Annotated in this window: 50 protein-coding genes and 13 pseudogenes; 24 read left to right on the forward strand and 39 right to left on the reverse strand. The window is 68.3% G+C overall.

All coding sequences use genetic code 11. The features are described from left to right. Positions 1 to 87: 87 nt before the first annotated feature. From ABZ656_RS16370 to ABZ656_RS16380, 3 genes and pseudogenes are all read left to right on the forward strand, one after another. Positions 88 to 153 (forward strand): annotated as a pseudogene (locus ABZ656_RS16370) (RNA polymerase subunit sigma-24); the annotation flags it as partial. A gap of 111 nt (positions 154 to 264) precedes the next feature. Next, complete coding sequence (locus ABZ656_RS16375; RefSeq protein WP_360268650.1) at positions 265 to 501, forward strand: hypothetical protein; 237 nt, start codon at positions 265 to 267, stop codon at positions 499 to 501. A 153-nt stretch (positions 502 to 654) separates the two neighbouring features. Continuing rightward, positions 655 to 768: pseudogene (locus ABZ656_RS16380) on the forward strand (phospho-N-acetylmuramoyl-pentapeptide-transferase); the annotation flags it as partial. 47 nt (positions 769 to 815) lie between these two features. Here the strand turns inward: ABZ656_RS16380 and ABZ656_RS16385 are convergent. The 5 genes from ABZ656_RS16385 to ABZ656_RS16405 form a co-directional block, all read right to left on the reverse strand. After that, positions 816 to 2,033 (reverse strand): epoxide hydrolase family protein, encoded by a 1,218-nt coding sequence (locus ABZ656_RS16385; protein WP_360268643.1) that lies wholly within the window; start codon positions 2,031 to 2,033, stop codon positions 816 to 818. Between the two features lie 327 nt (positions 2,034 to 2,360). Then, entirely contained in the window at positions 2,361 to 2,585 is a 225-nt protein-coding gene (locus ABZ656_RS16390; RefSeq protein ID WP_360268548.1) for a DUF6417 family protein, read from the reverse strand. A gap of 392 nt (positions 2,586 to 2,977) precedes the next feature. Continuing rightward, positions 2,978 to 3,820: an SDR family oxidoreductase gene (locus tag ABZ656_RS16395; RefSeq protein ID WP_360268551.1), complete on the reverse strand. Its 843-nt coding sequence runs from the start codon at positions 3,818 to 3,820 to the stop codon at positions 2,978 to 2,980. Between the two features lie 672 nt (positions 3,821 to 4,492). Then, positions 4,493 to 4,870 carry a toxin Doc gene (locus tag ABZ656_RS16400; RefSeq protein WP_360268646.1) on the reverse strand — a complete coding sequence of 126 codons (378 nt, stop codon included), beginning with the start codon at positions 4,868 to 4,870 and terminating at the stop codon, positions 4,493 to 4,495. Continuing rightward, a complete protein-coding gene (locus ABZ656_RS16405; RefSeq protein WP_101408320.1) occupies positions 4,867 to 5,118 on the reverse strand; it encodes a YlcI/YnfO family protein in 252 nt (83 codons plus the stop codon). Before ABZ656_RS16405 ends, ABZ656_RS16400 begins: the two co-directional genes overlap by 4 nt. Before the next feature lie 666 nt (positions 5,119 to 5,784). On the opposite strand from ABZ656_RS16405, the gene ABZ656_RS16410 reads away from it, so the two are divergent. The 4 genes from ABZ656_RS16410 (at position 5,785) to ABZ656_RS16425 (ending at position 8,270) form a co-directional block, all read left to right on the forward strand. Then, the gene (locus ABZ656_RS16410; RefSeq protein ID WP_180362626.1) at positions 5,785 to 6,045 is read left to right on the forward strand and encodes a hypothetical protein; all 261 of its coding nucleotides are present in this window, start codon (positions 5,785 to 5,787) and stop codon (positions 6,043 to 6,045) included. Positions 6,046 to 6,207: 162 nt separating this feature from the next. After that, positions 6,208 to 6,708, forward strand: coding sequence for a winged helix DNA-binding protein (locus ABZ656_RS16415; protein WP_101406581.1), 501 nt, complete (start codon positions 6,208 to 6,210; stop codon positions 6,706 to 6,708). Beyond that, complete coding sequence (locus tag ABZ656_RS16420) at positions 6,699 to 7,955, forward strand: MFS transporter (protein ID WP_360268556.1); 1,257 nt, start codon at positions 6,699 to 6,701, stop codon at positions 7,953 to 7,955. Before ABZ656_RS16415 ends, ABZ656_RS16420 begins: the two co-directional genes overlap by 10 nt. 168 nt (positions 7,956 to 8,123) lie before the next feature. Further along, complete coding sequence (locus tag ABZ656_RS16425; protein WP_360268559.1) at positions 8,124 to 8,270, forward strand: hypothetical protein; 147 nt, start codon at positions 8,124 to 8,126, stop codon at positions 8,268 to 8,270. Positions 8,271 to 9,021: 751 nt separating this feature from the next. Here the strand turns inward: ABZ656_RS16425 and gap are convergent. The 7 genes and pseudogenes from gap to ABZ656_RS16460 all read right to left on the reverse strand — a co-directional run. Next, on the reverse strand, positions 9,022 to 10,020 hold the full coding sequence (gene gap, locus ABZ656_RS16430; protein ID WP_360268562.1) for a type I glyceraldehyde-3-phosphate dehydrogenase: 999 nt from the start codon (positions 10,018 to 10,020) through the stop codon (positions 9,022 to 9,024). A 110-nt stretch (positions 10,021 to 10,130) separates the two neighbouring features. Continuing rightward, a complete protein-coding gene (locus ABZ656_RS16435; RefSeq protein WP_101408321.1) occupies positions 10,131 to 11,087 on the reverse strand; it encodes a helix-turn-helix domain-containing protein in 957 nt (318 codons plus the stop codon). 278 nt (positions 11,088 to 11,365) lie between these two features. Beyond that, positions 11,366 to 11,560 (reverse strand): hypothetical protein, encoded by a 195-nt coding sequence (locus tag ABZ656_RS16440; protein ID WP_360268565.1) that lies wholly within the window; start codon positions 11,558 to 11,560, stop codon positions 11,366 to 11,368. A 160-nt stretch (positions 11,561 to 11,720) separates the two neighbouring features. Continuing rightward, on the reverse strand, positions 11,721 to 12,236 hold the full coding sequence (locus ABZ656_RS16445; RefSeq protein WP_360268653.1) for a hypothetical protein: 516 nt from the start codon (positions 12,234 to 12,236) through the stop codon (positions 11,721 to 11,723). A gap of 40 nt (positions 12,237 to 12,276) precedes the next feature. Continuing rightward, positions 12,277 to 13,362 carry a protein kinase family protein gene (locus tag ABZ656_RS16450; protein WP_360268568.1) on the reverse strand — a complete coding sequence of 362 codons (1,086 nt, stop codon included), beginning with the start codon at positions 13,360 to 13,362 and terminating at the stop codon, positions 12,277 to 12,279. Positions 13,363 to 13,841: 479 nt separating this feature from the next. Next, positions 13,842 to 14,393, reverse strand: coding sequence for a YciI family protein (locus tag ABZ656_RS16455; protein ID WP_101406587.1), 552 nt, complete (start codon positions 14,391 to 14,393; stop codon positions 13,842 to 13,844). Positions 14,394 to 14,909: 516 nt separating this feature from the next. After that, a pseudogene (locus ABZ656_RS16460) lies at positions 14,910 to 15,352 on the reverse strand (transposase family protein); the annotation flags it as partial. A gap of 421 nt (positions 15,353 to 15,773) precedes the next feature. Here ABZ656_RS16460 and ABZ656_RS16465 point away from each other — a divergent pair. From ABZ656_RS16465 to ABZ656_RS16480, 4 genes and pseudogenes are all read left to right on the forward strand, one after another. Beyond that, the gene (locus ABZ656_RS16465; protein ID WP_101408322.1) at positions 15,774 to 16,022 is read left to right on the forward strand and encodes a hypothetical protein; all 249 of its coding nucleotides are present in this window, start codon (positions 15,774 to 15,776) and stop codon (positions 16,020 to 16,022) included. Positions 16,023 to 16,408: 386 nt separating this feature from the next. Further along, entirely contained in the window at positions 16,409 to 17,515 is a 1,107-nt protein-coding gene (locus ABZ656_RS16470; protein WP_360268572.1) for a hypothetical protein, read from the forward strand. A gap of 53 nt (positions 17,516 to 17,568) precedes the next feature. Beyond that, positions 17,569 to 17,700 (forward strand): annotated as a pseudogene (locus ABZ656_RS16475) (transposase); the annotation flags it as partial. 81 nt (positions 17,701 to 17,781) lie between these two features. Continuing rightward, a pseudogene (locus tag ABZ656_RS16480) lies at positions 17,782 to 17,944 on the forward strand (transposase); the annotation flags it as partial. Positions 17,945 to 18,065: 121 nt separating this feature from the next. On the opposite strand, the gene map reads toward ABZ656_RS16480, so the two are convergent. After that, on the reverse strand, positions 18,066 to 18,833 hold the full coding sequence (gene map / locus ABZ656_RS16485; RefSeq protein WP_360268575.1) for a type I methionyl aminopeptidase: 768 nt from the start codon (positions 18,831 to 18,833) through the stop codon (positions 18,066 to 18,068). 50 nt (positions 18,834 to 18,883) lie between these two features. On the opposite strand from map, the pseudogene ABZ656_RS16490 reads away from it, so the two are divergent. Continuing rightward, positions 18,884 to 19,078, forward strand: a pseudogene (locus ABZ656_RS16490) (helix-turn-helix transcriptional regulator); the annotation flags it as partial. Between the two features lie 652 nt (positions 19,079 to 19,730). Here the strand turns inward: ABZ656_RS16490 and ABZ656_RS16495 are convergent. The 4 genes from ABZ656_RS16495 to ABZ656_RS16510 form a co-directional block, all read right to left on the reverse strand. Further along, positions 19,731 to 19,973, reverse strand: a complete 243-nt coding sequence (locus ABZ656_RS16495; RefSeq protein ID WP_360268578.1) for a hypothetical protein — start codon at positions 19,971 to 19,973, stop codon at positions 19,731 to 19,733. A 142-nt stretch (positions 19,974 to 20,115) separates the two neighbouring features. Next, a complete protein-coding gene (locus ABZ656_RS16500) occupies positions 20,116 to 20,538 on the reverse strand; it encodes a hypothetical protein (protein ID WP_360268581.1) in 423 nt (140 codons plus the stop codon). A gap of 267 nt (positions 20,539 to 20,805) precedes the next feature. Continuing rightward, positions 20,806 to 21,354 carry a DUF1062 domain-containing protein gene (locus tag ABZ656_RS16505; protein WP_101406592.1) on the reverse strand — a complete coding sequence of 183 codons (549 nt, stop codon included), beginning with the start codon at positions 21,352 to 21,354 and terminating at the stop codon, positions 20,806 to 20,808. A gap of 89 nt (positions 21,355 to 21,443) precedes the next feature. Continuing rightward, complete coding sequence (locus ABZ656_RS16510; RefSeq protein WP_360268584.1) at positions 21,444 to 21,728, reverse strand: hypothetical protein; 285 nt, start codon at positions 21,726 to 21,728, stop codon at positions 21,444 to 21,446. A 366-nt stretch (positions 21,729 to 22,094) separates the two neighbouring features. Between ABZ656_RS16510 and ABZ656_RS16515 the strand changes: the two genes are divergently transcribed. Further along, complete coding sequence (locus tag ABZ656_RS16515; protein ID WP_101406593.1) at positions 22,095 to 22,667, forward strand: GNAT family N-acetyltransferase; 573 nt, start codon at positions 22,095 to 22,097, stop codon at positions 22,665 to 22,667. Here the strand turns inward: ABZ656_RS16515 and ABZ656_RS16520 are convergent. From ABZ656_RS16520 to ABZ656_RS16545, 6 genes and pseudogenes are all read right to left on the reverse strand, one after another. Beyond that, on the reverse strand, positions 22,600 to 22,944 hold the full coding sequence (locus tag ABZ656_RS16520) for a hypothetical protein (protein WP_360268587.1): 345 nt from the start codon (positions 22,942 to 22,944) through the stop codon (positions 22,600 to 22,602). The genes ABZ656_RS16515 and ABZ656_RS16520 overlap by 68 nt on opposite strands. 6 nt (positions 22,945 to 22,950) lie before the next feature. After that, a complete protein-coding gene (locus tag ABZ656_RS16525) occupies positions 22,951 to 23,997 on the reverse strand; it encodes a DUF3710 domain-containing protein (RefSeq protein ID WP_360268590.1) in 1,047 nt (348 codons plus the stop codon). A gap of 282 nt (positions 23,998 to 24,279) precedes the next feature. Then, positions 24,280 to 24,765 (reverse strand): hypothetical protein, encoded by a 486-nt coding sequence (locus tag ABZ656_RS16530; RefSeq protein ID WP_180362629.1) that lies wholly within the window; start codon positions 24,763 to 24,765, stop codon positions 24,280 to 24,282. 1,277 nt (positions 24,766 to 26,042) lie between these two features. Next, on the reverse strand, positions 26,043 to 26,348 hold the full coding sequence (locus tag ABZ656_RS16535) for a hypothetical protein (RefSeq protein WP_101406596.1): 306 nt from the start codon (positions 26,346 to 26,348) through the stop codon (positions 26,043 to 26,045). A 61-nt stretch (positions 26,349 to 26,409) separates the two neighbouring features. Further along, positions 26,410 to 26,523 (reverse strand): annotated as a pseudogene (locus ABZ656_RS16540) (IS5/IS1182 family transposase); the annotation flags it as partial. Between the two features lie 76 nt (positions 26,524 to 26,599). Beyond that, entirely contained in the window at positions 26,600 to 27,712 is a 1,113-nt protein-coding gene (locus tag ABZ656_RS16545; protein ID WP_360268593.1) for an ABC transporter substrate-binding protein, read from the reverse strand. A gap of 584 nt (positions 27,713 to 28,296) precedes the next feature. On the opposite strand from ABZ656_RS16545, the gene ABZ656_RS16550 reads away from it, so the two are divergent. Further along, entirely contained in the window at positions 28,297 to 28,995 is a 699-nt protein-coding gene (locus ABZ656_RS16550) for a response regulator transcription factor (protein ID WP_360268596.1), read from the forward strand. Positions 28,996 to 29,058: 63 nt separating this feature from the next. Here the strand turns inward: ABZ656_RS16550 and ABZ656_RS16555 are convergent, their stop codons facing one another. Then, a complete protein-coding gene (locus ABZ656_RS16555) occupies positions 29,059 to 30,576 on the reverse strand; it encodes an HEXXH motif-containing putative peptide modification protein (protein WP_360268599.1) in 1,518 nt (505 codons plus the stop codon). 96 nt (positions 30,577 to 30,672) lie between these two features. Further along, positions 30,673 to 30,807: a hypothetical protein gene (locus ABZ656_RS16560; protein ID WP_360268602.1), complete on the reverse strand. Its 135-nt coding sequence runs from the start codon at positions 30,805 to 30,807 to the stop codon at positions 30,673 to 30,675. Positions 30,808 to 31,018: 211 nt separating this feature from the next. Between ABZ656_RS16560 and ABZ656_RS16565 the strand changes: the two genes are divergently transcribed. The 8 genes and pseudogenes from ABZ656_RS16565 to ABZ656_RS16600 all read left to right on the forward strand — a co-directional run bounded on the left by ABZ656_RS16565 (position 31,019) and on the right by ABZ656_RS16600 (position 35,291). Beyond that, positions 31,019 to 31,381: a hypothetical protein gene (locus tag ABZ656_RS16565; protein ID WP_360268605.1), complete on the forward strand. Its 363-nt coding sequence runs from the start codon at positions 31,019 to 31,021 to the stop codon at positions 31,379 to 31,381. Then, entirely contained in the window at positions 31,318 to 32,106 is a 789-nt protein-coding gene (locus tag ABZ656_RS16570) for an MFS transporter (RefSeq protein WP_360268608.1), read from the forward strand. Before ABZ656_RS16565 ends, ABZ656_RS16570 begins: the two co-directional genes overlap by 64 nt. 424 nt (positions 32,107 to 32,530) lie before the next feature. Then, positions 32,531 to 32,674 (forward strand): annotated as a pseudogene (locus ABZ656_RS16575) (IS5/IS1182 family transposase); the annotation flags it as partial. Positions 32,675 to 32,719: 45 nt separating this feature from the next. Next, the gene (locus ABZ656_RS16580) at positions 32,720 to 33,250 is read left to right on the forward strand and encodes a GNAT family N-acetyltransferase (protein WP_101406600.1); all 531 of its coding nucleotides are present in this window, start codon (positions 32,720 to 32,722) and stop codon (positions 33,248 to 33,250) included. Positions 33,251 to 33,470: 220 nt separating this feature from the next. Further along, on the forward strand, positions 33,471 to 33,629 hold the full coding sequence (locus ABZ656_RS16585; RefSeq protein ID WP_180362630.1) for a hypothetical protein: 159 nt from the start codon (positions 33,471 to 33,473) through the stop codon (positions 33,627 to 33,629). Between the two features lie 66 nt (positions 33,630 to 33,695). Continuing rightward, a pseudogene (locus tag ABZ656_RS16590) lies at positions 33,696 to 34,516 on the forward strand (IS5 family transposase). 22 nt (positions 34,517 to 34,538) lie between these two features. Continuing rightward, the gene (locus ABZ656_RS16595; protein ID WP_360268611.1) at positions 34,539 to 34,784 is read left to right on the forward strand and encodes a hypothetical protein; all 246 of its coding nucleotides are present in this window, start codon (positions 34,539 to 34,541) and stop codon (positions 34,782 to 34,784) included. A 168-nt stretch (positions 34,785 to 34,952) separates the two neighbouring features. Then, positions 34,953 to 35,291 carry a cupin domain-containing protein gene (locus ABZ656_RS16600; RefSeq protein WP_101406602.1) on the forward strand — a complete coding sequence of 113 codons (339 nt, stop codon included), beginning with the start codon at positions 34,953 to 34,955 and terminating at the stop codon, positions 35,289 to 35,291. A gap of 762 nt (positions 35,292 to 36,053) precedes the next feature. Here the strand turns inward: ABZ656_RS16600 and ABZ656_RS16605 are convergent. The 3 genes and pseudogenes from ABZ656_RS16605 to ABZ656_RS16615 all read right to left on the reverse strand — a co-directional run. Then, positions 36,054 to 36,347: a hypothetical protein gene (locus tag ABZ656_RS16605; RefSeq protein ID WP_360268615.1), complete on the reverse strand. Its 294-nt coding sequence runs from the start codon at positions 36,345 to 36,347 to the stop codon at positions 36,054 to 36,056. A 452-nt stretch (positions 36,348 to 36,799) separates the two neighbouring features. Then, positions 36,800 to 39,463 (reverse strand): annotated as a pseudogene (locus ABZ656_RS16610) (multifunctional oxoglutarate decarboxylase/oxoglutarate dehydrogenase thiamine pyrophosphate-binding subunit/dihydrolipoyllysine-residue succinyltransferase subunit); the annotation flags it as partial. After that, positions 39,455 to 39,556, reverse strand: a pseudogene (locus tag ABZ656_RS16615) (hypothetical protein); the annotation flags it as partial. The pseudogenes ABZ656_RS16610 and ABZ656_RS16615, both read right to left, overlap by 9 nt. A gap of 700 nt (positions 39,557 to 40,256) precedes the next feature. Between ABZ656_RS16615 and ABZ656_RS16620 the strand changes: the two are divergent. After that, positions 40,257 to 40,712, forward strand: coding sequence for a DUF6884 domain-containing protein (locus ABZ656_RS16620; protein WP_101406604.1), 456 nt, complete (start codon positions 40,257 to 40,259; stop codon positions 40,710 to 40,712). A 326-nt stretch (positions 40,713 to 41,038) separates the two neighbouring features. On the opposite strand, the gene ABZ656_RS16625 is transcribed toward ABZ656_RS16620, so the two are convergent. Further along, positions 41,039 to 42,442: a carboxypeptidase regulatory-like domain-containing protein gene (locus tag ABZ656_RS16625; protein ID WP_360268619.1), complete on the reverse strand. Its 1,404-nt coding sequence runs from the start codon at positions 42,440 to 42,442 to the stop codon at positions 41,039 to 41,041. A gap of 289 nt (positions 42,443 to 42,731) precedes the next feature. Between ABZ656_RS16625 and ABZ656_RS16630 the strand changes: the two genes are divergently transcribed. Then, positions 42,732 to 42,968: a hypothetical protein gene (locus ABZ656_RS16630; protein ID WP_101406606.1), complete on the forward strand. Its 237-nt coding sequence runs from the start codon at positions 42,732 to 42,734 to the stop codon at positions 42,966 to 42,968. A gap of 265 nt (positions 42,969 to 43,233) precedes the next feature. On the opposite strand, the pseudogene ABZ656_RS16635 reads toward ABZ656_RS16630, so the two are convergent. The 10 genes and pseudogenes from ABZ656_RS16635 to ABZ656_RS16680 all read right to left on the reverse strand — a co-directional run. Beyond that, positions 43,234 to 43,389, reverse strand: a pseudogene (locus ABZ656_RS16635) (IS110 family transposase); the annotation flags it as partial. 862 nt (positions 43,390 to 44,251) lie between these two features. After that, the gene (gene ribA, locus ABZ656_RS16640) at positions 44,252 to 44,929 is read right to left on the reverse strand and encodes a GTP cyclohydrolase II (RefSeq protein ID WP_101406608.1); all 678 of its coding nucleotides are present in this window, start codon (positions 44,927 to 44,929) and stop codon (positions 44,252 to 44,254) included. A 203-nt stretch (positions 44,930 to 45,132) separates the two neighbouring features. Then, positions 45,133 to 46,179: a zinc-binding dehydrogenase gene (locus tag ABZ656_RS16645; RefSeq protein ID WP_101406609.1), complete on the reverse strand. Its 1,047-nt coding sequence runs from the start codon at positions 46,177 to 46,179 to the stop codon at positions 45,133 to 45,135. 230 nt (positions 46,180 to 46,409) lie between these two features. Further along, a complete protein-coding gene (locus tag ABZ656_RS16650; RefSeq protein ID WP_101406610.1) occupies positions 46,410 to 47,483 on the reverse strand; it encodes a tetratricopeptide repeat protein in 1,074 nt (357 codons plus the stop codon). Then, complete coding sequence (locus ABZ656_RS16655; RefSeq protein ID WP_360268624.1) at positions 47,480 to 48,649, reverse strand: DUF4331 family protein; 1,170 nt, start codon at positions 48,647 to 48,649, stop codon at positions 47,480 to 47,482. The genes ABZ656_RS16650 and ABZ656_RS16655 overlap by 4 nt, the downstream gene beginning before the upstream one ends. A 36-nt stretch (positions 48,650 to 48,685) precedes the next feature. Beyond that, positions 48,686 to 50,014 carry a Dyp-type peroxidase gene (locus tag ABZ656_RS16660; RefSeq protein WP_101406612.1) on the reverse strand — a complete coding sequence of 443 codons (1,329 nt, stop codon included), beginning with the start codon at positions 50,012 to 50,014 and terminating at the stop codon, positions 48,686 to 48,688. 118 nt (positions 50,015 to 50,132) lie between these two features. Next, complete coding sequence (locus ABZ656_RS16665; protein WP_101408325.1) at positions 50,133 to 50,762, reverse strand: hypothetical protein; 630 nt, start codon at positions 50,760 to 50,762, stop codon at positions 50,133 to 50,135. Between the two features lie 371 nt (positions 50,763 to 51,133). Continuing rightward, on the reverse strand, positions 51,134 to 51,721 hold the full coding sequence (locus ABZ656_RS16670) for a TetR/AcrR family transcriptional regulator (RefSeq protein ID WP_101406613.1): 588 nt from the start codon (positions 51,719 to 51,721) through the stop codon (positions 51,134 to 51,136). A gap of 217 nt (positions 51,722 to 51,938) precedes the next feature. Continuing rightward, a complete protein-coding gene (locus ABZ656_RS16675; RefSeq protein WP_360268629.1) occupies positions 51,939 to 53,450 on the reverse strand; it encodes an MFS transporter in 1,512 nt (503 codons plus the stop codon). Between the two features lie 115 nt (positions 53,451 to 53,565). Continuing rightward, positions 53,566 to 53,884 (reverse strand): annotated as a pseudogene (locus ABZ656_RS16680) (NAD(P)/FAD-dependent oxidoreductase); the annotation flags it as partial. Positions 53,885 to 54,251: the final 367 nt, after the last annotated feature.

A 54,251-nucleotide genomic window follows, 5' to 3' on the forward strand; every position in this document is an offset into this window, starting at 1 on the left:
GAGACGGCCTGCTGCATGTCGCTGATCTTCTTGCGGCCGCGGACGATGTCGTCCTCCAGCTGCTCGAAGTCGTTGGAGAGGTTGGTGGAGGCACTCGCGACGACCGTCGGCGGTGACGTCGGAGACGCGCTGCGGCGCCTCGCGCCGGAACTCACACCGGTTCGCCGAACGGGTGGGCTTCGCGTTTCTACTCGAGCAGCCTCTACGCCTCCAGCCTTCCCCACAAGATCCGAGCCGGAGCGGTCAAACCGATCTTCCAGTTCCATGGTCGAGCTGTCCGACCGCTGCAACCTGCTCAACCGCTTCCTCTCACTGCCCGCGCCCAGGATGTTCATGTACGGCGAACAGAACAGCTCCTTGTCCTACCTCCAGACCCTGGCCGCAAACGGTGTCGAGCTCGCGCCGATCAGCCGCAGCGCACACTTCCCGATGTACTCCAACCCGCCGGAGATGTGGGCGCGAATAGCCGCCTTCGTCTCCCGTTCCGACGGCAGGGCCTGACCGCACTGGACGAGCACCAGGTCCGCCGGTACGCGTCTTGGTCCCGCTGGGTCACCCTCGCCATGCTGGTTTCACCGGGTTGGTGGTCGTGGCGGTTGGATGTGCGGTGGCCGAGCCTGTCCGTGTGCGCAGACTGACCGCGTTCGAGATGGCCCCCTGCAACACGCCCGCGACCTCAAGGGCTGGTCCGAAGTCCTGGTCGTGGTCCGTTCCTGGATCATCCAAGGCGCCTGCGTCGTCGGTATCGGCCTGTTCTACGCCCGCTGAGCCATTGTGATCGGAAGCCCCGGGTGCCGGCGTCGGGGCTGAACGGTTCACTTCCCTGCGCTTGTCTGTGAGCCGCGCAGGGAGCGGAACGCCGCGCGGAGTTCGTCCGTGAAGAGGTCCGGGACCTCCCAGGCCGCGAAGTGGCCGCCGTTGCCGACCCGGTGGTAATAGAACAGCTTGTGGTAGGCGCGCGACGCCCAACTCCGCGGCGCCTGGTAGATCTCGCCGGGAAACACCGTGATGGCGGCAGGAAGGGACACCGACACGGCGTTGAAGTTGTTGGCGTTGTTCTCCCAGTACAGGCGCGAGGAGGAGATCGCGGTGTTCGTGACCCAGTAGAGAGTGATGTCGTCAAGCATCTTGTCCTTGGTCAGCACGCGCTCGGGATGGCCACCGCTGTATGTCCAGGCGGCGAACTTGTCGTACATCCAGGCAGCCAGTCCCACCGGAGAATCCGTCAGTCCGTATCCCTCGGTCTGGGGACGGGTGACCATCATGGCCGAGTAGCCGGACCCGGTCTTGTAGAAGGTGGCCAGTTTCTCGTACGCGGCCTTCTCGTCCGGGCTCAGGCCGGCCGGTGCCGGGTCGCCGCAGGCGAGTTTCTCGGCGATGTCCGGCGGGACGGTGGCCGGGAAGTTCACGTGGATGCCGAGCAGTCCCGGGGGCCGCTGTACGGCCATCTTGTCCGATATCACGGCGCCCCAGTCGCCGCCCTGGGACACGTAGTGCTTGTATCCCAGTCGCTCCATCAGCACGGCCCAGGCACGCGCGATGCGGTCTGGGTTCCACCCGGTGGTGGTCGGCCGTTCCGAGAAGCCGTAGCCGGGCATCGACGGTATGACGAGGTGAAAGGCGTCCTCGGCGCGTCCCCCGTGGGCCGTCGGGTTGCTGAGCGGCTCGATGACCTTCAGGAATTCCAGGATGGAGCCGGGCCAGCCGTGGGTCAGAATGACGGGGAGCGCGTTCGGATGGCGGGAGCGGACGTGGATGAAATGTATGTCAAGTCCATCTATCTCCGTCATGTACTGCGGCAACGAGTTGAGTTCCTCCTCGACGTTCCGCCAGTTATAGGTCGTCACCCAGTAGTGGGCGAGTTCCTTCATCGTGGCCAACGGGACACCCTGGGACTGATCACGAACCGTTTCCCGGTCGGGCCAACGTGTCGCGATGACACGCCGACGCAATTCGGTGAGATCCCGCTCTGGAATGTTCACGCGGAAGGGACGGATGCTCTGCCGCTCACCTACGGTGGCCGGCTTTCCGATGTGTTCCTTGCCGGTGTATGGCCAGCCTTGCAGACCCAGCAACCCTGTCGCTGCCGCGGTGACGGCGGCGGCCGATGTGGAGATGAACGTTCGGCGAGAGTGTGCACGGAGGAATTCGGGCATGACGGGTCTCCTTGGTGCATCCCATCGGTTCCGGAGGCGCGAAGCACGCGAAAGGGCTGCTTCCCCGACGACCGGTCTGCTCGTCGGTCTGAACGAGGACTGATGCCCGCGGGATCTCAGCTCTGGAGTCGCGTGGCCCGGGGCACTCACGCGACACGATTGTCACTTTAAGTAACGATAACTACCTCAGAGTAAGTACGCAACTCAGGAGTGTGGGTTGCTCATGGGTGGCGGGTTCGTCATGGCAGCGTCCGGTGCCGGTCCGTCCCGCTCAGCCGGAGACGGGCTGTGCACAATGCCGTACTCGCGGGCGAAGCGGTTGGCCTCCGCGGCGGAGCCGGTCATCCGGTGCAGCCACAACGCGTACGCCACCGACTCCATCTGCTCCGGCGTCAGATGCCAGCCGCCACCGCTTGATCCCGTGATCACACGAGGCCGTACGGACCTGCTCCGCCACACCCGCAACCGACGGCACCCGACGCTGGCCGGTGAGGCCGATGAACACGCGCAGTGCCACCATCTGCGAGGGAATCAGCTCCACCACCTGCCGGTCCGTCTCCTCCCCGCCGGGCGGGGCCTCGCCCCGGGGGCGGGAGCATCCGTAGGTGAGGGTGTCATGGCCGTACGGGGTCGGACGGGCCGCCCACCTCACGGGCCGCCTCTCCAGAGCCGACAGCTTTCGCGTCCAGCGTCCAGCCGCGCCCGGCCGCCTGCCCGCGCTCACGCGGCGCCGCCGGCGCCGGCAGTATCCGCCCCCAACCCCTCATCCCACTCCCCCGCGTTGTGTACCGCGCCCGTACGCGTTCGCCGACCGTAGACGCCTACGACTGCCTGCCCTGTTCGAAGACGGGAAGGGACAGCTGTTCGCGGGAATCCGCCGACGGGATGCTGCCGAACCGGCCTGCCGCGGCAAAACCCCCTGGCCAAGGCACCATCCCTAGGGGCCCGTGCCCTCCTGCGAGATGATGGCCCGTAACTCCTGCGGGCGACAGCACGTCCTCCACTGAGGGGACGTCAGCTACGACGCTGCGTTCTAGCCTCGCCGCCATGACCAGAATCCGTCGCACTGCCGTTGCCGCAGTGGTCACACTCGTCCTGCCACTGTCCCGGTCGCAGCCGGTACGGCATTTGCCGCACCCGTATCCGAACACTCCGCCGCCGCAGCCTCGCAGTTCCAAGGCAGTCTTGGTCGCCGCGTAGACCGAGCTGCCGGGCCAGGCCCGCTGCCCCACCGACGTACTGACATTGACGATCACTCCGCCCGACGTCTCCAGGAACGGCAGCGCAGCCTGAGCCAGCAGAATTGGAGCGACGAGGTTCGTGGCAAGCTGATCCGTGATCAGCTCCGGGACCAGGGTGCCGAGGGCACTGCTGTGCACGATGCCGGCGTTGTTGACCAGCACGTCCAATCGACCATGTGCCTCCAAGACGGCCTGGACGATCCGCTCGGGCTCCCCTTCGGCGGTGATGTCGGCGGGCAGCGGCACGATCCGGTCGTGCCCGGCCGCCGTCTCCTTCAGTGGTTCGTTTCGCCGTCCGATCGCGACCACGTGGGCGCTCTCGGCGGCGAAGGCACGGGCAGTTGCCCGGCCGATGCCAGTGCCGGCTCCGGTGACGACGACGATCCTGCTGCTCTGCGGTGCAGTGTTGTTCATGCCGGTCATCGTGCAACCCTGCCGCCGGCGGCAAGGTCAACGTCTCACCGGGGAGGAAACAGATTTCCTGTACCCCAGCCACTTGTCCACTCAAGCCGATCACCGCCCCTCGCCGACCTAAAGCAACTGCATTGGCCGGGGAAGGCACCTGATACCACCCTGCTCAGCCACCCATCTGCAGTCTCGACTGCCTGTCAGCCCGGCGTTCTTCGAGCGTCGTAGTCAACTGTCCGGCTTCGGTACCGTGCACTTGGTAGCACCCCGCAGGAGACTTTCTGTGCTCACATCTACTTCCCTGCCTGAGCGGCACCCGCGGATGGCCTGGGCCACGCAAATGCTGCGCTGCAACAACCATCAGGAACAGCACGGCCAGTAGTAGCCCAGCTGCATCCTCCTGCCGGATAAACAGCGTTGGTAGTAATTGGGCAGCCGGACGACGGCATCCACCTGCCGATGTCAGACCTCTTCGCTTCACTGCTCTGGAGACGAGATCCGAGGGGTGGGACATTCTCAAGTTGGTGCACAACGAGCAACGCGGCTGGCTGCTGCACTTCTGCAAGACGTCCGGCGCCCAAAGCAGCACCATGCAGGGCACTCCGCCGCACCAGGCGCTGCCCCATGCGGGGGAAAGCAGCACCCCGGACGAAGGGGAGGTCCGGGGCGCTGCGCACCAGGGCGAGTTCAGATCCGCCAGGAGCGGATGCGGTCGGCCGCGTCGTACCCGTCGGCGCGGCCTGCGTCGATGTCGCGGGCGAGGTCGATCAGCGCGCCGTACGGCGGGTCGACGGCCTCACCTGCGGCGTTCATGTACGCCGTGACGATCGCGGCGCCGTACAAGGCATTGCGGGCCGGGAGGGGGCGCAGCCTGATGATGGCATGCATCAGGGCCGCCGCGCGCCAGGCGTTGTCGACGGCGACGCCGACCTGGGGGGTGTTGACCCGATGGCGCGCCACGGCGGCCACGAGGTTGGAGAAGTCGTGGACCGAGGGCTGCTTGGGCAGCACTTCCGCCTGGCGTTCCAGCAGCCAGCGGATGTCGATGTGGAGCTCCATGGTCAGGCGGCAGCCCGTCCAGAGGCGTCCAGTCGGGCGGGAGTGTCGTCGGGGAACGCCGCGTCGAAAGCGGCCGCGTTGTCGGTGATGAACGCGCGGAAGACATCGGCGGCGCTGTCCAGGCGGGGGTCGCGGACCGCGTTGTGCGCGGCCTCGGTGATGAGCGCGGTGACCGTGGTGCCCTCGGCTTCGGCACGCTCCTGCAACTGTGCGTGGAGCTCTTCGGGGACCCGGATTGTCACTGACTTCGACATGCTCCGACCGTACAGCAAACCGTACAGCAGGAGGATGGGTACGACGGAACCGAACCCGAACGACGCACTTTCCCGGCTCAGGCCGGGGCGCCGATGAATCAGATGACACAACCGATCAGTGACACAGGCCGCCCCGACCATCTGGGAAAACGCAGGGCTGATGACACAGATCCGCGCCGATGACGTTCGCGGACCTAGCTGGCCCCGGGGACCCAGCTTCGTGCGCGGCGCGGGTCCACCTGGGAAAACGCCAGACTCTCAGGGCAACCCCAGGGCACGGCGCACCGCTCGGGGTGGGCGGCGGTGTCCTCCAGGGCACGGGCGCGCAAGGTTTGGTGGCAGGACACCAGGAATCTGTCCGCCCGGGAATTCGCGGGGGCGGCTCCATGGGCATATCGGGCAACATGCCTGTTTTCGGCCCCAGTGCCCCGGGCGCCTCACAGGTGGTCCGTGGAACTGGGAGGTTGCCCTCGGTGAGCGTCAGCGGTGCCGGCGCTGCCCGCAGGCCCGGCAGCCCCCGCACGGATAGCACGGCGCCGACGGCACGCGCGGGCATCGGCAGACGGGGTTGTAATCGGGGTCGTCTTCGCCCTCGAATCACGGTTCGCCGATTGGGGCTGGCCGTCGAAGTGGACCTGGCCGTCGGGGGCCGGCGTCTCGAGCCGGGTGCCACAGCCGGTCGACTCCACCCGCGCGGCGACGACCGTGTCCGGTCGCCGGTCATGGCGCGGCGCCCGGGCGAAGGCCTGCGCCGGACTCGTGCGCGCGGGCGAGCAGTGCGTTGACGGCGAGCGCGGCCGCGGGGCCGGAGTCGAGCAGCCGGTCCATGGCGGCCCGCTCGTCCTGGCTCAGCGAGTCCAGGAGGCCGGTGTGGGCGAGGGTGCGCAGCAGGGTGTGGCGCAGGACGTCGGAGCCACGTCCTCGTAACCCATCGCCGGCCCGGCGATCACCACGGCATCGGTCCGGCCGGTGACCAGATCCACCATGCAGCCCATCGAGGCCATCAGGAACCTTCTCGTTCGACAGCTGGTGGTCGGCACTGGCACGACTAAGTGACAGTGCTTATATAAGTCCTGTTACGATGCGCTGATGGCCGATCCCCATGCCCTCGACCCCAGCCAGCAGAGCCTCTGGCGGCCCTTGCGCCTGCTCCAGGCGTCGATGGACGCCGACATCGCCCGGATCTACTCCGAGCAACAGATCGACGGACTCAAAACAAGCTTCGTCATGGAACTGCTCCGGCTTCACGCCTGCGGACCCATGACCATCACCGAACTGGCCGAGTCGGTCCACCGCACGCATTCGGCACTCAGCCAGAAAGTCGCCGCGATGCGCACGGCCGGCTGGGTCCAGACGGTCGTGGGCGATGACGCGCGCAGCAAGAAGGTGACGCTCACCGAGAAGGGCCGCCGCGTCGTCGGGCGCCTGGCGGCAGAATGGCGTGCCACCGAGGCCGCCCTCGCTGACCTTGAAGCTGAGATTCCCTACCCGCTCTCCCGGGTTGTCGCGGATATCGAGCAGGCTCTTGAGCGCAAGAGTTTCCACGACCGGATCGCCGAGAAGCTGGCGGAGGACCCCGCATGGGGCTGAGGCACACGCTGCTCGACGTGACTCCGATACGGTCGTCACCGCAGTTCCGGCGATTGTGGCTCGGCCAGGCCCTGTCCGGGTTCGGCAGCCAGATGACACTCGTCGCCGTGATGTTCCAGGTCTGGCAGATGACGAAGAGCACCACGTGGACGGGCGCAGTCGGGCTGGCACAGGCGATTCCACTCGTCGCGCTCGGACTCTTCGCCGGATCGCTCGCCGACCGGGTGGACCGCCGAAAGTTCTATCTGCTCACGACCAGCGGGCAAGCCATGTGTTCGCTCCTCCTCGCACTCCAGGGCTTCCTCGGGCACCTTCCTGTCGCCGGTGTTCTGGGGCTGGTCGCAGTTCAGTCCTGCTTCGTCGCCGGCGGCGGCCCGGCCTCACGCACCTTCATTCCGCACCTTCTGCCCAAGCACCAGCTGGCCGCGGGACTGGCGCTGAGACGTGTCGCCTTCCAGGGCGCCATGCTGGTGGGTCCCGCGCTGGGCGGACTGATCGTGGGCGGGCTGGGCGTCGGCGGCTGCTACCTGGTTGACACCCTCACATTCGTCGCCGCGCTCTACGGTGCGTTCGGCTTGCCACGGATGAACCCCGGAGACGAGGCCGCACGGCCTGGCCTGCGCGGAGTGCTGGACGGTCTGGCCTTCTTGGGCCGCACTCCCGTCATTCGCGGGGCCCTGCTCACAGACCTGGCCACCACCGTGCTGTCGATGCCCATCAGCCTGTTCCCCTTGATCAACGCAGAACGGTTCGGCGGCAACCCGCGCACTCTCGGACTGTTCCTCACAGCCGTAGCCGTCGGCGGCGTGGCAGCGTCTCTCATCTCCGGGACCTTCACCCGGCTCCCGCGCCCCGGTCTGGTCATGCTTGGCGGATCTGCCACCTGGGGCGCGGCGTTGACGCTGTTCGGCATGTCACCCGACCCGTGGGCCGGTTTGGTCTTCCTCGTCATAGCCGGCGCCGCCGACACCGTCTCCGTCGTATCCCGGAGCACCGTCGTCCAGATGAACACGCCCCATGAACTACTCGGCCGTGTCAGCGCTGCTGAGCAGATCGTCGGGCAAGGCGGCCCCGACATCGGCAACATGCGCGGCGGTCTCGTCGCAGATGCCACCTCGGGAGCAGTAGCCCTCGTCAGCGGTGGCCTGCTCTGTCTCGGCGCCGTCGCCATGGTGAGCGCCAGCACAGCAGACCTGCGTAGTTCCTCCGCACCATCCCCTCCCCACACAGCCTCAGCCAGCCCATGAGCCCGGCTCCGGGGCGGAACGGCAAACGTCTGGTGGGGCAGCGCCCTTCGGCGTCTCAGCCGACCAACTATCGGTCGACGAAATGGCCAACTACGGATCGTCACGACGGGATGACCGGACGGCTTCGCGCGCCCATGGCCATCCATCACGCGAAGACACAGTGATCTCATGCGACGGACCGAGTACGACGCGGGCCAGGCCGCCAAACGCCGGACGGTGCCCGCAGCCACCTTCTGGTGGGCGCGGTACGCCGGGCTCGTAGAGGACCCGATGACGGACTGCGAACAACAGCGTCGGCGCAACGAGGACCGGTAGGGGTCCGCGCACGTCCGCGAGGGGCCGCGCCCTCAAGCACCGCCCCCTGCGCGTACCGCGTTCACCCCCTAGCGGGAGGGATCGTCCCGCTCGGTCAGACCAGGGGCTTCGTGGTGCTGCCCCGCAAAGGCCCCGCACCGACAGCCGGTCGAGGAAGCGTCCGTGATCTTCTTCTCCCTGAGCCCAGCTTGTTTCGGCCGTCGCACCACCGCGCACAGCGGTCAAGCCGCAGGATCCCAACCGCCGGTCCGAAGGCGCCCGGAAGATCAAACTGTCGCGGACAGGAATCCCAGGGGGCGTCTCAACGTTCGAGGACGGATCGTTCACCGTATCCAGTACCAGCCGGTGATCAGCCCATGGAACGAACTCCGTCCGCAGCCTCTCCAGCACCTCCCACGTCGGCTCAGCGAAGCCTTCGATGCCCCGTGACCGGTCCTCCAACCGACTGCGATGCACCGCTGGATCCGAACACACCACCTCGACACCGGCTACTGAGCGTGCGGCTGACGTGAAGCACACCTTCCAATGGTGTGACGGCAATCCGACGCTGATAGACCTCACCGACCCCGCACGGCAGGCCGCTGCCGCCGCAGTGTTCGGATCCTGACATGCATTCGCCCACCGGGTTCCAACACCGCACCGCCGGCGTCAATGGGGTGCGCCCGGCACTGTGCAGGCCCGCGTACGGAGCGCGTCTTGACCGGTCGGGTACCGACGCGCTCCTGTCCGGCAGCGGCCGGACACGCGCCGGTCAGCGGGTGGCGATGAGCTCGAGTGTGTCGATCACACGGTTCGAGAAGCCCCACTCGTTGTCATACCAGGCGACCACCTTCACGTGCCGGCCGTCGACCCGGGTGAGGGCCGAGTCGAAGATCGACGAGGCCGGATTGCCCGTGATGTCGGAGGACACCAGCGGGAAGTCCGAGTATTCGAGGATGCCGGCGAGCGGCCCGTCCGCCGCGGCGCGGTACGCGGTCAGCACGTCGTCGCGCGTCACGTCACGGGTGACGGTCGTGTTGAGCTCGACAATCGAGCCCACCGGAACCGGCACACGGATCGAGTCGCCCGACAGCTTGCCGGCCAGGTTCGGCAGCACGAGGCCGATCGCCTTGGCGGCGCCCGTCGTGGTCGGCACGATGTTGACGGCGGCAGCTCGGGCGCGACGGGCGTCGCGGTGCGGACCATCCAGCAGGTTCTGCTCCTGCGTGTAGGCGTGCACCGTCGTCATGAAGCCATGCTCAATGCCGGCGAGCTCGTCGAGCACCGCGGCCAGCGGTGCGAGCGCGTTGGTGGTGCACGAGGCGTTCGAGACGATCGTGTGCACGGCCGGGTCGTACGTGTCGCTGTTGACCCCGAACGCCAGCGTGACATCAGCGCCGTCCGACGGCGCGCTGACCAGCACCTTCTTCGCGCCCGCATCGAGGTGGGCGCGGGCAGCCTCGGCCGACGTGAAACGGCCGGTCGCTTCGAGGACGACATCGACACCGAGTTCGGCCCACGGCAGCTTCGCCGGTTCACGCTCGGCAAGCACCGTGATGCGACGGCCGTCGACCACGAGGGCGTCCCCGTCGACGGTCACCGGGCGCCCGAGCCGGCCGGCCGTCGTGTCGTAGGCGAGCAGTCGCGCGAGGGTGGCGGGCTCCGTGAGGTCGTTGACGGCCACAACCTCGAGGGTGCTGTCGCGTTCGAGCAGTGCGCGCAGCACGTTGCGTCCGATGCGGCCGAATCCGTTGATGGCGATGCGAGTCATAAGTGCTGTCCCTTCGGTTCGCCACCAAGGTTCGCTCGCGGCACCCACCGGTGACAGTGGCGGGATCGCCACGGTTCAAAAGGATCGCGCCAGGTGCGCCGGTGGCGGGGCTACTCGCCCTGGGTGAAGGTGCGCCGGTACTCGCTCGGCGTGGTGCCGAGGATGCGCTGGAAGTGCAGCCGCAGATTCGCACCGGTGCCGAGACCGACGTCGGCCGCGATCTGCTCGACGCTGCGCTGCGAACGCTCGAGCAGCTCGCGGGCCATGTCGATGCGGGCTCGCATGACCCACTGCATCGGCGTGTACCCGGTCTCCGCCACGAAGCGCCGTGAGAACGTGCGCGGCGAGACCGCTGCCCGCCGCGCCAGTACCTCGAGGGTGAGGGGCTCATCGAGCCGGTGCAGCGCCCACTCGCGGGTGTCGGCGAACCGCTCACCGAGCGGCTCAGGCACGCTGCGCGGCACATACTGCGCCTGACCGCCACTGCGGTAGGGGGCTGCGACCAATCGCCGGGCCGCGTGGTTCGATGCGGCCACCCCGAGGTCGCCGCGCAGAATGTGCAGGCACAGGTCGATGCCCGAGGCGGCGCCGGCCGATGTCAGCACGCTGCCCTCGTCGACGAACAGAACGTTCTCGTCGACCTCGATGAGAGGATGCTTCGCCAACAGCGCCCGTGTGTAGTGCCAGTGCGTCGTGGCACGCCTGCCGTCGAGCAGGCCCGTCGCGGCGAGCGCGAAGGCGCCCGTCGAGATGGCGGCGAGCCGCGCACCCCGGTCATGGGCGGCGATCAGCGCGTCGACGACGGCCTGCGGCGGATCGTCACGGTCCGGGAACCGATAGCCGGGGATGAAGACGATGTCGGCCCACGCAAGTGCGTCAAGGCCATGGGCGACGTGGTACGAAAGGCCGTCGCCACCGGTCACGAGACCAGGTGCCGCGCCGCACAGCCGCACCTCGTACGGCATGCTCGCGCGCGTTGTGAACACCTGCGCGGGGATTCCGACATCGAGCGGCTTCGCACCCTCGAGCACAAGAACGGCGACGCGATGCAGGCGGGAGGCTGACACGGAGACAGGGTACGCAGGGATGCGGGCCTGCGGGCCCATCAGGGTCAGGGCGTCGGCAGTTCCGCTCCCTGCCGGCGGGCGACCGCCTCGCCGCGCCGCACTCAGACTTGCCCGACCCCACTCCGTCCCTCAGCAACCGGATGCCCGCTGCGCGACTGTCCGGCCGACAGCCGGGGCCGGCAAGGTCTTGTCGTTCGAGCCATTGACGCTGAAGCGGCGCGAGATGTTGGTCCGGAAGGCCGGAGTGCCCGCGTAGAAGGAGAATTGCGTTGCGCGTTTTAGACACTCACATTGTTCGAGATCGTCATCTTGCCCGAGTTGCGGTTGTACATGAATCCGTGGTGACCGTTGCCGTAGGCGATGTCGTGCTGGAGCACATGGTTGACCGCGATGCCGTCGCCGCCGAGCTTGCCTCGTCGCCGTACGCCGCAGCCGGACGGCGGACGGCGTCGGGCGGCCCCGGTCCACGCCACCAATCCCGCTGGCGTCCAGCCCCGCTGGCGTCTCCCCCGCCCCGCCGCCGACCGCCTGCGTCGCGTCTGGCCCCGGTGGCAAGGTGCAGGCGCGGCCGTCGTCAAGGAGCTCGCCCCCGAATTCCCCGCAGCTTCGCCCGCTGCTGCGCCTCTTCGCTGGTCAGGTTTGTGCCAGGCACGCGGTCATCTTCGTGCTGTTCGTCCGCGCAGCCGTCCTTCTGCTGCTGATGCAGTCGTCGTTCACCGACGACACCACAGGCGAGGTCATGGCGAAGGCCCTGTACGTCGCCCCGCTGACCGCCGTCGCCATGACGGCAGCGGCACGGCCGCCGGCGACCTCATACCCGAGTACGCCGCCGATGTCGGGGACACCCCGGCCCCGGAACTGCCAGTCACCCTCGACATGGGCGAGCGCGGCCTCTTGGCACGCTTCCCTGCCCTGTTGATGGGCCGCGCCAAAGCGTGGTCCTTCGAGCAGCCGGCGATTCCGCAAAAACGAGGTGCTCATCAGATGGAACCTGATCACGTTGATGACCCTGCGGCTGACCGAGCCCGTCAGGAAACGATCCGCCTCCCCGCCGCCGACGGCGCAGCCGGCCACCCGGGCGGTGAGAATCCGGATCGGAGTCGGCGGTATCCGTCTGGCCCCGGAACCGCTGCGCTGAGCGTGGAGCACGTGGACATTCCTGACGCCTCAAGACAAGCTGAGTACCTGCTCAGCTGCGACGTGATCTGTCTGCATGGAGGGCCCGGCGCAGCGCCTTCAACGGGTACGGGGTCTCCCTGTCCTCTTCCTGGATCTTGACGTAGAAGTCCGTCATCACTGCGGCGAGCGGGGCATGGCGAGAGAGGATCGCCCTGGCCTCTTGCGGTCCGTGCGGTGGGTCCTCCCCTTTCGCACATGCGCGCATAAGCGCCACGCGTTCTTTCCGCTCGTATCCGTATAGAGCCGTGATCAGCCAGTTCACCAGCCAGCTGCGCGTGTAACAGGGATCGTAGGTCCGGTGCAGTTCGAAGAAGCTGGTCTCGGACGGTGACAGATCGAATTGGGAGGAGAGGGCGAGGCCATAGTCGGCGAAGTAGAGGCGTCGCCCGTCGGTCAGGATATTCTGAAAATGGGCGTCGAAGTGCAGGAGCCCGCGAGCGTTCATGAAGGACGTTCCGGCCTCCAGCTCGCCCTCCACCAGGGAACAAGCCCGGTCAGCGGACTCTTCATCAGCCTGTAGCTGCTCGGTGAGCCACTCGTGGAGCGTGTGAGGGATGTACTCCAGGAACAACGTCAGGCTCGCAGAGGACTGCTGAAGGGCCTCGATACGACGGCGTACCTCCGGCCGGCCTCCCCAATAGGCCACGGCCCGCTCCACGTCCGCGAGTTCTTGCGGAAGCGCGGCCGTGTCCGGCAGCACGCGCCAGTGGTACATCATCGGGAACCCTTGGTACTGCCCTCCGAGCACCCAGTTCGTCGTCATGGTGTGAACGGCGAGCTCCCGCCACGCCCCGAAACCAGGCCCACCGACGCCGTACTGGCAGAAGGTGGGAAGCCCGAACAGGTTGGCCGTGGACCGTACATGCTCCGGCAGCCGCTCCATATCCGTAAGCGGCACACGCTTCACGAAGACCGGCTTCCCATCAACCTCCAGCAGCGCAGACCTCCCGCCGATGCCGGAGCCAAGCGGCACGGCGGTGTCCACGAGTTCGCCCAGTCGGCGATCACTTCGCAGGGCGAGGAACGTGGAGACACTGCTGTAGGCAGCCAAGCGCGCGTGTGCCGGCACATCGGGATACTCGACCGCTACCTGCATCGGAATGCCGACCTCGTCTCCACCATGCCCACGAGTGTCCACCAGTTGCCTCTGCACTGTAGATGAAGGTCGATGAGGAGATCGGCGGAGTCGACGGACTGGGCAGGCTGCCACGGTCCAGCGTCCGCACTCGCGCACCTACCCCCTGACAGAGCCGCAGCCTCGAATTACAAGGCCTACCTCCGACGCCGCCGGGTCACCAGAGCGACATCCCTGGCGGCCCAATGCCCGCTGAAGCCGTCGGTGCGGCCCGGCACGGGACAGCCCCGCATCCCGTTCTCGGCGCACAGCTACCTTGTACCGAGGGCCAGGGGTAGGAGACAGGGGCCCAGATCCCCGTGGGTTCAGGAAAACCGAAGGTCCTTCAGCGCGAACCCACGGGTCCACCGGTGTACGTCAGGCCGATGCATCCGTGGGTTCGGGTGAGACACGAGGTTGCTGAGCGGTCCGAACGGCTTCGGCGTAGCGTCGGCTTCAGGTCATGACGGACGCCCGCCCGACTGCCAGTTGTGCACCTCAATGTCGGCGTACTGGTCCAGGGTCAGGATGGCACGTGCCGTCTCCGGGTCAGGCGCCCGGACCAGCACCGCCGTGCCCAGCCAGGTGACGCCGTCGTCGGACAGCAACGGCCCGTAGGCGATCAGGTCGTCCCGGTCGGGTGGCACCGCGAGGTCGGCGGCCTGACCCGAACCGAGGCCGAGCACCAGGTACCGGTTGCCACCGGTCCGGCCACCAGGGAAGTCCCACATGGTGCGCCCCAGCATGTTGCGCCACCGTCGCAGCAATACGTCCCGATAGGCGCCGGCCTGGTAGTTCGGCTCGTTGAAGGCGAACGCGCGGGCGGCGGCGGGATCGGGCAGGTCGACGATGTGCACGCTGCCGGTGGGTGTGTCGCCGTCATCGGTGAGGGTCGGCCCCCGGGCGATCATCTCTTTCGCGTACCGGTCCATATAAGACCAATGGTCTTCCAGTAACTCGTCGCGCAGCGGTAGAGATCCGGGCCGGTCGCGGTGGTAGCAGAAAAACTCCATGCCCAAAGGATCTCTTCAAGGAGGCGACCAGGTCCAGCGGGTTTCACTGCGATGGCTGCTCGGCAGCCTCATCCCGAAGGCCGACCTGCGTCGACCACCTTCAGTTTGAGCGCGGACCCCTTGCCCCACGTCCACTTGATGCCCTGGCCGTCCGGCCAGCCCGGCTGCCCGAGAGGCGCGGTGAGTGCGTCGAGGTAGGTGTTGAGGGCGGTGGAGGAGGTAGGTGTTGAGGGCGGTGGAGCCCACGTGCAGGCGCGCGGGGGGGGCGGCCAGGGCGGCCGTCTCGCCGATGTTGACGGCGCCCTTGGGGTAGCACTCCGCGAAGTGGGTCGCGCCGTTGAACCCGTACTTGCAGTTGGAGTAGTGGTCGGCGAAGTCCAGGCCGGGCGAGGCGGCCAGGACGGTCTGCACACCGCGAGCCGGACGGTTGCCCACGTTGGTGAACCGGACCGGTTCGGCAACGTTGCTGCCGACCTTCAGGTTGGTGTGGTCGGCGAGGCGGTCGAGGCCGAAGGACGGCAGCGCCGCCGATGCCCACAGCAGACGGCTGAAGGGATCGGCCAGGACCGGCACGTTCATGCCATGGCGTTTGTGCTTGCCGGAGCAATAGATAGGGGTTGTCGGCGGCGATGCGGTCGATCGGCAGCGGGGTGCAGTCCAGGATGACGAATGCCTTCAATTGCATGGTGTTCATCGCCTCGGCCAGCGTCGGGGCGAGGGCGGCCAGGCCCTCGACGGCTTCGTGTATGAAGCGGTAAACCGTCGCGATGCCGAGACCGGCAGCGAGCTGAGCGTAGGTATCACCGCTTCGGAGGCGGGCCAGAACGAGCAGGGCCCTGACGGCCGGACGTCAGACGGCGCCACCGTGTACCGATCTCCCGTCGCCGGCAGACGAGTTGCCCAGTCAGGAAACGCAGGGTGCGACTGGACAGGCCGATCGACAAGGGAAGGACAAGCACACGAAGCTCCTGGAAGCACGGTGCATCTGGGTCATGAAACCGTCCACCAAGAGCTTCGTCGCTCCGCAGTCCCGCCCAACTCATAGCCGATCCAGCCAGGTTGAGAGAGGCTCGCGGTCACGCAACAGGAAGTTCCGCCTCACGAGCCAAGTTTCCGACGCCTGCGCGACACCCGGAACCGAACAACGACTCGCTCTTGACCCGCCCTCAGACGGACGCTGCACGACAGCCTCCCGGCTCCATGGCCAGTGCACCGAAACCGCATCCTGCCGGGCCCGGTCGGCCTCCGGGTTCGAAGAACCGTCGCCCCGTCCACCACAAGAAGGGCACCCAACGCCGTCGTGGGAGTGGCTCCGACACCGTTGGCAGAGCCCCGTAGTCTGCTCTGAGGCAGGACGGCATGATCTTCGGCGGGACACTCATGACAGACGACAGCAGGTCCAGCACAGATGTCCGCGGCGGCCACATCGGGCTGACCGTGACGATCATCGCCCTGATCGTCATCACCAGTCTCTCGGGCCCCCGCTGGACTTTGATCGTCGCGGGGAGTTCCACCGCTTGGTTCATCCTCGCGCTGACACTCATCCACATCAGCGGCGGACGCGGCAGAGAGGCCGTTCGACGAGCCTATGTCGCTACCTTCGGCTGGGGCGACTACGTCACCCCCTGATGGAGTTGAACGACAGGCTCAATACCCCGGGCCAACAGACGCTCGTGGCATGCCTCAAGGTCAGTGACCTGGAACTCCAGAGTGAAGCTTCCATTCGCGGCGGCGGCCATCGCCCCGGGCACCATCGACTCCATGCCCTGTGTAGAGAAGAACGACAGGACGGCGGCGGGGACCGTCACCCGGGCGAAGGAGCCACCTTCGGCATCTGTGCCCAGGACCGCGGTGTACGACGCCGCGAGGGTTGGGCGACAGCCAGCCGGACCCGTTCGCGAAGGAGTTGATGCTCCACGCCGTGGCGGCGCTCCGGCCCCGCACCGGACGAAAAACACGTTGGCCGGCCGCCGCCGAGCTGCGACCGTATCCCCTGTTTCCCAGGCGGAGGACATTTGTTCGTTTTCGTGTGTGCGGGGTGCGGCGCCAGGCTGACCACCCCGCTGTCCCAGGTCGCCCTGCCGGCCCACGCTCATCAGAAGTACGGGAACGGGATCCAGCTCCCGGTGCTCATGGAACCGGGCACGTTCGCCGTGGACCCGGAGCCCTGGGGGCCGCCGTGGCGGAGGTGGGAGGAGATCGATCCGGACGAGGCGGCGGCCCGCGGTCTCTACGCGCCGGTCTACGCCGTGTCTGACGGCGCGCCCGGCGCGGTCGTCATCGCACCCGGAGATACCCGCGGCACCTTGCTGATCCCGGAGAAAGGCGGCGGCTACTGCTGCGGCCTCGACGGGGCCGACGGCCCCAACATGGCCTGCGAGGCGTGCGGCCTGCCCGTGGCGACCAGGATCGACGACTGCTCGCTCTGGCAGGCGGTGTGGCTGGCCCCGAACGCCGTGCGCCGCCGCCCCGTCGACGACACCAACGCCGCACCGCTTTCCTGGGCAGAGCTGATGGCGGAGAGGAAGGGCACGCTCCCGTTCGAGCCGATCACCACATGGGGATCGCTGCGGGGGCTGGACCACTGGTGGTCCTGGAGTCCGCAGTGGGAGGCTGCGGCCGGCCGGGCGCTCGCCCACCTGCTGGCGGCCTCGGAAGGCCGGCCGGTGACCGTCCCGGACGGCATCATCGCGGAAGTGTTCCAACGCGCCCTCGACGCCCTGCTGCCCGCGGGTCCGTCGGCGCGGCGCGCCGTCCTGGCCGGACCGGAACAGCCCGCCCCCGACACGGACGCCGACATCCTCCTCGTGCCGGTCCATCCGCAGACGGGGGAAACCTGGACCCCGGCCGACCAGGCCAGCTCGGCATACCCGGTGCCGCTGCCGTTCGGGGTGTGGCTGTGGCTGGCCTTCCCCGAGCCGTACCTGCCCGTCCCCGCATCGGGCGGCATGCCCGACGGCGTGCTCCGCGACGACCCGCCCGCGCCGCACCCCCATCACCTGTTCCGGGCCGACCCGGGAGCCTTCCACCACACCCTGGTCCGGCTGCCGGCCGTCCGCAGCCCGTGGCTGCGCGAAATCCTCGAGAACCTCACGCAGCACATGCGCGCCTGCCTCTTCTAGGGCGTGTCCGATGAATCGTGTGACAGACGGTCGTTCGGGTCGTTCTGTTCGACGTGGGGCGGGGTGATATCTCTGACGCGGAGTGGGTGCTGCTCGAACCGCATCTGCCGAAGAACAGGGGCCGGGGCAGACGCTGGAAGAGCCATCGCGTGGTAATCAATGGGATCTTGTTCCGGTCGCGCACAAGCACCAGCGGGCCACCCGGCGCCGCCGCGGAAGTGCGGGCGGCAGGCCCACCGGCTTTGATCGAGACGCGGCGCCCTGCCGATCTGCTTCCCGGCCGGGAGGCATCGACACTGACAACGTGGCTGTCGAAGCGGCCTGGTCGAAGTCGTCTGCCGCGACCGTGCGCCATTCTCTGAAGGCGTCGCCGCCGGCGCTCCGGAGGCCGTCCAGGTCGCGGACCGGTGGCACCTGTGGCACAACCTCAGCGCGGCCGCCGAGCGAACCGTCACGCGGTACCGCCGCTGCCTGCGCGCCGTCGTCTCCGAATCACCCGAGCCCGAGCCCGCTCCGACCCTGGGGGAAGAGGGTTGCGTCTGGGAGAACGTCAGGGCAGAGTCAGGATGCGGGGGCCCTGGTCGGTGATGGCGACGGTGTGCTCGATGTGGGCGGCCCGGCTGCCGTCGGTGGTGCGCAGGGTCCAGCCGTCGATATCGGTGCGGTAGGCGTTCTGCCCGCCGGCCATGAGCATGGGTTCGATGGCTAGGACCAGGCCGTGACGGAGGGGGAAGCCGCGGCCGGGGCGGCCGCGGTTGGGGACGTGAGGGTCTTCGTGCATGCGGCGGCCGATTCCGTGGCCGCCGAAGTCGGCTGGCATGCCGCAGGCCGCCTTGCGGGCGACGGTGTCGATGGCGTGGGAGATGTCGCCGATGCGACTGCCTACCTGGGCGGCGGCAATGCCGGCGTCGAGGGCTCGCTGGGTGGCGTCGATCAGATCGAGGTCGCCGGGGCGTGGCGTTCCGACGGTGAAGGTGATGGCCGCGTCGCCGGCCCAGCCGTCGAGCTGGGCGCCGCAGTCGATGCTCACCAGGTCGCCGTCCCGCAGCCGGTAGCCGGTAGGGATGCCGTGTGACACGGCGTCGTTGACGGACGTGCAGATCACAGCCGGGAAAGCGACCGGGGCGAAGGACGGCCGGTATCCGAGGAACGGGGAGCCGGCTCCGGCCTCGGCCAGAACCGACCGGGCTGCTTCGTCCAGTTCCTGCAGGGACACCCCCACGCCGGCTGCTTCTCTGACTGCGGCCAGGGCGCGGGCCACCACACGTCCGGCTTCCCGCATCGCGTCCAATGCGGCATCGGTCTTGATCTCCACCATGTGTTTGACTCCCTGCGGCACGTCGACCCAATACTTATACCGGTATTAGTATCACGGTCACGGTGAGGGCTTCTCTGACACCGTGGGAACGGGAACGCGGCGAGCGCTTCGGCACGCTGCTGCGTCGAGCGCGTGGCAGCCGCAGCATGGCGGAGGTGGCGGCCGGGGTGGGGGTTTCCGCGGAGACCCTGCGCGAGATCGAAACCGGCCGGGCTCCGACTCCCGCCTTCTTCACCGTCGCGGCTCCGACTCCCGTCTTCTTCACCGTCGCGGCCCCGCCCCCGCCTTCTACACCGTCGCGGCCCCGCCCCCGCCTTCTGCACCGTCGCGGCCCTGGCCGTCGCGCTGCACGTGCCCCTGGACGAGTTTGCGGCCGCGTGCGCGCATGACCCGGACTGGCAGGAACCGGCGCTCTCGGCTTGAGGTGTGGGCATCGCCGCACCCCGTATCGCCCAACCAACCTTCGGTGGCACGAATTTGAGGGTGCTCAAACTCCGCTCACACGGATCAGTCTTCAGTGACACAGGACAGCGACGGAGAGCGGCCGTTGCGCGGAAGTTGAGCCAGAACCCGAATTTCGGCAGCGGTTGTTCACCGTCTCGGGAGGCGGCCGGATCAGTCCGGGGGTGGTGTTCACTAGAACGGGAGGCACCGGGCGGCTGGTCTTGCTCCAGAACGTCGCCTCGATCCACCTTCCGATCACGCCCTTCCGGACGACAGACCCTGGGCTGTCCGCAAGGGCGGGGCCTCGTCAGCGGGGACGTCCGGGGAGGCGAAGTGGAACGGCACCCCAAGTCGGTCGGCCAGGGCACGGCCCGCCTCAACGGCGGTGGCTCCCGGCCGCGGGGTCGCCAAGGCAGTAGTAGACGGTCGCCAGGTGGCCTTCTCCGAACGTCGTCAGTACGCCCCGAACGACCAGAAGACGCCCACCTCGTCGTCGGCCACCGCGATCAGCCATGGTCCTCGAAGAAGTCGAGGCCGTTGACGGTAATCGCAGGTGCGGAAGCCATGGGATTCAGTGCCCTGGAGGCCCGCTGCGAGGAAGTCCGGGGCCGGGTCAGAGGCGGCGGCCGTCGCGTTGGTCCAGTAGCGCGCGGTGGGCCAGTACCGCTCGAGCAGGGTTCGGGCATCCGCCAGCACGGCGTCCCGGTCCGGGCGGGAGCGGATGGGGGCAGGCTCCGACCGCTATTCCTCGGCCATGATGACGAGCGCGGTGCCCGCGGCCTGCGCCTCCAGGGGTACAGGCGGTCGGGAAACTCTGGTGCGTCCGGGGGGCGAAGGGTTACGCGGGCACCGTGCGGCGGGCGGCGTTGGTGCGGTCCCCCTCCAGTCGGACCCAGCCCCGGGGGTCGGGGACCGACCGGTGCAGCACGGCGTGGACGTCGTGCGCCCAGCCCTCGTGCCGCCGAGGGCCGGTGGCCGCGAAGGTGCACGTGTCGTCGAGCAGCCGCAGCGCCGCCGCGTTCCAGGGACACCGGCGGGAGCGGAACTCCGCCACCAGACTGCCGAGTTGGCAGGCAAAGATGCCCTTCGGTTCCCAGAGGATGCGCCGGAGCTGGCCGAGGGCCCAGTGGCCGAGTTCGCCCCCTCCTTCCGCCGCGAGGCAGATCAGCCCCTGCGGGAGCGGGAGTTCCGTTCCGTCCCAGAGCACCTCCAGGTGCGCATCGAGCAGGTCCAGGGCGGCCTGGTCGGCAGGCAGGGACATTTCGCCACTCCAGGCCGTCACTTTCGGAATGTGCCGACCCGGGGGATCAGACGTCCAGGTATGGCAACACACAGCGAGGCGGCACAGCCGTGACGACCCTCTCGCCGACCAAACCTCGAGACACTCTGAAACGTCGGGTGAACCAGGGATTCTTCGCGCTCAATGTGTGTCATGAGACAGTCGGCTGGTCACGAGCCACGCGCTTGGCCTCGAGGTTAGGGCCTGTCCGGCAAATCTTGCCGGACAGGCCCCTGGCCCCAAGGGGGCTCAGCGCTTGAGCGTGAAGGTGAAGTCGCCGGAGAGCTTACCGCTCAGCCTGACTGCCGAAACGAGTTTCCCCTCCGTGATCAGTCTCTCGACCTCGGCCCGCGAAAGACCGCAACCTTCAGCGATCAGTCGCACCGGCCGGACAGGGATCCGCGCCGCAAAGTGGACCGATACATCGATCACCTCGCGGTCCAGGTGATCCGGCTCGCCGGTGTCGAGGCGCCAGGCGTTGTCCCACTCGAGGGCGATGCGATTGCGGCGCCGCACGACCGGATCCTGGAGCAGCTCAGCTGTCAGGCCAGGGTCGTTGTCATGCAGCCGGTCCAGCAGCTCAGGTCGTACGGAGCGCACATTCATCCGCTCCAGGACCGTGAGCTTTGCAGTTTCCCCGCAAGCGGTGCAGAGCGTGAGGAGCCAGGCGTCGATGAGCTTGTGGTTTGCGTTGACGCGAAATCTACCGCTTGCCCGGAAGCGCTCGGACGCGCACGCGTGGCAACGGCGGAGAACGAGCGGCAGGCAGGTGGGCACGACCACCCAGTTTTTGAGCACAGAAGTACACCGGTTTCAGTGAGAAGTCCGCAGCAAAAAGCAGCGCGGCGCAGATGCGCGACGCGCAATGAATCAGCGCTCGGGAGGTCTCACAGGGTGTACAACGGCACGTCCTTGACCAGACGACTTGGCTCGGCAGCACGGTAATGGCGCACAGCGGCGCTGTTCCACTCGTTTTCGAGCGCCTCACCGCCTAGGGCGCTGCCGGTACTCCCCACACTGCCGGGCCCGGTGCGGCCGATACGACGCCCCGGCCCGGCCACCTGGGCGCCATGGTCTTCGCCATGCTCGCCGTCGCCGGGCAGACCGAGCGCGACTACATCCGGGCGAAGACCCTCGAAGGCCAGGTCACCGCAGCGGCCAAGGACAAGCACGGCGGACGGCCGAAAGCCATCGACGACGACATGCTCACCTTCGCCGTCGCGCTGAAGAACAAGGACGTCCCCGTCCCCGAGATCGCGAAGAAGCTGTCATCAAGACAGGGAAGAACGCGGGCAAGAACCCCTCGGTCGCCTCGCTCTACCGGGCGCTCGCCGAGGCCGAGGGAACCGACGCGTCGGCGGAGGCGCACCTCGTCGGCCCCGCCGCCCCCTCCGCGCCCGGATCACCGGCCCCGGCAGCGGCAGCGACACCGGCCCGGAGGGGATGGAACGGCTTGCCGGCACCGGTCAGTTCACGCCCAGTCGTTCAGCTCGTGGTGTTCATCCCGAAGTCCGCCAGTGCATGACAGCATCGCTGCCATGGACTACAGATATGCCGCTGCGGCTGATGCCCCGGCCATGGCTGCACTCTTCGCGGCCAATCATTACGACTCCCTCACGGAACAGGAGCGCGCTGACCAAGGCTTCGTGCAAGGTGACCTCGACGTCGGCACATTGCGCTCGATGGCCGACGACGGGAGCCTTCTCGTCGCGGATGACGCCGGACGCCTAGCTGGTCTGCTCGGTCTTGCCGCACCGGGCACCGTGCCGAGTCCGCCCCCGCCGGTGCAGACGCTGTTGAGTGCACAGGACTCGTTGCAGTGGCAGGGACACTCGCTCCGTGCCACACGCTGGCTGCTCTATGGGCCTGTGGTGGTCGCTGCCGCCTACCGAGGGAAGGGGGTGGCTCGGGGGCTGTTCACCGCGGCGATCCAGGCGGCCTCGGAGCGGGCCGACGTGGTGGTGGCGTTCATCGAACTGGCCAACCAGGCGTCATGGAAGGTCCATGTCGACGGTTTCGGCATGACCCCTCTGGGCGAATTCGTCATCGGCGATCGCGCCTATGGCGTGGTCGGCGCATCCGCCAGGCAGTCAGCGCCACCTGGAACCTGAGCAGGTTTAGGTCTTGCCCGAAGCCACCCGCTCCTGCCTCCGCTTCGCCCACAAGCGCATCGCCGGCCTTGAAGGTGAGTTTCTGGAGCTTCTCTGTGCGCGCGGTCTGCCGTGTGTCTTCTTCCGCGTCCTTGACCGCTTTGTGGGCGCGGTCCAGGGCGCGCCCGGCCTTGAACACCGCGGCGCCGACCTTGATGGATTTGGCCGGCTCCTCAGCGAGCCGGGGCAGATCAGTCGTCGGACGCAGCGTGGCAATGACGGTCTCGTTCACGGCCATCCGAGATCAGTCGAACAACGGCGTTTCGGTCTCGTTCCACCCGCCCAGAGGCGGCCATCGCAGCGCGATGAGCCCATTGGACAGCGGCCTGGCGTCACAGATGTCAACCACCGTCCCCAGGAAGATCCGCCGTACCTGTTCCTGGAGAATGCCGGAGTCTGCTCCGGGCCCGGTCAGCACTCCCCGGAGCATCCACCCGGGGCCATCACAGCCGACGAAGCGGACCGCGACCGAGGCACTGCCGGATTCGCCCGCAGGTATCGTGCTCCGAATCTCCGTTCCGAGTTGTCCTGTGGTCTCTCGAACCTCGCCGCCCCGGGCCGCGATCTTCGCCGCCAGTTCGCCCAGGCTCCAGTCCCACAACCCGCCCTCCGGCGCACTGAAGAGCTGCAACTGCAGGTGAGAACCCCCCACCCTCAGCGTGATGCCAGAGGCGTCGTCGCCCTGGCCTTGCGCATCAATCCCCTCGGGTCGGATCTCTACGCCCGGGACCACAGGCACACGCAGGGCGCCGAGGTCGATCCGGCCACCCTCGACGGCACTGTTCTCGACTTCGGTCACATCCCAGGGCCCCACGTGACCGTCCCGCACCTGCCCGCGGGCGAGCTCGCCGGAGACCAGGGCTCCCGCATACTCGGCCTCTGCCCGCGCCAGCAGCTCTTCCAGGTCCGACTCAGAGAGCTGAGAACGCAGCATCGCAGCGTGCAGCAGTGCCGCGAGGTTGTACAGAGTGCCCAGGCCTTTGGCGTCCGCCTCGGCTCCAGCATCGAAGTCGCCGAGCAGCCCCCGCGTGAGGAGCACGGCGTCATCCGCAGTGCCCGCGAATCGATCCTCGCCGACGTCCGGCAACAGGCTGCGTACGACCTCCTCAAGCCGGTCGCCTCCGCCCGGCCGCGCGGCCTCCATCTCGTGCGCCCACAGGCCGTAGGCGTGGGCGATCACCGCGGTCGGTGACGCGTGGTCCCAAGCAGCAGCCGTGCGCCTGCCGTCCTCGGAGAGGATGGGCTCGCTCTGCTCGAACTGCCGCAGAATGGCCCTGGCCTCGTCCTGCATGTCCTGATCCTCGTCATCTGCGTCGCCGTATCGCTCGGGAGATGGCCGTACCGACCACCATCTCCAGCGTGGCGATGGAAGTCATCGGTTCCTGAACACCAGCGTGCTGGAGGGCGACGTCCGCCACATTCTGCGTCACCGTAGCGACCTTGTCCGCGCTCGCCGTCGTGTCCTTTCCGCTCTCCCCCGCACTGGCCGCTGCACACGGCGAGATCCCGCGCTTGCAACGTGTGATCCAGCCACATAACCCGAGGGCCTGACAGGATCGCTGGGCTGCAGGGCTTACGATCCAGAGCGCAATCCCAGAACACTGTGCTCCACCAGGCCCGGGGGAAGATCGCTCTTCCCTGAAACCCGAGCAGTCAACTCCACGAGTCCGGCCCGCAGGTCGGCCGCTGCCTCACCAAGGACGATCGCGCTGGTGATCAGCTCGAGCATCAGACGGTCGTACTCGTCGCCCATGCTCCGATAGCGCTCGACATCGGCCTCCACCACAGCAGAGACGATGCTCCTCCCACCACCAATCACGGAGGCAAAGGACGCCTCATAGACGCCGTGACCGGTCCAACTCCGGTGCATGAAGAGGACATCGCCTTCGACGAAGACGTTCCACTTCTCATCCATGTCCCGGGCTCGATATCCGCGCTGGATGCGGCCCCAGTCCTCGTCGGTCCAGACACGATCCGGCAACTGAGACATCGGCCTGGGCGTGTTGATCGGCTGGAGGCGCCGGAACGACTCTCGGGTGAGCGGGGCATCGGCAGTCATGACGTGATCCTACGGATGCACCACTCCAACAGGACAGCGCATTGATTCCAACTGGGCAGAGGGTGAAACTCAGTTGCCTTTCGGACGCGCCCTCGGTTCCTGAACAGCGACTTTGCAAGGCTCCTTCACCTCTACCCCAGACAACCTCAGCGCTTCGGCTTCGACGCCAATCCGAATATCGACCCGGCCGCCATCCCCACCCTCGAGTCCCGCGAATGGATCAAGAAGGGCGAGCCACCGGGAATGACGACAAAGCCTCCGGAGCCGACCGGTCCCGGAGGCTCGCCCCTTGCTCCGCAAACGCGCTCAACGAACAGGGCTCGCCGGCGTCACGCGGCGGCCTGTTTCGTCGGCGCCGCGAGCAGTGAGTCCGGGCCGTCGCGCAGTTCGTGCCGGTCCTTTCCCAAGCGCCCGTTGCAGGGCGGCTCGGTGAGGACATGTCGTATGGCTTTGATCACTCTTGGGCGCACAGGACACCACAACATCACGGGTTGTCACTTCGGCCGCGACCGTGATCATCAGGGGGTATCTGTGAATGTGCCAGATGGGCTCTGCCTGCCATCGTCAGCACGTTTGCCGTGCTGCTTCCACCGGCGAAGGCCGTCAGTGCCCGCACGGGGCCCCGGCCGCAGCGTCTTACGTAGGCCGTGCCGCAGGTCGGAGGCCTCCTCGCGGGGACTTCAATTGCCACGATGTATCCCACGACAAGTGCGTCACGCACGGCAACAGCACCGACAAGCCCGAGTGGGTCAAACCACTTCGCTCTGTGCCGTCGCGGCACCGTCCATGTCGTCGGTGCCGACGTGGAGAACGGCGCGCCTGCCGGCACCCTCACCTGCGCCGAGGCGGTCAACGGGTACGCCCTCCAGGGCGAGCGGTCCGTCCTGTTCGAGCAGTACATCGAGAAGATCAACGCCACCGGCACCATCAAAGACAGGACTAGGTTCTTGATCAACCGGTGGAACCAGTCGAGCGCCACAGGAACGGCTCTGCACAAGGCACCGCGCGGGCGGCGTGCCAGGTCAAGTGGCCGAACTGCTCCGCCGACGGCAAGGACCGCGACGCATACCCGTTCAGCACCACGAAGGAAGGAGGCAAGAACGCCATTGGCAACTACTCGGCCCGGGCCCTGGGACAGCACAGACAACCAGAAGGCGGGATCACGGCCCGCCACCTGGTACAACGACGACCGCATCCTCGACGAAGACGCCCTCTACGTGACGTGAAGTAACCGCAGGAGCGGGGCGCCCCGCCCGCAGCCCGCCCCGCTCAGCGCCTCACGGCGACAGTTGGATCACGAAACGTTCGAAGAACCGGTAGGCCTCCAGTTCCTCCTGCGCGTCCTCTTCCTGTGGGCCCGCCCAGACACGCACCCGATAGGGTCCGGGCGAGGTGAGGGCCTGCTCGTCGCCGGCCGGCTCTCGCATCAGGTTGACCAGTTGGATCCGCCCGGACTCGTAAGACACGGAGGCCACTTCCCAGATCGCCCCGAATCCGTCCCCGAGCGACCCGTCGGGCGCCGAGTCCCAGATCTCCACCCGGACCTTGGCCAGTTGGTCTTCGAGATCCGACGCGACCACCACGGAGTCTTCATGGACCAAGAACGCGGAGTTGCCGGGAATCCGGGCGGCGGTGATGTCGGGGGGTGGAGCCGGGCTCGTCCTCGGAGACCCACAGCGGGGTGCCGTCCGGGACGGACAGGAACTGCGCGTTCCCGCCGAACGCCTTGTGCTTCTGGCTGAACCACCTGTCGTTGCCGTTGGCACGTAGACAGATAGACGGGTAGGCAGCCTCCAGTTCGGACCGTTCTGGGCAGCCGGACCTCCGTGCTCTCTCAGCCGGCGTGGAGGATCCGAAAGCGATCGGGTTCCGCCGGATCTCGATCAACGACTTGGACTGGCGTCCAAGCCCATTGCCAAACGCTGATGCCTGGCATGCGGGAGAACTGGATCTGTCCGCGGGTGCCTTCGACTGCAACACGCGTCCAGGATTCGGCAGTACGCGCCCGGTTCGCGCCGTGAGAACGCAGCACCTCGGCGAGGACGACGACCGTGTCGTAGCCCTCGAAGGCGACGAAGGAGGGCGCTTCGGCCAGCCGCTCACGGAGGGCCGTCTCGACTCGTGCGCCGAGTGGGCTGAAGCGCTCGGGCAGATAGCGCAAGAACGGGATCGCGGCGCTGTCGTCGCCCAGCAACGTCGCCCATTCGGCGAACTCCGGCTGCCCGGCCGGAGCGCCAATCATGATCTCGGCGAGGCGCTGGTCGCGGCGGACGGACTTGACGACCGACACGGCCGGCTCAGGGTGGCCGACCAGAAGAAGGAGGGCTGTCGCGCGATTGTCGACGAGTTCGTCGCACACGGCCGTGGGGGCGAGCGTGCGCATGTCGAGTTCGATGACGGTGCCGCCGCGTGGAGCGAGATAGTCCCGCAGAATGCGGGCCCCCGATGCCCAGTAGACACTCGACTCGGCTGCCACGGCGATTCGATTGTGGCCCGTGCCGAGGAGGAAGTCTGCGTAGATCTGCCAGCCGTGGGACTGCGCCGGGGCGAGGCGCGCGACCCATTCCGTTGGCTGTTCGGTGAGCGCGTCGAGAACCGCTGACGAGCAGAGGAACGGCAGGCCGAGGGCGTCGGCCCTGGCAGCGGCGGCGCGAGCGACAACGCTGTGATACTCCCCCGCCAAGGCAGCCACACCCAGGCGAGCCAATTCATCTACGGCCGCCGCGGCCCTCTGCGGATCAGCCGCGGTGTCTCGGACCACCAGCTCGAGCGGTCTTCCGACGATCCCGCCGGCGTCATTGACTTCGCGAACGGCCAGCTCGAGTCCAGCGAGCAAGTGTTGGCCTGCCTCGACCCAGCCGGGCCGAGTCAGCGGAACGAGAGCCCCGATCTGCACGGATGATCCGTCGGTCCGCTCCGCTCCAAGTGGCGATGGTGGCGTATTCATGCGTTGGCGTCTCCCGAGTGACGGTTCGGTCGAAGATTGCCCGGATCACAGAGTGAACGTCAGTGGCGCCGAGAGTAGCCGAGCCGAGAATGGCCAGCTTCGGCGCACCGTCCTGTGACCGTCAGCCGGCCTTCGCACCCTCGCGCCGTCGGTCGATCCCGAACGGACGATCACCCTGGTGCGATCAAGGCGCTGACGGGTCGGAGTGCCTCACTCACAGTTCAGCCCAGGCCCGCGACCAGCTGCTTCAGGATGGAACGAGCCCAATGTGACCCAGGGCCATACAGCTACGAACTGCCCCCGGTGGCAGCATTCTTGGGCCGTTGGGCCGAGCCGCAAGCCCAGGGCATCCAGCAGGGTCCGCCGCCTGCTCAACGACCAGTGGGCCCTCAGGGACAACAGAGAAAGGGCCACACCAGACCGCCCCGATGGGGTCCTCCGACGCGCCGTCGGATCCGCACATACGTCGTAACGGCCCGCCGATCGACGAGGGTTCTACTCTTTCACCCGAACGTTGATCATGGCGGTGTGGGGAAAACGCTTCGATGCGCCTCACGTCGGCCCGGATGTGAGGAAGGGCCAGAATGGCCAATGCGGTCCGACATATCAGTACGCGTGTGGTGGTAATAGAGAGCATTCCCCTGATTCTGGGCGGCTTACGTTACGCGCTCGAAGATGGCGGGATCACCGTCGCCGCAGGGACCCACGACCCGCACGCCGGCGTGCGGGCGGTCCGGGAGGAGAAGCCCGATGTGGTCATCGTCGACCTCGATTTACCCGGCCGCGCGGGAGTCGGGCTGCTCCAGCAACTGCGGCAGCACCACCCGGCGCCGCGACTGGTCGCCGCGGTGTCCCCGGAGCACGACGACGACAGCCTGCTGCTGACCACACTGATGGCGGGGGCCACGGGCTACCTGCTCAAGAACACGGAGACGGTGGACGTGCTGCGCACCGTGCGGGCCGTGCAGCGGGGGTACGTCACGCTGGGCCCGCGGGCCGGCGACGAACTCTCCGCCCTCTTGGTGCGCCTGACGGAAGCCGACGGCACACTCCCGTTCCCAGAACTCACGAACCGGGAACGAGAGGTGCTGCGATTGGTCTCGCTCGGATACGGAAACCGCCGAATAGCACAGGAGCTGTTCATATCGGAGAAGACCGTACGCAATTACGTCTCGGCCATCCTGCCAAAAATTCATGTCTCCAGTCGGCTGGAGGCCATTGTGTCCGCACGGCTGGCCGGCCTGGAAACGGCCGACCCCGGCACGGGCTCCGCAGGTAAGTAAGGCGCAGCAGCGGCACAGTTGAACAGCCGTGGCCGACGGAACCGGTGCCCGGAGCGGGGAGCGTCACATGCCGTGGGTGATGAGGTCGGCTGCCACAAGCCGGCGCACGCTGTCGCTCACCTGCCGGTTGACCTCCTCCGAGTCGGCCGGGAGACCGACCGCTCGGGCGTAAGCCGTGTGTACCGAGCCCAGGTCACGCCCGTCGCACAGGGAGTAGACCGTCCACGAGCGCGCGTTCAGCCAGTGCATTCGGGCCGACCGCGTGGGGCTCACCACAAGTTGTCCCAGGCCGGGCAGGGCGCATGCGTCCACCGGGATGATTCGCTGGAGGATGCCTCCTGGGGGAGTCTCCGGCGACTGCCACGGTTCGGCCCGCCGGGTCGTCGCCGCCGCACGGTCATGGGGCCGCGGCGCGTCGTCGTCCACCAGACGGAACGCAGTGAGGAGCCAGCGGGCGAACCGGTGCCCGTTCTCGGTGAGCGCCTGTTCCGGCAGCGACAGCACGCACTCGGCGAGGTAACGGGCCCGTTCCGCACTGGTCCGGTACTGCCCGCTGCGGGCGGCGGGGGTGCCGGGGCTGGGCTCGTCGAGGTCCTCGACCGACGGGGGCGGGCCGAACCGCTTGTGGACCGCTTCACCTGCGGCGGCCGCCGCAGCGCGGAAGACCAGCAGGTGCACGTAGAAATGCAGGGCGACGAACACCCGGATGACCGTCCACGAACCGATCCGCCACGGGATCGGGACGCGCTCGGTGGCGTTCCTGACCACGGAGCCCGTACGGAGCGCGTCGAACAGCTTGAGGTGGGCGCCCTCGTGCAGCAGGCTCTCGGCGGCGAGCCACGGAGACGTGCAGCGTTCGGGCGCCAGCAGCACCGTCGAGGGAAGCGGGTCGCCGCCGGACATGGACTGCAGGGGGCCCTCTTCGCTCTCCCTGTGCGTGAAGCCCACCATGGTGACGTGCCCGAGTACACCGGCTCCTGCGGCGGGCAGCAGTGCCGCGAGGAGTTCCGCGCCCTCCCGCAGGACGGCGCGGACGCTGTCCGCCGGATCGACCGGGCCTGCCGCCCGGCTGTCGCCGAGCGCGCCACGGTACAGCTCCATGAGGCGCCCGGCCAGCATCTCCTGCGAACTGCCGTGTGGGGCCGGCTCGGTCAGCACCCAGGCATCCCCGAGACCGGGCCAGGCACTCCGGTACGGACGGGTGAGGGCTTCGCAGGGCCCCATGCAGGACGGGGCGTCCGCCGCCGGGGCCGGCACGTAACCGCTCGCGTAGGCGCCGAACGAACTGTGTCCGAGTCGGCCGCTCTCCAGTCGCGCGAGGTCGACCTCGAAGCAGTTGCGCAGCACCGGGTCGTACAGCAGCGGACGGAGGTGTTCGTCGGCCGCCGCGGCCGTTGTCCGCAGCATGTCCGCTGCTTCGCCGTCATGCCGCGCCAGCATGGTCAGACCCAGCCGGAACCGAGCGAGGTTGCGCTCGCCGATGGCCGCGGAGTCGCCGAACTGCCGATCGGCGCAGAGCATGGTGTCGGCCTGTGCCACCCGGTCGGTGACCGGTTTGTCGGCGGAAGGTGAAGCGGGCAACGAGAACCGTCCTTCGGGGCCGGGCGGCGGACGTGGACAAAAGACATCGGCACCGGGCCCTCTCTCGGGCCCGGTGCCGACGGGAGGGGCCGCGCGTCAGGCGGTCCGGACCGCCTGGTACGACGGGAGCCAGGCACGCTCCTCCGGTGCGTCGACGGCAACTTCCGGGGCTTCGTCGTCAAGGTAGGTGTGCGGAGCCAGGTCGGGGGTCTCGATGTGGTCTACCAGCATGTCCGGTCCCTTCGGTCGTCTGTGGGCGGAGCGGGCCCGGGCAGGGCGGATGGCATCCCGCCCGGATGGGTCATTCTCCGGCACCCCGCGTCCCGCACCGATGAGACCGTTGTCCTGAATTTTGTCCCAAGCCCCGGCACACACGCTGATGGGCTTACGCCTCGGGCGTAACAACGGACTGGCTCGCGGGGTGCCCGGCACGCTGCTGCCCGTGACCTCCGCCCCCGCCCTCGCCCCGGAACAGCGCGCCACCTACCGGGAAGTGCTGGCCAACCGGCGCTTCCGGCTGCTGTTCGTGACCCGGACCCTGACGGTCACGGCCGACTCGCTGCGGATCATGACCCTTTCGGTGCTCGTCTTCGCGACGACCGGCTCACCCCTGCTGGGCGCCCTGACGTTCGGCATCGGCTTCCTACCGCAACTCGCCGGTTCGCTCTTCCTCAGCTCGCTCGCCGACCGCGCCCGCCCGTCACGGCGGGTTACGGCCTCCAGTGCGCGGCAGCCGCTGTCATGGGGGTGGCCCACCTGCCGGTGGCGGCGGTCCTGGTCCTCATCGCCGCCGTGGCCTGCTTGACCCCCGCCTTCAGCGGCGTGACCAACCGACTCATCGCCGAGACGCTCACCGGTGACGCCTACGTCCTGGGACGCTCGTTGCCCAACATGTCCGCGTCCGCGGCACAATTGCTCGGCCTGGCCGGCGGCGGTGCCGCGGTCGAGTTCCTTGGCCCGCGGACCGCGCTCCTGCTCAGCGCGGGCGCCTACTTGGCCGCCGCGGTCGCCGTTCGCCTCCGGCTGCCCGACCTGCCCGCGCCTGAGCAGGCGGTACGGCACGGACCGCGGCAGGGCTCGGGCTCGTTGCTGCGCCATAGTTGGTCCGGCAGCACGAAGCTGCTTGCCGAACGGAGGGTCCGCGCGCTCCTGCTCGCCCACTGGCTGCCGCCCGCGTTTGTCGCCGGCGCCGAGAGCCTGATCGTCCCGTCCGCGGGCGGTCGCGGCATGGCCGCCGGTTCGGCCGGCCTGCTGCTGGCCTGTCTGCCGGTCGGCATGCTCGCCGGTGACTTGGCCGTCGGCCGTTTCGTCCGTCCCGCCGTACGGGAACGCCTGGTCGCTGCGCTGGTGGTGGTCATCGGCCTGCCGCTGGCAGGCTTCGCGCTCGGTCCGCCGTGGGTGGTGTGCGGGGCCCTCCTGCTGGTCACCGGACCGGGTTCGCCTACGCACTCGGACTCCAGCGCCCCTTCCTCGATGCGGTCCCTGAGGCCCGCCGCGGCCAGGCGTTCGGTCTGCTCACCGCCGGGCTGATGTCCGCGCAGGGAGCGGGACCGATGGTGTTCGGGGCCGTCGCCGAGTTCACCGACGTCGACGTGGCCATCGCCCTCGCCGGTCTCGCGACAGTGTGCGTGGCCATGTGTGTGGCCCCGTGGCGCACGAGACACGGCCAGTAGGGCCGGATCCCTGTGGGCCTGATGCCACGGCAACCTGGGACTCAGCTGTGGACCGTCGCAACTCGGCCTGCACACCGAGGCACCGGTGTGATGAGGCTGCAGGTGGGATGAGGTTGTCGGTGGGCTGAGGTCACGATATCGGCGCAGGATGGTGTTCGCGGAAACGATCAGATACGGACACCGAAGCCCGACCCGTGGAAGCCGGTGCAGGGGCGCAGCGTTCTTGCGAGTGGCAGCGGCACTGCCCGGAGCGACCAGGGACGGCTTCGTCGACGGGCGCAGGCCGGCAAGCGGACAACGCGGAGGATCGCCGGGTACGGGCCCGCGTCGAGCATGCCGTCGGCCGCGTGAAGCACTACCCGATCCTCCGCGACTGCCGGCAGCGAGGCAATAGCCTCCATCACGCGGTCCAGGCCGTGGCCCATAAATCGCGTGATCATGGAAGAGGACCGAGTGGTAGCGTCGCCCGCATGCCTGAACTGATCGCACCCACAGACCGGCTGCAGTCCTCATGGCTCGCGGCGCGTGACGAGTGGTCTCCAGGTGCCCACCAGGACGGGACGGGCCTGCGCCTCGCGCCTGATGCCGGCCTCGACGGCCCCGAGGTTTTCTCGGAGTGGGTCGAACGACTGCGACAGCAGTCGGACAGGTCGGTTGCCGTCGGAGAAGAGAGCGTCCATGCCACCCATTGGTGGATCGTCGAGGGCGACAGCTACCTGGGGGCCATCGATCTGCGCCACTACCTGAACGCCTTTCTGCTCGACGTCGGCGGGCACATCGGCTACAGCATCCGGCCCTCCTTCCGCAGACGCGGCCTGGCTACCTGGGCCCTCGGGGCGGTTCTGCCAGAGGCCCGTGCACTCGGCCTGGATCGAGTCCTCGTCACCTGCGACGACGACAACGTCGCATCGGCACGCAGCATCGAACGCAACGGTGGTGTCCTGGAAGATGTCCGCACAACCAACGCGGGCACCAAGCGCCGCTACTGGATCACTCTGTAGGCAGTGCCTTCTCTGGGGGCGCAACAAGTGTGGTGCTGTCGCTGAATCGGACGACCCCTTGGTCGCCGGCCCCTTCCGGCTGCCGGTGGCCGATTTCCTGGAGCGTCCAGGTGTTTCCGTCCGGGTCGGCGAAGTCTGCGAAGCTGGCGTAGTCCCGGCGGTCGGGGTCGGGGTCCTACGCCCAATCGCCTTTCCAGTCGGCAATCAGTGCTTGTGCCAGATGCTGCTGACCTTGACGTTCCGCATGTTGCAGCTGACACCGCCGGGCTCGGCCCGCCCGATCCAGATCGATGTCGGCCTCGCCGATGCCCCACCGGGGTCGGCACGCGCCGTCCACCTGGCCGTTGCCGACGGGGTGGTAATCGACGTCGAGGACTAGGCGCGGACTAGGCGCTGTTTCTCGGATCTCCTGACGTGGGTGGGGTGTTGGGGTCAGGCCGGTGGTATGCGCCGTGGGGATCTGACCAATGCGGAGTGGGATCGGCTGGAGTCGTTCTTGCCTCGTTGTGGTGTGCGTGAGGCCGGTGGAGCGATGACCGTCGGGTGATCAACGGGGTCGTCTACCGGGAAAGTCCAGGCTGCCGAGGACACTGCGGGCCAGATCGACCGGGACGTGTCGTCGGTGGACTCAACAGCAGTGCCGGCTCACCAGCATGCCGCCGGCGCGAGGAAAGCGCCGCCGGCCGCGGTTGTCCAAAAGCCAGCCGTGCGGGGGACGAACCCAGCCGATCCGGTCCTGCGGAAACTGGCCGCCCGGCTGGAGGAGGTGGTCTGATCGGCGAATGCCTGGGACGCTCCCGCGGAGGCTTCACCACCAAAATCCACCCCGCCGCGGAGGGGCGATGCCGACCCCTCGCCCTCGTCCAGACACCCGGACACTACAGTGACGGCCCCCAGTTGGAGCGTGTACTGGCGCAGGTTTCCGTGCCCCGCACCGGAGTCGGACGGCCTCGCACCCGCCCCGACCATGTCCTGGCAGACAAGACCTACACGTCCCGAAGCAACCGCCGGTACCTGCGACGACGTGGAATCCGGCACACCATCCCCGAACGTCCCGACCAGCAAAAGCACCGTCGCAACCGCGGCTCTCGCGGCGGGCGTCCAACGGGCTTCGACAGCGAGCACTACAAGAAACGCAACACTGTCGAACGCGCTGTCAACCGGTTGAAGGGCTTCCGAGCCGTCGCCACCCGCTACGAGAAACGCGCCTACACCTACCTCGGCACCGTCACACTCGCAGCATTCCTGATCTGGCTCCGCACATGATCCGAGAAACAGTGCCAAGCTGATGACCAACCTGTCGGCCTTCGATGTCGTCTACTTGCGGAGCCTTCTCCGGGATTGCGATCACGCGGAGCGGGAGGCCACGCGGGGCGCGAAGTTGCCCGGTCGGGACGCGAGCTGGGTCACGAACACGGAGGGCATGGGCAACGGCCGCGCGTGGACGCCCGTCACTCGGCACGGCATGGATGTCGTCGGTGCCGGAACCACGGCCGAGTTCTTCGTGATCCGGCTCGCCTGGGGCTACGACTAGGCTGGGTTGAACAGGGTCGGCCTCCAGGCGTACCGGAATAGCCGGGGGCACGTTGTTGGGACCGCCGCAGGCGCCCATGTGCAGCCTCCGACCCCGTACGTCACGTTTCCAGCGGGCTCCGGCCAACCCCAGCTCCTTGCTCCTCACTGCTTACAGAAGGTCACTGTCATGAAGAACGAGCGGGAATTCTTTTCACCGGACGCCATGCAGTGGCGCACCGGGCCGCAGCCCGGGACCACCGAGAGGATCCTGAGCAGGGACGAGGCCGATCCGGAGGTGCTGACCCGGGTGGTGCGCTGGGAGCCCGGCCTCGACACCTCGCCCTCCGGCGTGATCCGGCACGAGTGGGTCGAGGAGGTCTATCTGCTCGAAGGCGACCTGCACGACCTGACCCTGGATCAGACCTTCTGCGCCGGAGACTTCGCGGCCCGGCCTCCAGGCATGGAACACGGCCCGTACCGGACAACCGGAGGCTGCGTGATGTTGGAGATCCGCTACCGGCCGTAGAGCGTGCGCCGAGTTCGGGTCTTCAGTGGAGGCTACGGAGCCAGATGATCGCACCGCGTAGGTGGAGTCCGGCGAAGCTGGTCGGGGGCTTGTCGTTGCGGGTGGGGGGCGAGTCCGCGCCACTCCTTGATCTTTTCGATGATCGTCCGCCCGTCTGGGTTCGCAACCTGTCTCATCAGTTGGTGGTCCTGCAGCGACCTGACGACCCGTCGCTCATGCGTGTGGCCGCCGAGCACCTGTGGCTGCACGGATCGGACTGGAATCGCGTAGCAGCGGACCTGACGAGGCGGGCAGACGCCCTGGAAGCCGGCTGGAGTTGGGACGCGATCTCCATGACGCAAGCCAGAGGCGGATCGACGCCAAGGTGACGGTGACGTGGAAGACGCTTCCGCACCAGCGTGGGCTGGCTGACCCCGAGCCCTGGCAGCGGCGGACGGCCGTCCGTCGCGCTCGCTGCGCATCTGGGACGACGCAATGGGCTCAGGAGCGCGGCGGCAAGACCTCGATCACCGTGGCCGTGCCGGCAACAGATCGGGATTCGTGCATGGTGATCACATCGCCGCACTTCAGATGCCTCCACTGCTCGAGGCTCATGGGAGCCAGCCGAACGTCGGCGGTCCCTCCCGGGCCCAGTTCCTGCGCGTACTCCGCCCACACCCTTGCGATGCTCAGCTCTCGTTCTCCGCCGGCACTGTGATTACCGATGTCCCACATCGGCCGGAGCCGACCGTCACCGGAAAAGGCAGTCCGGCGTCGGCCCTCCTACGCACCCACCAGGCTCAGGGTTGCCCGGACGATGCCGTGCCGGACTTCCCAGCCCCGCCACTCGCACCAACGGCGGCCGCGGTCGAGCATCATTCGGCGAGCGGCCTCGGTGAGGAGTTTCCAGAAGTCCACGGACGCGGGGTGGACATCTCCGATCTCGATGAGTGCGCCGAGCACCATCTCCCACTCCTGGCGCCCGACGTCCTCGCGAACATCCCCGACCGTCTGGTCGTTCTCTGCCACGGCGTCCTCGGGCAGTAGGTCGACGCCGAAGGAGTGTGAACGCGTCATCCATGCGCTGTATCGTCCCCTGTCTCCCGGCGCCCGCTCATGGGCGACCCTGGAAGGCCAACAGGGCGAGCAGCGGTCCCCGGACCGTTCCGCCCGAGGCCGATCGCGGTGAGGGCGCCGGTGTTCCCGCACGTGCGGCAACTCGTGTCGGTATGCACGCGCGCCTGTCCTGTGGCCGCAGCGGGACTTCTTCACGGGCGTCAAAGGCCGCTCAGGCACCGGTGCTGTGGGCACGGCGCCGACGCGCAGGCCCCGTGCCGCCGGGCACCCCTGGGTTCGGTCCGAGAGGTGTCCGGGGCGCAAGGCCGTGGACCGTCGTGTGCGGGGCCCGTGCCGCCGGGCACCCCTGGGATCGGTCCGAGAGGTGTCCGGGGCGCAAGGCCGTGGACCGTCGTGTGCCGGGCCCGTCTTTCGTGGCGCTGGCGGCGGCACGGTCAGTGGAAGGCTGACATCACGAGATCCTGCTGTTCGCCGGTATGCCGGCGGGCGGACCCCACGGCGGGGGCCGGCGCCTGCGGGCGGCTGACGCATGCGACGGGACGGCCCGTCAGCCGGTGCACATGGGGTCCCACGAAGGACCATGCGCCTTGGTTCTCCGGCTCCTCCTGCACCCATCGCACCTCGACCCCGGCGGGGAAACGGGCGAGTTCCGCGCCGAGCTCCTCCGTGGGGAACGGGTAGAGGCGCTCCAGGCGGACGATCGCGGTGTCCGACAGGCCGGCGCTTCGCCGATGGGCGTCCAGGTCGTAGAAGACCTTGCCCGAGCACATCAGCACGCGTCTGATCCGAGCGGTGTCCGCCGTCCTATCCGGTATGACCGCACGGAACGCGCCCATGGTGAGCTCCGTCAGCCCGGAGGTGGCCGCCTTCGACCGCAGCATCGACTTCGGCGTGAAGACGACCAGTGGCCTTCGGTGCTCGTCGAGCGCTTGCTGCCTGAGCAGATGGAAGTAGTTGCCCGGCAGGGAGGGCATGGCGACGGTCATGTTCTCCTGCGCGCAGAGCTGGAGAAACCGCTCGATCCTGCCGGAGGAGTGGTCGGGCCCCTGCCCTTCCAGGCCGTGCGGCAGCAGCAGCGTCACCCCGGAGCGCTGGCCCCATTTCTGTTCGGATGACGCGATGTACTCGTCGATCACGCTCTGGGCCCCGTTGGCGAAGTCGCCGAACTGGGCCTCCCACAGCACCAGAGCGTCGGGCCGCGCCAGTGAGTAGCCGTACTCGAAGGCCAGCGCTCCCAGTTCGGACAGCATCGAGTCGTAGGGTGCAAAGCCGGCCGCCCGCGAGCCGAGGGAGCTCAGCGGCGTGTGCTCCACGCCGGTGCGCCGGTCGGTGAGCACAGCGTGCCGTTGGCCGAACGTGCCACGGCGGGAGTCCTGCCCGGCCAGCCGCACCGCAATCCCGTCCAGCAGCAGGGAGCCGATGGCCAGAGTTTCCGCGGTGGCCCAGTCGATCGATCCCGCGTCCAGCATCGTGGTCCGCCTCTGGAGCTGCGGAAGAACGCGCGCGTGCACGGTGAAGCCTCCCGGCACAGCGGTCTGCGAAGCGATCACGTGCCGGGCGGCCGCCTCCGTGATCGCGGTCGCCGCCCGGGGGGCGGCTGCGTGCTGAGCGTCTATGGCGTTCACGTGGTTCACGGGCTTCGGGGAAGGCGGCACCGGCAGCGTCCGGGTCTGGGCGAAGGCCCGCTCGAGGTGTCCCTGATAGTCCCGCAAGGCGCCTTCCACCTGCCGCTCGGCGATGTCGCCCCGGCTGACAAGCGCCTCGGCGTACAGCTTGCGCACCGAAGCCCTGGCGTCGATGCGGTCGTACATCGCCGGCTGCGTGATGGAGGGATCATCGACCTCGCTGTGCCCGTGGCGCCGGTAGCAGATCAGATCGACGACGACGTCCTTGTGGAACGCCTGACGATAGTCGAAGGCCAGGCGCGCGACCCGGACCACGGCCTCGGGGTCGTCCGCGTTGACGTGGAAGATGGGCGCCTGGACCGTCCGTGCCACGTCCGTGGCGTATGCGCTCGAGCGGCCGTTGGCGGGCGAGGTGGTGAAGCCGAGCTGGTTGTTGATGACGATGTGGACCGTCCCGCCGGTGCGGTAGCCGGGCAGCTGGGACATGTTCAGCGTCTCAAAGACCACGCCCTGACCGGCGAACGCGGCATCGCCGTGGACGGCGATCGGCAGGACGGGGAAGGCTCCGCCACTGTCTGCGGCCCCGTCCTGCTTGGCGCGCACCACCCCCTGGGCCACCGGCCCCACGAGCTCCAGATGCGAGGGGTTCGCCACCACGCAGACGGAGATCGTGCCGCCGTCCAGAGCACGGTAGGTCCCTTCCGCACCGAGGTGGTACTTCACATCGCCGGACCCCTGGACCGACCGGATGTCCACCGCATCCTCGAACTCATGGAAGATCTCTGCGTAGGACTTGCCGATGATATTGGCCAGCACATTGAGCCGACCCCGGTGTGCCATACCGATGACGGCTTCCTTCACCCCGTGCCCGATGGAGCGGAGCAGCAGTGCGTCGAGCAGTACGATCGCCGACTCGCCGCCTTCGAGCGAGTACCGTTTCTGTCCCACGTACTTGGTCTGCAGGAACGTCTCGAAAGCCTCTGCCGCGCCCAACCGGTAGAGAATCTGCAATTGTTCGGCGATGTCCGACCGGGGCTGAGGCGATTCGATCCGCTGCTGGACCCAACGGCGTTCCTGGAAGCTTTGGATGTGCATGTACTCGGTGCCGACGGAACGGCAGTACGACTCCTGCAGGGTATTCAGCACATCGCGAAGCGTCATGGCGACCTGCCCCGCGAACCCGTCGACGACGAATTCTCTTTGCAGGTCATCGTCCCGGAGTCCGAATGCCGGGAGGTCGAGTTCCGGATGGGCGGCCACCCGTCCTGCCGTGAGCGGGTCGGTATCGGCCACCAGGTGTCCGCGGACTCGATACGCGTCGATGAGCGCGGCAACACGGACCGCTTTGACGGCCGCCTCGTCCGTACGCTGCTGACTTTCCTTACTCTCCTGCGCATTCGTCGCGCCGATGCGTGCCTCTCGGCGGGCCGCGGGGATCAGGGAGGCGAAGAACTCCCTCCAGGTCCGGTCGACCGAGCCGGGGTCGTTCAGGTATCGCTCGTACTGTTCGTCTACGAGCCATTCATTGATGCCGAATTCCAGCCCGTGGAGCAGCGGCTGTCCGGCGCGTGATTGCGACGCCACTGTGTGGATCGCCTTCTTTCCTCATTCGGAATGACCGATGACGGACGCGGCCGGACCGCCGGGTCATCATTCACCGTGCCCGCGGGCTTCGCTTCCGCTGAGTATCCGTCGTGGAGGCGGAGCCGTCCGACCGTGTCGCATCATCGACGCTATGGCATCGCGGGAGCCGACCAAGACACCCAGGAATGCCATAACGCCGTCACATCAGGACATCGCAACAGGAAGGCGGCCTCCGCGTGGAATGCTTCCACGCAAAGCCGAATCCTGATCATCGGCCGCGGCGCCCCTTTGATCCGAGGGCTTGTAAGTCCCCGCGGCCCTGCATCGCCGGGGTCCACAGCCCGGCTGTACGTCATCAGCGGCGGCCTCACGGTCGCCGAGCCGACCTCAGGGCAGGAACATGGCTGACCGCAATCCGTCCGTCATCACCCAGCGACAGGCTCCGCCCATCGCCGACCCCTGGGCCCTTCGCGGAGACCTGCGGTTGCGGCACGCTCGGCCGTCGCACGGCAATCCCCTCCCCCGCTCCCCATGCGCCCCGGACCGAACAACCGTCCAGGCCACGCTCGCCGCTGTCCGCCGCTCCGGCATCACCGGCCCCCGGCCGGAAGCTCCGCGACACCGACCCGGATGAGACCCGTACCAGACACATACAGCGCCGCGCCGCTGACGTCACACATGAACAGGCAGGACAACAGGCATGACAGCGAAAGACCACCTCGACTGCTTCCGACCCGAACTCGTCGTCATCCCCTGCGGCAGCCGCAAACTGGGCCGACGCGCACGAGCGGCAGACCTGTATGTCGGCTCCTATCACCGTGCGTGCCGCAGGGCGGCTGATGCACTGCGGCCCGACCGGCTGCTCATCCTCTCCGCACGCTACGGTCTGCTCGACCTCGACGACCTCATCGACCCGTACGACACACCCCATGGCGCTGCCGACGCCATCACGGCCCAAGCCCTCCTGAAGCAGGCCACGGTGCGCGACATCGTGTTCCTCGACCCCGTTGTGGCCCTCGGCGGCGCACGCCATGTCGGCCTCGTCCGCACCATCTGGCCGCACGCCCGCACGCCACTGGCCGGGACACGCGGCATGGGTGAACAAATGGCCCGACTCGCCGTGCTGCGCAAGGGACGCGACCAGCGGCTGATGTGACACCGCATGCCGCTGCGGGAAGGCGGCCCGGCCCCGGCCCGCAGCTGCGTGGCCGCGCTCGCACGTGCGCAGGGCGGGGCAGCGGCGGCGGCGTGTCGACGGCCATGGAGCCTTCTGCCGGCCCGGCAAGCAGGTCCGCACCGCGGTGGGCGACGGCCACGACCGCTCCGCGAAACTATGCCCGCACCAGTCCCGGACGGCACCCGACGGGACGGACGACCTCGCCCACCCCGATGCGCCGATGCGCCGATGCGCCGATGATCACGCGAAGCCACGGCGGGCCCGCTCCGAACACGCGGAGCGGGCCCGTCAGTGACAGGAGCCGTTCATCCCTCGTCGTGTGCCAGCGTCAGATCAAAGGCGTCCTGGCCGGTGGCACCGAGGGTGAGGGATGCCGCCCGGGCCGGGTACCCCGCGGCGACGACGGTGTATTGATCGGCTTCGAGACCGGTGAACGCGTACGAGCCGTCCTCGCCGGTGAGCGCGATGCCGACGACGTCGCCCGCCGGGTCCAGGAGGGTGACGCGGACCTCGGAAACCGGGCGCCCGTCCGTGGTGCTGCTGCGGACGGTGCCCCTGAGCACGGGCGCCACGCCGCGGGGCGCGTCCGGCTCGGCGGGTCGGCGGCGCGCGTGCTGAACGACGGATCGGCGGCGCACGTGTCCGGCGGCGTAGTGCAGGGAACGGCTCACCACCACCATCCAGGCAATGACCACCAGCACATAGAGCACGACAGCAGCCCATACGAACAGCTGCGAGCCCGTCCGTCCCGCGAGAGCGCTCGTGGCCGTCACACAGGCACCCACCGGGAAGATGAAGGACCACCAGGTGGGCGCGAAGGGCAGCCCGTCCCGGACCGTCCGTGCGGTCAGCCCCGCGGCGAGCACCAGCCACAACATGGCGAAGCCCCACACCGACACTCCCCCGAGCAACGCGGCGACCGCGGCGCCATGTGCGTAGGGCGCGGGCAACGCGCTCGGCGCCACCGCGGCCAGCGCGCCGAGCGCCGTCACCGACTGGCCCAACGCCCCCAGACCGATCCACACCGTGGGCACTACTGTTGCGGCAGGTACGTCGTGGTGCACCAGGCGGCCATAGATCATGGCCAGCACCAGCAGCGCCGCCACGAAGCCGAGGCCCAGCATCGCGTAGCAGCCCAGCAGCAGGGCGAGTCGCAGTTGCCCGGCCGGTGCGTGTGGCACCAGCAGCGCGCCCGTCGCGGCGGAGACCATCGGCGGCACCACCGGCATCAGCCACCCGCCGAACGCCGCGTCCGGCGCGAAACGGTGCCGGGTGACCATCAGGTACGGCACCGTGCACGCTGTGACAAGACCGAGCACGGTACCGAGCGACCAGAGCACCCAGTCCACACCCAGGGCTGCCTCGAGCCCGATCAGCCGCCGGCCCAACACCAGCGCCCCGGCGCCCACCGTGAGCAGCGCCACCGGCGGTGCGCCGAAGAACTGGGCCGCCACCGGATCAGCCGCGTGTAGCCGCAGCGCCCGCTGCCTGAGGTAACCGACAGACAGCAGGATCAGCAGCAGCGCGGCGCCCAGCCAGACCACCGTGGCGAAAGTCCGCAGCCCGGGAAAGCTCCGGGGCAGCGTGACCGCCGCGTTGGCGACGATGCCCGTGCCCATGACCGCCGCGAACCAGCTGGGGCCGATTACCGCACGCGTCGTTCTGTCTGCGGCAGGTGGCAAGGGACGGGCGGACGAGGAGGAATTCATGAGCCAAACCTAGGGCGGGGCCGGGGCGGCACTGCCGGTCATGTCCAGATGCGAGGGGCTTGGAGCACATATCGAGCGACCACCGCAGTGCGGCAGTCCCGCAGGGCCGACCGTCTTTCCCGAGACCACGAGTTGTCCTGTACGAAATCACACGTACCTGACAGTCCGTCATTGTTCCGCGACTGCCGAGTCGATGGCTTCTGGTGCTGAGCAGCTGTTGGCACCGGTCGGCGGCGAGGGCCGGCAGCGCGGCGGAGAAAGTCGGCATTGCCGATCGCCACATACCGCCGTGCTGGGCTGGACCGATCTGGTCCGGGAGGTGCGGCTGCGGCTGTACGCGCGGCACACCAGCCCCTCCCCCTGGCGGGGCGGCCGAACGGAGCCCATCGCGTACGTCCACGACAGGCACCAGCCGACCGGCTCCGGCTCCGGCTCCGGGACGACAGGACACTGCCCGCCGTCATGGCGGGTGGACCGATGGCGGTTCCTCGAACCCGGCTGCCGGACGCCGTCCGGCGGCCAGTGACAGCTGGGCGACCCCGAGGTCCTGCTCGTGCTGGACGCCGGGCATGACGCACTCTCTCGCGCCCCAGGGCGGACTCGACGTCCCGGCCAGGCTCACGAGCGGACCGCGGGCCCTCCGCGCACAACCGCCCGTCCCGGACGAGACGGACGCCCCGGCAGAACGGCTCCGCCGAGATGAACGACGAACGGGACAACCGCAAGCACTCGGGCAGCAAGGGGGGAGGCTGAAGGGGCGAGCCGAGAGGGCGAACTTCCCAATGACGATGTCAAGCTGCTGTCGTGTCGGTTGGTAGTACCTCGTAACACGCTCCGTCGTGGATCATGGCCCACAAGACGTTGGCTCGTCGACGGGCCAGAGCGAGCAAGGCCTACTTGTGTCCCTTCCCCTCGTTCCGCTTACGTCCGCAGTAGGTCTGCGATGCGGTGCAGGGCCGATGCCGCTGGCGACCAGCACCTTCCCGAAGACACCGCCGGCGCCCGCCACCAGCTGTCCGCGTTTGGTGGGCGGTTGTTGATGACCTCCAAGGTGTCCGCGTGCGGCGTGAACGGGTCATCATTGGGTTCTGACTGGGCTTCAAGTGCGTCGGCCAGGCCGCGTAACTGGGCGGCGTACGGTGAGAGATCGGGCACGGAGCCCGTCCTGCTGCTGGCGTTCCTGACGTCCTTTCAACGACTTCATTGGTCTTACTCCTGGCGCCTCAAGTCATCCGGAGAGGGTAATCGGAAGGGATGCCGCCGGAACCCAAGAGGCCTGTGCGGTGACATCCCGAGGTTCCATACAACGCACGGAACGTCTGTTCAGCAATACCATACGTCGTATGGAAAGCCGAAGGGTGCTATCAGCAGGGAGAGACTCCCCCTGTCACTCGTGATGACGGCGCCCCGGCACCGGAACCCGGGCGTCGCGCCGGGCGACGCTCCGCCTGGCGAACCGGATCGCCCGACCGAGACCTGCGCATTGCCCGAGAGCGGCCGTCACGAAATACCCCGGCACATCACCTGGTCAACGGCAGGTCGAGAACTTGTCCATTGCGGACATTGCTCCTGAGCGGTCTTCACTCATCTGCTCGACCTGCGACTGAAGCTACCGCTACCGCTACCGCTGGGAGCTCCGGCTGAGAGACAGCGAGAGCCCACGACTTACCGAGTACAGCTTCCGGGTTCGCCTCGCGGCCTCCGGCGCCGGGGACGCGTCTTCCTGCTCGGCGACGCGGCCCGTCCGCCTGGTCACACACGGCATCGCGGCGACGCCAGGCTAGGCCATGATCCGATGGGCAACGGCCGTCAGCCCGCCGGCAGTTCCGTCAGCGGCAGTGTGTGCTGAGTGCGGACCACCTTGGCACGGAGGTAGCGGACGTTGTGAGCCGTGGTGAAGACGCCCGTGGGAACGTGCTGGGTCACCGTGAGTCCCTGAGCGCGCAACTGGGCCGCCTTGTCCGGGTTGTTGGACAGCAGGTCCAGCTCAGAGATGCCGAGAGCGGCGAGCATCTGCGCGGCGGCGGTGTAGTCACGGGCGTCCTCCGGGAGGCCGAGGGCCGCGTTGGCCTCGTAGGTGTCGAGGCCCTGGTCCTGGAGGGCGTAGGCGTCGAGCTTGTTGTAGAGGCCGATGCCGCGGCCCTCCTGGCGGAGGTAGAGCAGGACGCCGCCGCGGTCGGCGATGCGCTCGACCGCCTCGCGCAGTTGGGGGCCGCAGTCGCAGCGGGCCGAGCCGAAGACGTCGCCGGTCAGGCACTCGGAGTGCAGGCGCACCAGCGGGGGCCGGCCGGCGGCGGGTTCGCCGAGGATGACGGACACGTGTTCCTGGCCGTCGGCAAGGCTGTGGAAGGTGGCGACGTCGGCGGTGACCGTATAGCCGTCGGCGAAGCGGAGCGGAACCGTCACGCGGGTGCGGACCGTGGCTGCTGACAAGCCGGTCGGATTGCTGCTGTCGCTGGGTGCGGTGGCGTTGCGTGAGTCGCGCATGTCGTCTGCTTCTCTGGGGCGGCGGTTGCGGGTGTGGTTCGCGCAATGGGCCGACTCCGACGCCAAGGCGCCGTGGCGGCACGTCGATCACGTCGAGCCCGCTGTCGGCCTCTTTCTACGCAACCCTGCTCTTCACGGGGACGCGTCAGCCGCACACCTTCGCAGAGTGCACGGCCGGCACGCCCACGCGCTCGGTCGAGTCGTCAGGGAACGAGGATGAGGCGGATCGGGTCGCCGATCTTGTTCTCCAGGCGGTGGATCGCCTTGGGAGCGTCGGCCAGGGAGATGTGGTCGGTGATGGACGGGGCCAGGTCGAGACGGCCGCTGCCGGCCAACCGGATCAACTCGTAGACGTGGTCGAACGAGGATCCGTAGTGTCCGTACACCTTCTTGTTCTTCAGGTTGAAGGTCATCTTCTCGGAGATCGTCAGCGGCTCCATGGTGATACCCACCAGGACGAGCGAACCGTGGTCACCGAGGAGGGGCGACGCCTGCTCCCGGACCCGGGAAACGCCCGCGAAGTCGAATGCGTAGTCCAGGCCCAGGCCGTCGGTGACCCGCAGCACGGCCTCGGCGAAACCGGGGTCGGACGGGTCGAGCGCGATATCGGCGCCGAACGCGAGGGCTCGCTCGCGCGCATTGGGCAGCGGGTCGACGGCGATGATCGGCGTGGCGCCCATCATGCGGGCCAGCCGGACGGCGTGGGCGCCCACCCCGCCGACTCCCCAGATGCCCACGGCCTGGGCGGAACGGACCTGCACGGTGTCGACCAGGGCCGCGTACGAGGTGGAGACGGCGTCCGGGATGATCGACGCCTGGTCGAAGGGAAGTGTGTCGGGGATGGGGACGACGGTGTCCTCACGGGCGATCGTGTACTGGGACCAGCCACCGTCGTAGTCGACGCCGCGGCCGCGGAACGACGTGCACGTGCCGCCCCTGACGCAGGTGGCGCACTCGCGGCAGGGCTGTCCGGCCTGCAGGGCGACCCGTGTGCCGACGGCCAGGTCCCGCCTGAGGCCGGGTCCCAGGGAATGGATGACACCGGAGATCTCGTGCCCGAGGGTGAGCACGTTGGAGTTCAGATGCAGCGGCGAGATGCTTCCGTCGATGAGGTGGAGGTCGGAGAGGCACACGCCCGCCGCCTTCACTTCGATCAGTACCTCGCCCGGTCCGGGTACGGGGACCGGGATCTCTTCCATGACGAACTTCTTCGTGTCCAGGTGGACGCGTCCTGCCAGCATGGTGTCCATCGTTGTGAACTTTCTCGAGTAGTGGTCGCGGGTTCGGAGGGCTGCAGCGGTCCGTGGGACCACAGAGGGGTGAGGGACGCTGCGAAGGGTCGCGGGACGGGGCATCAGCCGGTAAGAGGCCGGGCCACGTTTGCCCCTGGCGGGCTGGTGCGGGGTCGGCCGAATGAAATGCCGGTCCATCCGGCCGACCCCGTCGGTGCCCCCTATGGCCGGCATCGCCCGCTCGGCGGCTAGGGGGCAGCCTCGGCAACCCGGTTCTGCGCGAGGACAGCGCGCTGGAACAGGGCATGGGCTCGGGCTGTCTGGCGGAATGCGAGGTTCTGCAGCGCCAGTTGGAGGCCCCGCTCGGCGTCGGCTCCCACGGTGAGCCAGAAATCGGCCGCGTGGTCGGCGTAGGCCTCCGGGTGGCGCAGCACCAGTTCGCCGTAACCCGCTACCGCGCGCTCGCGCCACTGTTTCGCCTCGTGGACGCGGCCGCCAGCGTGCAACGCGGCCGCGAGGTGAGCTGCATACTCCGGGTCGTCGCTGGTCTGCATGAGGGGACGCAGGAGGGCGACGGCGGCCGGAGGGTCTCCGCGCAGCAGCTCGACCTCGGCCAGGTGGCCCAGTGCCGGCGCGTAGTCGGGCACCCGGCGCCGGGCGGCCTCGTAGTGCGAGCGGGCCGCATCGGGATCGCCCTCGCGGTGCCACATCACACCGCGCCGGAAGTCCAGCTGGGCGAGCGGGAACGGCGAGGTCCCCCGATAATGGCGCCGCGCCTCGTCGAACAGCCGCTCCGCCTCGGTGACCTCCCCGCGCTCCGCCTGGAGTACGGCGAGCGCGCCGAGCGTCGTGAAGTCGCTCTGCCGCTCCGCCGCTTTGCGGATCAGGGCCATGGCATCCGCGTAGCAGCCGAGCGCCTGCAGGACGACGGCTCGTTCCGCGTCCAGCGCGGCCGCGTCCGCGCCGCTCCGGCCCGCCGCACCGAGGTCGGCAACGGCCTCGGCGAAGCGGTGCAGGGTCGCCCGCGTCCTGGCGCGGGCGAGCAGGGCCGTGCCGTCCTCGGGAGCGACGTGCACGAGCCGCTCAGCGAGTTCCGCGGCCCGCTCGTAGTCGGCGATGCGCCCCAGGATGTGGCCTCGGAGGTTGAGGAGGTCGATTAGGGCCGCCCCTTGCGCCACCACCAACGGAGCTACCGGTGTCTCCCCCGTAGCCGAACGGCTGAGCCGTACGCCCAGACCGTCGATCTGCCCGTGCAGATTCGTTATGGCGATGGTGCCGCTCGTCGTGAGTGGCTCGTGCACCTCAGGAGCCGCCCCGGTCATGCCGCTGCCTCCCCGGGAGGGGCCAGCGCGGCCAGGCGGGCCCCCAGGTCCGGCGGGGTCGGGTTGGGAGCATTCAGGTAGGGGAAGCTGCGGGTGGCCGGCTGAGTCGGCTGGTCGACGCCGTCACTGATGCGCTCGCCGTCGATGCCGCCCACCAGCAGCGTGAAGAGGGTGTCCACGATGTCGTCGTTGAACGACCGGCCACCGCAGGTCGTGTGCGGGCGGCCGGCGAGCAGGGCGGTCTCGATCTCGAAACAGCCGTCCTCGGAGAAGGGCTTGGACAGGTCGACGACGAGGAAGTCCGCCAGCAGCAGTTCGGTCAGCGGGTGAGCACCCTGCTCGTCCAGCGGCCAAGCAGTCTTGCCATCCAGGCCGTCGTAGAAGGCCAGGTTGGCATTGAGCCGTGCGCGGTAGGTGCCCGCATAATCGGGCCGCACACTGAAGGCGTCCTCCTCGTTGAAGAGGTCGCGGATCTCCAGATCGCTGTTGACGGTGTCGAACTTCTTGGGCGACATGACCACGTTCTTGATCTCCGGCCGGCCCATGCGCTCCAGCCGGAACGGGCGTCCACCGGAAGTGACGGTCTCGCCGACGACCGCCACCAGCGGGCCGGCGGCCGGGCCGAGCACCGCGGCGTCGACTTCGAGCACGATGCTCAGCGCGTTCAGGCCCTCCAGAACGTTGCTGGCATCAGACCTGAAGCCCAGCTTCCCCGTCGCTTCGGTGACCATCACGCCCACGAAGTCGATGAAGAACGGGTCGAGCCGCGACCCGGCGAAGATCTTCAATCCCTCGGCCTCGGTGGGCACCTCGTTGCCGACCTGGAAGGCGACCTTCCGGCCGTCAGGCGCCTGGCACGAGCCCATCTGCACCAAGGTGTCCGTGCCGTCGACCTTCTGGGGGGCGTCGAAGGTGAAGTCGAAGACGTACTCGTCCTCGCAAACATTGAACGCCGCAGCGGCGCCCTCGCTCACCGACGTGATCGGCCGGACGCGGAAACGGTGGGTGATCGCGTCGGAGAACAGGGCCGTAGGGGCCGAGGCCGGGAGCACGTTGAGGACGAGCACCAGGTTCCCTGGCCGCTCCGGGCTCGGGAAGGCGTACACGTCGCAGATGTCGGACGCAGGGTCGGCGATGGCACGCGGCCCGGAAAAGTGGTCAGCCATGAGAAATGCTCCTTGTCGTGTTGATCGTGAGAGATGTCAGGTGTCGAGGTCGGCGATCCAGCGCAGCGCCGACAGTCCGGGCATGAAGCAGTACTCGCCACCCCGGTTGACGACGAACGGCGGCAGCCCCTTGAAGCGGCGGCGGATCGGTTTGCGCGGGACGGTGAACCCGCCGTCGTCGTTCACGCCGATCAGCGGGTCCTTTTCCGCAGGCGCCCCGATGAACTTGCCGTCGTTCACCCACTGCCTCTGGACGAACTCGAACTGCCGGTCCAGGTGCGCTCCGACAAAGGCGAACATGATGCCGCGATCGACGCCGTCGTCCTCCAGCACTCCCTTGGGCAGCGGCGGGCCATAGGTCGTACCGCGCCTGATCATGCGGTGCAGACGCACCTCGCCGGTGACGACCGCGTCCCGCGGGTTCATCCGCCGGGCGTGGGCGCCCACCGGGCACTTGAGGCCCTCCGGGTCGTCGCCATACATGAACGCGTTGTTGCGCTCGGGATCGGCACCGAGTTCCGGATCGTCCTTGTCCGGCGTCAGTGCCAGCGGGGCGCCACTGGGCCAGCGGCCGACGAACTTGGCCGCCAGCAGCTCCTCGTCGGCGGGGCCGGTGGCACGCTCTTGGAGGTACTTACGGAAGTCGGCCACTCGCGTGTGCAGCTTGCGGAAGGCCACGTACGTTCCGTTGCGCCCGAGCACCTCGGGCTGCGGAACGGGCGTGATGCCGTGGGTCTCGTCCTTGTATCCGGTGATGAACTCGCCTGCCCTGAGCGGCTCTTCGTACGGATTGGTGCCGGGGATGCTCGTGCCCGCGATCGCCGGCTGACCGATGCCGTCCCGGAAACCGAACGGTTCCTTCTCGTCCGGTCCGACGTGCACGTCCTGCTGCCAGATGGGGACGACGCCGGGCAGGTCGCGCAGGGCGTCGCGGGCCAGGAGGAAAACCGTCTCCAGGCGGGCGGCATCCGGGGCGAGTCCGGCCAGGATGAGGTGCACGTCCTTCGAACCGAGCGGGCCCTCCCAGTTCTCCGGCGCGTTTTCCCCGACGTCCCCGATGTACTCCGCCCGCGCGGCCATGCCCTCCCGGAACTCCTCCGGGAAGGTGGCCAGCGACTCCTCGGGCACCCCCAAGGCCTTCAGGCCCTGGAAGCTGAGTGCCACCGCGAGCGAGACCTGACGCTCGGGGTCGAACGCGGCGACCGAGTCGAGGACGGGGGTGAGCCGCCGCAGCAGCTCGCGCCCCTGCCGCCGGTCGTCAATGCGCAGGGCGAGGTAGAAGCCCGCGTAGGGGATCGGCCGTGGCTGGAGAGCAGCGGCTTGGATGTCGTCGAGCTCCAGGGCGCTGCCCTTCTCGATGCTCATGATGCCTTCCAGAACTGTCTTGCGCGGACGGAGTCGTCACGCGGGTCGTGGAGGGGGCGGGGGGCGCCCCCTCCCCGGAAGGGGGCGGGGGGGTGGTGCCCCCTTCCGGGGGTGTGGGTCAGCTGGCGGCCTGGGCGAGCAGCGGCTTGAGGGCCGGGTGCTGGAGGGCCTCCTCGGCGGCTGGGTCGTCCAGGACCTCCTGGAAGGCGGCGTTGATCCGCTCGGCCTTGGTGATCTCCGACATCGTCAGGGAGCTGACCGGGTTCCAGTAGGCGGTGGCCTTCTGCTGCCCGTCCTGCAGGATCCACCTCATGCCGGCCATGTTCGCGATGATGTGCTCGTCGAAGCCCTCGCGCGTCTTGTCGCCCGTGAGCGACTCAAGGCCGCCGGACTTCTCTATCCACGGGGCGATCTTGGTGTCCCACTCGGTGGTGTGCTGCATCCAGTCCACGAAGTGCTCGAAGCCGACGGTCAGGAACGCGTCGTCGATGTAGGGCACCCACTCGGTCTCGAAGGTGGTGGCCCACAGCAGCTCCGTGCCGTTGTTGAAGATCACGTGGCGGGTGTCACGCAGACCGGTCTTGATGGTGGCGGCCATGGGGGCCTGCTTCAGGGCCTCGACCATCCGCTGGCAGGCCGCCGCGCACTCCTGCTCGCGTCCCGGCTTGATGTGGAAGTACGTGGCCATCTCGGAAACGACACCGTCGGTGGCGCCCTTGCCCGCCTTCTTCGTGACCGTAGTGTTCATGGTTTCCTCCATTAAGAGACCTTGTGCGCGAATGCAATGACACTGGTGACATCTGTGGACAGTTGCGGGACCCGGCTTTTCGCAACCCCCATGTGAGACAGATTGACTCACAGAGAATCTATGAGTCAACTTGTCTCAGAGAGACCTGCGTCACACCGATTCAGTCCAAAGGTGCGCAGTGATCGGATCGGTGGCACCCGCACCGGACTGCGAGCCGAACGGCTCGTGCCGACAGGCTCGGCCGACTGCCACAGAGGCAGCGAACCCAGAGGCGACAGGACCTCGCAGCTCTTCACGAGTGCGAGGGAATGCCACCTTGATCAGCCCCGGCCCAACGGCGGACATCCAGCCACGCCGGGGACTCGACGACGCTAGGACCAGCCCCGCAGAGCGGCATCCACGACGGCGTCCACAGTGTCACGCCCCAGGCGGTTCCCGGCGAGAAAGCGCTCGAAGAACAGGGGACCCGCGGTAGCCATGGCAAAGGTCTCGGGGGTGACGTCGGACCGGAGCTGGCCACGCTCCACGGCCGCGGCAACAGCGGGACGCAGGGCATCTGCGATCTGGTTCAGCAGCGACTCCCGGAGGCGGCGCATGCCTTCGTCATGCCGTGAGCCGCCGAGGATCGCAGCAAGGACGGCACCGGCCTGCTCGTCGTCCCACCGCTCGGCAAGCACACCCAGACGGTGAACGAGCTCCGCTCGCGGATCGCCACCCGAAGCGGCCCGAAGCTCCTCAGGCATCGGAGGCAGAGGCGGCATACCGGCTTCCAGCGCGGCCAGGCGGAGGTCGAGAAGGCCGGGCCAGTGCCGATAGACGGTGGCCCGGCCAACGCCGGCACGGGCGGCAACCGCTTGATGCGTCACGGCCTCCAGCCCGCCCTCCGTGAGCAGAGCGGTGGCCGCCGAGACCATCGCGTCACGGCTGCGCAACAGACGCGGATCGGTTCTGTCTTCCACCTCTCCGTTCCCTTCCGTGAGATAACGCCGCTTTACAGCCTACTATGGGACATTTCGTCTCAGAGGCAGGAACTGGGCAGCCGCAGAGAACCTGTAGGACTACCCCGGTGCTGCCCCGCCAAAGGTACCCGGAAGCTTCCCCCCCTTTATTCCTCGTGCACGTCAGCAGGTGACTGCAGCCCGGCCTGCGCCTCTCTCAGACAGACCCGTTCGTTGGTCACATGTGAACGACAGGCGCGGCGTTCTCGTCCTGCTGTGGCACGCCGCGGCGGTAGAGCAGGGCGGTCACGCCCAGGCCGATGACGAAGATGGCCGCCGACCACCAGTAGGCGGTGGAGTAGCCCTCGAGGCTGGCCTGGGCCAGGACGCCCGGCTCCTTGGGGTTGCGGCCGGAGAGGTAGTCGGTGACGGCGTCGGAGGCCATCGTGCTGAGCAGGGCGACGCCGATGGACCCGCCGACCTGCTGGACGGTGTTGACGGCGGCGGACGCGGCTCCGGCGTCGGCCGCGGCCACGCCGGAGGTGGCCAGGCTCATCGCAGGCGCGATGACCGTGCCCAGCCCGATGCCGACGAGCACCAGCTGTGGCAGTACCTGCGTCACGTATCCGCTGCTCATGTCCAGTGTGGTCATCCAGACCAGACCGACGGCCGCAATGGCCATGCCCAGCGGTACCACCGGCTTGGGGCCTATACGCGGCACAACGACGTTGGTGGCCACGGCGGAGGCAGACGACGATGCAACGATCATGGGCAGGAAGGCGAAGCCGGTTTTCAGGGCGCTGAAACCAAGACTCTGCTGCAGGTAGTAGGTCAGGAACAGGAACACGCCGAACATGCCCGCGCCGCTGACGAAGAGGGCGGCGAAGGAGGCGCCTCGGTTACGGTCCAGCAGGACCCGCAGGGGCAGCAGCGGATATGCCGCCCTGCTCTGCCGCCAGACGAAGAGGGCCACCAGGACGGCACCGGCCGCCAGCATGCCCCACGTCGCCACCGAACCCCAGCCGTGCGTCTCGGCGTTCGAGAAACCGTAGACCAGGCAGAACAGGCCGGCGGAGACCAGCAGGGTGCCGGGGATGTCGAGCTTCGAGGACGTGTCCCGCGGAGTGCGGTGCAGCAGGACTGCGCCACCGACGAATGCCACCACCGCGAAGACCACGTTGACGTACATGGTCCAGCGCCAGTCCAGGTACTCGGTCAGCACCCCGCCAAGGATCAGGCCGATGGCTCCGCCCGCACCGGCGACCGAGCCGGCGACGGTGAAGGCCTTCGCACGCTCGCGCGGAACGGTGAAGGTGGTCATCAGAAGCGACAGCGCGGACGGGGCCAGCAGGGCGGCGAACCCGCCCTGGACCGCGCGCGAGGCGACGAGCATGCCGAAACCGTTCGCCGCGCCTCCCACCATGGAAGCGGCCGCGAAGCCGGCCAGACCCACCAGGAAGGTCACCTTCCGCCCGACAATGTCTGCGACCCGGCCGCCGAGCAGCAGCAGGCTGCCGAAGGCCAGCGCGTAGGCGGTGACCACCCACTGCCGGTCGGCGTCCGAGAAGCCCAGGTCGCGCTGGGCGGACGGCAAGCCGATGTTCACGATGGTGCCGTCGAGGACGCCCATCAGCTGGGCGATGGAAATGACGCCCAAAATCCACCAGCGGCGCCGGTGTGACGGGTCGACAGGCACGTTCTCAGGTGCGGTCTCAGTGCCGCGAGCGGCGGCGACGGTGTTCTGTGACATGGGGACAGCCCTCCAGGCAGCGGACGGGGGGTATGGCGGCGAGAGAAGGGGACAAAAAATGGGCGGAGAGACAAGTACGGCTGCGGGATGGCGTGACCGCCTCGGTGAAGAGGATCGCGACGCCCTTGTGGAGGCCGAGGCGGACCACCGCGCCCAGGTTCTTGTGCCGGTACTCCTTCGGCGGGCGGCCGCGCGGGACCGCGATCACGTTGTCGGCGAACACTGGGGTCGCGTACGGCGTGCCGCGCGCCGGGAGGGCATCACGCGCCCTCTTCGGCGGCCAGGTCGGGAACCTGGGCGTTGTCGCCCGCGACCCACACGTGGTCGAGGCCCCTGACCTGGAGGGTGCAGGGTGTCGGCGTGCCACGCGGGCCGAGCCGCAGGCCGAAGTGGGCCAAGGCGGTGTTGGAGCGGACGCCCGCTGTCCAGTCGACTCCGACGAGCAGACCCGAGCCCCCGCCCAGGGGGCCTGGTGCAGGTGTGAGGGTGCCGTTGAGCCCCTCCTACCTGCCGCCCGGGCGCGGTCAGGAGTCGCTGATCCCAGATCAGCGGCCGCCTGCCTAGCGCCAGCGGGTATCACGGCGACGTGCACGGTCTGAGCCCACCCGTGCCGACGGCCCATGTCTCACCGGTTGTCGCGGCCTCGGTCGCCGTTGGACCGGTTGGCGTCGCGGTCACACCGCTTCGAGTCGTGGTCATAGCGAGGCCCCGGAAGGGGGCGGGGGGGTGGTGCCCCCTTCCGGGGGTGTGGGTCAGCTGGCGGCCTGGGCGAGCAGCGGCTTGAGGGCCGGGTGCTGGAGG

Source organism: Streptomyces sp. NPDC007095, assembly GCF_040634475.1.
Lineage (GTDB): Bacteria > Actinomycetota > Actinomycetes > Streptomycetales > Streptomycetaceae > Streptomyces.

Excerpts from the sequence above, each read along its gene's own strand:
- ABZ656_RS16665 (WP_101408325.1), bottom strand. The coding sequence starts at position 50,762 with ATGAACACTACGGTCACGAAGAAGGCGGGCAAGGGCGCCACCGACGGT.
- ABZ656_RS16620 (WP_101406604.1), top strand. The coding sequence starts at position 40,257 with ATGACAGCGAAAGACCACCTCGACTGCTTCCGACCCGAACTCGTCGTC.
- ABZ656_RS16660 (WP_101406612.1), bottom strand. The coding sequence starts at position 50,014 with ATGAGCATCGAGAAGGGCAGCGCCCTGGAGCTCGACGACATCCAAGCC.
- ABZ656_RS16525 (WP_360268590.1), bottom strand. The coding sequence starts at position 23,997 with ATGCAGGACGAGGCCAGGGCCATTCTGCGGCAGTTCGAGCAGAGCGAG.
- ABZ656_RS16455 (WP_101406587.1), bottom strand. The coding sequence starts at position 14,393 with ATGGAGTTTTTCTGCTACCACCGCGACCGGCCCGGATCTCTACCGCTG.
- ABZ656_RS16415 (WP_101406581.1), top strand. The coding sequence starts at position 6,208 with ATGGCCGATCCCCATGCCCTCGACCCCAGCCAGCAGAGCCTCTGGCGG.
- ABZ656_RS16580 (WP_101406600.1), top strand. The coding sequence starts at position 32,720 with ATGCCTGAACTGATCGCACCCACAGACCGGCTGCAGTCCTCATGGCTC.
- map (WP_360268575.1), bottom strand. The coding sequence starts at position 18,833 with ATGGTGGAGATCAAGACCGATGCCGCATTGGACGCGATGCGGGAAGCC.
- ABZ656_RS16645 (WP_101406609.1), bottom strand. The coding sequence starts at position 46,179 with ATGGACACCATGCTGGCAGGACGCGTCCACCTGGACACGAAGAAGTTC.
- ABZ656_RS16605 (WP_360268615.1), bottom strand. The coding sequence starts at position 36,347 with ATGACGCGTTCACACTCCTTCGGCGTCGACCTACTGCCCGAGGACGCC.
- ABZ656_RS16530 (WP_180362629.1), bottom strand. The coding sequence starts at position 24,765 with ATGACTGCCGATGCCCCGCTCACCCGAGAGTCGTTCCGGCGCCTCCAG.
- ABZ656_RS16420 (WP_360268556.1), top strand. The coding sequence starts at position 6,699 with ATGGGGCTGAGGCACACGCTGCTCGACGTGACTCCGATACGGTCGTCA.
- ribA (WP_101406608.1), bottom strand. The coding sequence starts at position 44,929 with ATGCGCGACTCACGCAACGCCACCGCACCCAGCGACAGCAGCAATCCG.
- ABZ656_RS16570 (WP_360268608.1), top strand. The coding sequence starts at position 31,318 with ATGGGGGTGGCCCACCTGCCGGTGGCGGCGGTCCTGGTCCTCATCGCC.
- ABZ656_RS16600 (WP_101406602.1), top strand. The coding sequence starts at position 34,953 with ATGAAGAACGAGCGGGAATTCTTTTCACCGGACGCCATGCAGTGGCGC.
- ABZ656_RS16655 (WP_360268624.1), bottom strand. The coding sequence starts at position 48,649 with ATGGCTGACCACTTTTCCGGGCCGCGTGCCATCGCCGACCCTGCGTCC.
- ABZ656_RS16450 (WP_360268568.1), bottom strand. The coding sequence starts at position 13,362 with ATGCAGGTAGCGGTCGAGTATCCCGATGTGCCGGCACACGCGCGCTTG.
- gap (WP_360268562.1), bottom strand. The coding sequence starts at position 10,020 with ATGACTCGCATCGCCATCAACGGATTCGGCCGCATCGGACGCAACGTG.
- ABZ656_RS16520 (WP_360268587.1), bottom strand. The coding sequence starts at position 22,944 with ATGGCCGTGAACGAGACCGTCATTGCCACGCTGCGTCCGACGACTGAT.
- ABZ656_RS16515 (WP_101406593.1), top strand. The coding sequence starts at position 22,095 with ATGGACTACAGATATGCCGCTGCGGCTGATGCCCCGGCCATGGCTGCA.
- ABZ656_RS16425 (WP_360268559.1), top strand. The coding sequence starts at position 8,124 with ATGCGACGGACCGAGTACGACGCGGGCCAGGCCGCCAAACGCCGGACG.
- ABZ656_RS16595 (WP_360268611.1), top strand. The coding sequence starts at position 34,539 with ATGACCAACCTGTCGGCCTTCGATGTCGTCTACTTGCGGAGCCTTCTC.
- ABZ656_RS16375 (WP_360268650.1), top strand. The coding sequence starts at position 265 with ATGGTCGAGCTGTCCGACCGCTGCAACCTGCTCAACCGCTTCCTCTCA.
- ABZ656_RS16625 (WP_360268619.1), bottom strand. The coding sequence starts at position 42,442 with ATGAATTCCTCCTCGTCCGCCCGTCCCTTGCCACCTGCCGCAGACAGA.
- ABZ656_RS16585 (WP_180362630.1), top strand. The coding sequence starts at position 33,471 with ATGCTGCTGACCTTGACGTTCCGCATGTTGCAGCTGACACCGCCGGGC.
- ABZ656_RS16395 (WP_360268551.1), bottom strand. The coding sequence starts at position 3,820 with ATGACCGGCATGAACAACACTGCACCGCAGAGCAGCAGGATCGTCGTC.
- ABZ656_RS16675 (WP_360268629.1), bottom strand. The coding sequence starts at position 53,450 with ATGTCACAGAACACCGTCGCCGCCGCTCGCGGCACTGAGACCGCACCT.
- ABZ656_RS16500 (WP_360268581.1), bottom strand. The coding sequence starts at position 20,538 with ATGTCCCTGCCTGCCGACCAGGCCGCCCTGGACCTGCTCGATGCGCAC.
- ABZ656_RS16465 (WP_101408322.1), top strand. The coding sequence starts at position 15,774 with ATGACAGACGACAGCAGGTCCAGCACAGATGTCCGCGGCGGCCACATC.
- ABZ656_RS16545 (WP_360268593.1), bottom strand. The coding sequence starts at position 27,712 with ATGAATACGCCACCATCGCCACTTGGAGCGGAGCGGACCGACGGATCA.
- ABZ656_RS16550 (WP_360268596.1), top strand. The coding sequence starts at position 28,297 with ATGGCCAATGCGGTCCGACATATCAGTACGCGTGTGGTGGTAATAGAG.
- ABZ656_RS16405 (WP_101408320.1), bottom strand. The coding sequence starts at position 5,118 with ATGTCGAAGTCAGTGACAATCCGGGTCCCCGAAGAGCTCCACGCACAG.
- ABZ656_RS16560 (WP_360268602.1), bottom strand. The coding sequence starts at position 30,807 with ATGCTGGTAGACCACATCGAGACCCCCGACCTGGCTCCGCACACCTAC.
- ABZ656_RS16650 (WP_101406610.1), bottom strand. The coding sequence starts at position 47,483 with ATGACCGGGGCGGCTCCTGAGGTGCACGAGCCACTCACGACGAGCGGC.